The following is a 57671-nucleotide window of genomic DNA, read 5'->3' as shown; positions in this document are numbered from 1 at the left end:
CCACGCCCGAGGACAAGATGGCGCTGATCAAGCGCGAGCAGGCGGGCGGCAAGCTCGTCGCGATGACCGGTGACGGCACGAACGACGCGCCCGCGCTTGCCCAGGCGGATGTGGGCGTGGCGATGAACACCGGGACCTCGGCCGCCAAGGAGGCCGGGAACATGGTGGACCTGGACTCCAACCCCACCAAGCTCATCGAGATCGTCGAGATCGGCAAGCAACTCCTGATCACCCGGGGCGCGTTGACGACCTTCTCGATCGCCAACGACGTCGCGAAGTACTTCGCGATCATCCCCGCGATGTTCGCCGTGGTCTATCCCGGCCTCGACAAGCTCAACATCATGAACCTGTCGTCTCCGGAGTCGGCGATTCTGTCGGCCGTCATCTTCAACGCGCTGATCATCATCGCCCTGGTGCCGCTGGCCCTGAAGGGCGTGCGGTACCGGCCGATGAGCGCGGACAGGATGCTGCGGCGCAACCTCGGCATCTACGGACTCGGCGGTCTCGTCGCGCCGTTCATCGGCATCAAGATCATTGACCTTCTCATCTCCCTCATCCCCGGGCTGTAGTTCTCGAAAGCGTGCTGATCTCCATGAACAACTCCGTTGCAAGCACGGCGCGGTTGCTGGGGGCGGGTCTGCGTGCCCTGCTCGTGCTGACCGTGATCTGCGGTGTCATCTATCCGCTGGCCGTCACCGGGATCGCCCAGGGCCTGTTCAACAACAAGGCCAACGGCTCCGAGATCAAGAGCGAGGGCAAGGTCGTCGGCTCCGAACTCATCGGGCAGCGGTACGACCTGCCGCTCAAGAAGGGCCAGGAGACCGCTGAGCCCGACCTGAAGTGGTTCCAGCCCAGGCCGTCCAACGGCCTCGGCTCCAACCAGGACGCGGGGGTGAACACCCAGTACAACCTCATCCTGTCCGGCGCCACGAACCTGGCCGGTGACAACAAGGACCTGATCGCGAACGTCAAGGCCGCCAAGGCCGCCGTGGTCAAGGACAACTCCACGGCCGGTTTCAAGGTCAGGCCCTCGGACGTGCCGGCCGAGGCCGTCACCTCCTCCGGCTCGGGCCTGGACCCGCACATCTCCCCGGAGTACGCCGACCTCCAGGTGCACCGCATCGCGGACAAGAACCACTTGGGCGTCGCGCAAGTCCAGAAGCTGGTCGACGCGCACACCGACGGGCGGATCCTCGGCTTCGTGGGCGAGCCCCGCGTCAACGTCCTCCAGCTCAACATCGCACTGAAGGAGCTCGTCGCCGACAAGGGCTGACACCCTCGTCGTCGGTGACAGCTGACGCTGCATCAACTCGCTTGTGGCCCGCGGTGATTCGGTCCTGTCGACCGGAGCATTGCGGGCCACAATCGCGTACGTCCATACTGTGCCGGTCACGCGGGGGGAGACCGGTGCGGTGAGCGGACGGCGCGTGCCCGCCGTGGTGCGGAGCGGCCGGCATCACGGGATGGTGCTCGGGGCCGCCGGGCTCGCCGTCCTGCTGGCGGCCACGGTCCTCGCTGCCCTTGCCGCGCTGACCGAGAAGGCCGTCGAGGGCGGGGTGCGGCAGCGGCTCGCCGCGGACCGGGAAGCCGTCGTCGAGGTGGCCGGGCGCTACGGCGCCGCCAGCGTGCGGCGGTGGGACCCGGACGTACGGGCGGCGGTCGACCGCACCTATGGCGACGTGCCGCACCGCACGCGGCTCGCGCTGCGGACGCCCGCAGCGCGCAACGACGAGCTCGCCGTCACCGAGGCCGGGGGCCGTCGCCGCGAGGACGCCACCGTGTCCGTGGTCGCGCTCGAAGGGGCCCGCTCCCACGCCGATCTGGTGGCGGGCCGGTGGCCGCGGGGCGGCTCCTCGGGCAGCTCGTCCCGTGGAGTGACGGAGACCGTGCTGACCAGGGCGTTCGCCGCCGAGCTCGCGGTGCGGACCGGCGACGACGTGGTCGTGCGCGGCGCCGGTGAGCGCCTGGTGCGGATGCGGGTCGTCGGGCTCTACGCGACCGAGGGGCGCGCGCCCGCGGTCTGGGCGGGCCTGAGCAGTACGTTCGGGACGGCCGACTCCATCGCGCTCGTGCCGCGCGGCGCGTTCACGGCGCGGCAGGGGCTCACGAAGGACGCGGGCGCGCTGTGGCTCGGCGTGCCCGACGCGCGGGGTCTTGGGCTCGGCGACATCGGGCCGCTGGCGGAGCGGGCCCGGGCGTTCGGCGGCAGCGATGCCTCGCTCTCGGTGCTGCGGGGGAAGGGGGCCGCGGACGACCTGACCGTCTCGGCGGGGCTGCGCAGGGCCCTGGACCGGCTCACCACGCCCATCGCCGTGGCCCGCGCCGGGCTCTACGTCCCCGCCACGCTGCTCGCCGCCCTCGCGGTCGCGGCCCTGGTGCTCACCGGGCGCCAGCTCGCCGAACACCGGCGCCCTGAACTGGCGTTGCTGGCCGCCCGGGGCGCGGGGACGCGGCGGCTCGTCGTGTCGACCGCGGTGCAGTGGGCGGTGGTCGCGCTCCCCGTGGGGATCGCAGCGCCCTTCCTCGCGGGACCGCTGCTGCGGCTGCTCGAAGGGGCGGGGCTGCTCCACGGTGGGATGCCGGACGCTTCGGTGATCGGCGCCGCGTGGGTGGCCTCCGGCTTCGCCGTCGTGGTGCACGGGTGCGCGGTGCTGCTGCCCACGGTGCGGCTGGTGCGGGACCGGCGGGCGGTGAGCCGCCTTCGCCTGCGGGTGGGGCGGTTCGCGGGGGCGCAGCGGGTCGGGGCCGATGTGGCGCTGGGGGCGGTGGCGGTCCTGGGGTGGCTGCAACTGCGGCAGTACCGGTCGCCGGTGACCGGGGACGGCGTCGATCCGGTGCTCGTGTTCGCGCCCGTGGTGATGACCACGGCGGCCGCGCTGCTCGTGCTGCGCCTGCTGCCCTTCCTGACGCGGGCCATCGACCCGCTCGCCCGGCGGGGCAGGGGCCTCGTGCTGCCGCTCGGCGGCTGGCAGATCGGACGGCGCGCGGCGCGGCACGCCGGGCCCGCCCTGGTGGTGACCCTCGCGCTGGCCGTCGCGGCGCTGAGCAGCACCGCCCTCGCCATTCTCGACCGCGGTGACCGGGACCAGGCCGCGTTCCAGGTGGGCGCCGACCTGCGGATCGAACCGGGGGAGAGTGTGCCGCCCGGGGAGCGGCGGGCCGCGTACAGCGCGCTGCCGGGGGTCGATGCGGTCACTCCCGTGGTGACCACGGAGGGATACATCGGGCAGGACGCGGTGGCCGTCACCGGAGTCAACACCGGGCGGGGTCCGGTGCCTTCGCTGCGGGGGGATCTGGCGTCGCGGCCCATGCGGGAGCTTGTCGCGCCGCTGGGGGTGGGGGTTTTGGCACATGGGCTTGTGGTTGCTGGTGGGCGGTCAGGGGGCTCTCGCTCGGTCTCTGGGGCAGGGGGTGAACTCCCGCTCCGGGTGCGGCTGTCCGCGGAGGGGCCCGGCCGTCCGGTGCCGGTCCGGCTGACGGTCTTCTTCGAGGACGAAGACGGCCTCGTCCACTCAAGTGCCGTTCTTCTTAAAGAAGGTGGCTCTCGGGGAGGAAGTGGTTCTCGGGTGGTGCCCCTGAAGGTGCCGGTGCGCGGCGGTGACGTACGGATCCTGCAGATCGACCTGAGCATGGCGGGCGAGACGGTGCGGCGCACCTACCGGCTCCGTGTCGACCGGGTGCCGGGGCTCGCCCAGGAGGCCGACTGGCGTGACCTGCGCGAGGACGCGCCTGACCGGTACGGGGCGGGGTGCCCCGGGGTCGAGCCGCCGCGCGGGGTGGTGGGGGAGGCGCCCGGGCCTGTGCTGTGCGGGGACCGGCCGGGGCGTGGCGTGCTGCTCGACGCGGTGCTGCGGGGGCCCGACACGCGGCTCAAGTATCCGACGTGGAACGTCCGCCTCGGCACGGACAGCGCGAAGGGGCGCCCGCGCCCTGCGGCGCCGGCTCTCGCCGACCGCGCGCTGCTGGACTCCGGGGCGGTGCGGGTCGGGGACGTCGTGACGCTGCGGCGCAGTACGGGGGGCAGTGCCCGGCTGAAGATCGTCGGGCGGATCGCGGCGGTGCCGGGCATGGCACGGGACCGGCCCCGGTTACTCGCCGACTCGCGGGCGATGGCTGCCCAGTTGGTGCTGAGCGGGGCGCTGCCGGGGCCGGACGGCGTGTGGTGGGCGGGGGTGGCGGGGGGAGACGCGACCGCCGCGTGGGAGGCGGTGCGGGACAGGCCGCGGCTCGGCACCGCCGTGGACGTGCCGCACGCGCGCGTGGAGCTCGGTGAGGATCCGCTGCGGCGCGGGGCACGAGGCGGCCTCTGGCTCTGCCTCGCACTCGCACCGGCGTTCGCGGTCATCGCCTTCACGCTGCATACGGTGCTTTCGGCGCGGGCGAGGGGGGGAGTTCGCGCTGCTGAGGGCGCTGGGGGTGCGGAGGGGGCAGCTCGCGGCGTACTTGTGGACGGAACAGCTGGCGCTCGCGGGGGCGGCGGCGCTCCTGGGTACGGGGCTCGGGGCGGGGCTCGCTGCGGTGATCATGCCGGTGGTGACGGTGGACGCGGAGGGGGACCCGGTCTTTCCCGGGCTGCTCACGGAGGTGCCGTGGGGGTGGGTGTGGGTGGTGGCGGGTGGGGTGACGCTGGTGATCTGTGGGGTGGTGAGTGGGGTGGCGCGGGTTGTGGGGCGGGTGGATCTGGGGCGGGTGTTGCGGGCGGGGGAGGACGGGTGAGGGGCCCTGCGGGGCCCTGCGGGGCTGGGGCGGGGCTGGGTTTGGTGCGGCCTTGGCTTGGGTGTGGTCGCGGCTTGGGTGCGGCCTTGGCTTGGGTGCGGCCTTGGCTTGGGTGTGGTCGCGGCTTGGGTGTGGCCTTGGTTTGGGTGTGGTCGCGGCTTGGGTGTGGCCTTGGCTTGGGTGTGGCCCCGGCTTGGGTGTGTGGCCGGCTGCGGAGGCGGTGCTGCTGCGGGGCTGGTTCGTCTGTGGGGGCGGGGCCGCGCCGGTATGTCCGTCCTCGCTATCGTCCGGTGGCCGCTGGGTTGCTTCGCTGCTGGAGTGCCGCGAACCGTGCTCCGGGCGGACATACCGGCACGTCCCCTCGCGAGCGCTGCCGGCTGCGGGCGCGTGGGACCCGGGCTCCCGTGGGATCCCCCGCCGGCCTATACGTCTCCCTTTCACCTCCGCTGTTGTATCTGTTGCTCACCCGCCCGCTTTGTGTCGATCCCGCGCGCTGGGGATGTGGAGCTCGCGCCTCTACTCGTCTCCGCTGTTGTACGTGTTGCTCACCCACCCGGTTCGTGTCGATCCCGCGCGCTGGGGATGTGGAGCCGCTGCCTCTACTCGTCTCCGCTGTTGTACGTGTTGCTTGCCCACCCGGTTCGTGTCGATCCCGCGCGCCAGGGATGTGGAGCCCTCGCCTCTACCCGTCTCCGCTGCTGTACGCGCTGCCCACCCACCCAGTCCGTACCGCCCCGCCCACCGGCGACGCGAAGCCCCGCCCCCACTCACCCTTCGCACCCGCGGGGCAATCGGGACCGCCCCGCCCACCGGCGACGCGAAGCCCCGCCCCCACTCACCCTTCGCACCCGCGGGGCAATCGGGCGGGTGGGCGGGAAAGGCTTGTTCGTTCGGGGGATGCGGGGAGTGGGCGGGGCAGGGGGTGTCGGGTGAACGGGGGAGGTTGCTTGTGAAGCTGGGGTCGTGTTGGGGGGAGGGGGGCTTGTGAGGCGTGGGGAGTTGGGGCTCCTTGGGGCGCTTGCCGGGCTGGTGTTTGTGCTTTGTGGGCTGGCGGTGGGCGGGCCCGGAGTGCTTGAGCGGGCTGCCGGGGGTGCCTTGGAGTCGCGGCTTGAGCAGGTGCAGAGGGATGCTCCTGGAGTTACGCACCGGGTGCGGTTCGGGCCTGAGGTGGAGAGGGGCGGGGGCGGTGGCTCGCTGGGCGGTGAGCTGCGGCGGTTGTCCACCGTGGTCGAAAACGCCGCGCCCACCGCCCTGCGCGGCGACCTCCCGCGCGACTCCACCCGGATCGCCCTGCCCAACGTACGGACCGGCGACGGCACCACTCTGTCGCTGGTGTACGCATCCGACGCCCCGCCCCGTACCGCGTACGCCGCCGGACGGCCCCCCGCCGCGCGGGGACGCGTCGTGGAGATCGCCGTCTCCACCCGTACCCGCGACGCGCTGAAGCTGCGGCTCGGGCAGGAACTCCGGCTCGGGCCCGGCGCGTTGGAGAGGGTGGACGCACCGGCACGGGTGGTCGGGTTCTACGCCGCCGACGGCGAGCGGCGGCTCTGGCGTGAGCAGCCTCTGCTCGCCCGCACGGCACGGGATCCCCGTAGCGGCGCGGCCGTGTACGCCGGTGCTCTGCTCGCGCCGCGCGGCGTCGAAGTGCTGCAGCAGCAGTCGGGCGCCGATCTCACCGTGATCTGGGGCATGCGGCTCGACCTCGGCGATGACGCGGCCCGCTTCGTCGGCGACCAGGGGCAGCGCGACTTCGAGCGCCTCATGCTCCGTTACCCGGAGTCCGTGCGGGGCGTCACGTGTGGCGGAGGGGCTGGCGGCTTCGGGGGCGGGATGTACTGCGCCCTCGGCTCGCATCCCGCCACGGAGTCGGAGACCGCCACCGAACTGCCGGACGCCCTGCGCGAGTTCCAGCGGCAGTGGCGGCAGGGCAGTGTCGTGATCTCCTTCGCGCTCGCCTCGGTGACGGCGGTCGGCCTCGCTGCCGTGGTGGTCGGCGCCCTGCTGTCCGTACGGCGTGGGCTCGACGTCCATCGGCTGCAACGCGCGCGCGGGGCATCGGCTCCGGGGATCGCCCTGGGGCGTGCCGCGCGGACCGCGCCCGCGGTGGCGCTGGGGTTCGGCGGCGGCTGCGCGGTCGCATCGGTGCTTCCGGACGCCTCGTCCGCGTACGGGCGAGGGCTGCTCGTCGCCGTGGGCGCGTGGCTTGTGCTGCCCCTGCTGACCTGGTGGGCCGTGCGGGACCGGGCGCTGCTGCGGGACAGGGCGGCGGGCGGCGGGCGCCGAGTCGTCGCCGAGGCGGGCGTGGTGGCCGTCGCTCTGGCCGGTGTCCTCGCGCTGCGGGCCCGTGGGACGACGGGCGGCGCGGGAGGCGATCCGCTGCTCGCGGCCGTGCCCGTGCTGCTCGGGCTCGCCACGGTCGTGGTCCTCGTGCGCCTCTACCCCTTGCCGGTGCGCCTCCTCGCGCGCTGGGCCGCCCGTGGCCGCGGAGCCGTGGCCCTCATCGCGCTCTCCCGCGCCGCCAAGGAGGCCCCCGCCCGCGCGCTCGCGCTGCTCGTCCTGGTGGTGACCCTGGCGGGTGCCGTGTTCGGCGGTCTGGTCTCCGGGACGCTGGCGGAAGGGCGGCGGGATGCCGCCGCCTGGCGGGTGGGCGCCGATGCCTCCTTCCTGGGAGTGGGGCGCGACCCCGGCACCGCCGGGCGCCTGGCACGCGCGCGTGGCGTGCGGGAGACCGTGGCGGTGCGGCAGATGCGGGTCGATCCGGTGAGCGCCACGGACGGTGGGCGGTACGGGGTCGCGAGCCTGGTGGGCGTCGACGGCGCGAAGTTGCGTTCCGTGGAGGGGAGTTCGGCCGCCGGCCGCGCCCTGCGGGACGCCGGGCTCAGCGAGGGGACGGCACGGGGCGGTGACATCCGGGTGCTGGCCGACGCGGCCGACACGGGGGACGTGCTGACCATCACCGTGCACGGCAAGGAGCGGCGCCTGCGCGTCGTGGGCGCCCTCCCCGAAGACGTGCGGCGCGATCCCGCACTCGGCCCCGTGGGCACCGCCACCGAGGCCAGGGAGCACCTCCTGCTCGCCGACAACCGCGACCTCAAGGCCTTCGGCGCGAGTGAGTTCGAGGCGTCCGCCCTGCTTCTCTACGGCCCCCATCTGGACGTCAGGGAGCTGCGTTCCGTCGTCCCGCGCACCGCACCCGGCGCCGCCACGGGAGAGCTGCGCATCCGTGCCGAGGAGCAGGCCGAGGCCGACGAGGACGGTCTGACCGCTGCTGTGACCGCCGCGCACACCGCCTGCACCGCCCTGGCCGTGCTCCTCGCGCTGCTCGCCCTCGTGCTCGAACTCCTGCTGTCCGCCCCCGCACGTGGCACCACCACCGCCCGCCTGCGCACCCTGGGGCTCGGCGGCCGGGCCACCGCCGGGCTGCATCTGCTCCAGCTGCTGCCCCTGGTGCTCGCGGCCGTGGCCGGCGGCGTGGCGCTCGGCCTGACGCTGCCCGGACTGCTCGGACCCGCCCTCGACCTGCGGGAGTTCACCGGCGGGCCCACAGCGCCCGTCCTGCGCACGGACGCGCTGTTCACCGCGGCGCTGTCCGCGGGAACCCTCGCCCTGGTGGCCGCGGCCGTGGGCCTGGAGACCTGGCTGGGGCGGCGGCGGGGCCTTGGAGCCGTACTGCGACTGGGGAGGAACGATGACTGAGCTCGCCGATCTGGAGGCCCGCGCGAACGCCGCGCGCCGCCGCACGGGGGAGGAGGGTCTTGTCGTCTGCGACAACCTCGTACGCGTCTATCGCACCGACAAGGTGGAGGTGCAGGCCCTCCAGGGGCTCGACCTGGTGGTCGGCGAAGGGGAGTGCGTGGCGCTCGTGGGCGCGTCCGGGTCCGGCAAGTCCACCCTCCTGTCGATCCTTTCGGGGCTCGACCTGCCGACCGCGGGGCGGGCGAAGGTCGCCGGGCACGACCTGCTCTCCATGGGGCGCCGCGAGCGCCTCGGCTACCGCAGGAACACCGTCGGGTTCGTGTGGCAGCAGACCGGACGCAATCTGCTGCCGTACCTCACCGCCCTGGAGAACGTCGCGCTGCCGATGAAGTACGCGCGCGTGCCCCGTCGCGAGCGCGCGGCACGGGCCGCCGAACTGCTCGGCGTGCTCGGTGTCGCGTACTGCCGCGACCGGCGGCCCGCCGAGCTGTCCGGCGGCGAACAGCAGCGCATCGCCGTGGCGGTCGCCTCCGCCAACGCCCCGCGCGTGCTGCTCGCCGACGAGCCCACCGGGGAGCTGGACACGGCCAGCGGCGAGGAGGTGTTCGCGGCGCTTCGCCGCGCCAATGAGGAACTCGGCGCGACCGTCCTGGTCGTCACGCACGATCCGCTCGTCTCCGGGCAGGTCCGCCGCACGGTGCGCATCCGGGACGGACGTACGTCCACGGAGACGCTGCGCGAACAGGGCGGTGCGGGGGAGGAGTTCACGGTTCTGGACCGGGCCGGACGGTTGCAGCTGCCGCGCGACTACGTGGAGCGCTATGGGCTGCGCGGACGTGTGCGGCTCACGGAGGAGCCGGATCACATCGGCGTCTGGGGCGAGGGGCCGGATTCATCCCCGGCCGGTCCCTGAGCAGGAGCTCCGCCGTCCGGTGAATTCTCGTGCAGGGAACCTCTGACTTCACGCCTTGACGCAAGCATGGTCCGTACCTATGGTCTCGGGCCAACACGCATGTTCAGAAAGGCACTTGAAGTTCACATACGAGAATGGATGGCCCTTCGCATGGCTGACACCCCCACACCCGTGCGCCACCACCGCAGACCCCGCACGGCAGTCCTCGCGACCCTCGCCACCGTGGTGACCGCCCTGGTCGCCGCCCTCATCGCCTGGCCCGGCGCCGAGCGCGCCGACGCGGCACCCAGCACCTTCGCGCACCCCGGAGTCACCGTCTCCCGCGGCCAGTTGGACTTCACCAGGGAGAAGGTCAACGCAGGCGCTCAGCCCTGGAAGGGCGCGTACGACCAGATGATGGGGAGCAAGTACGCCTCCCTGTCCCGCACGCCCAAGCCCCGCGCGGTCGTCGAGTGCGGCTCCTATTCGGACCCCAACTACGGCTGCACCGACGAGCGCGAGGACGCGACAGCCGCGTACACCACGGCACTCGCCTGGTACTTCACCCGTGACGAGCGCTACGCAAAGAAGTCCATCGAGCTGATGGACGCCTGGTCCGGCACCATCAAGGACCACACCAACAGCAACGCCCCGCTGCAGACCGGCTGGGCGGGGTCGTCCTGGCCCAGGGCCGCCGAGATCATCAAGCACACGTACACCGGCGGCTGGGGCAACTCGGGCCGCTTCGCGACGATGCTGCGCAACGTCTACCTGCCCGAGATCATCAACGGCTCCCACTCCAACGGCAACTGGGAGCTGTCGATGATGGAGGCCGCCATCGGCATCTCCGTCTTCATCGAGGACAAGGGGTCCTACGACAAGGCGATGGCGAAGTTCCGCACGCGCACCGCCGCCTACGTCTACCTCGCCTCCGACGGCGATCTGCCCAAGACCGTGCCCAGCCAGAACCTGGACACCCGCGCCAAGATCGTCAAGTACTGGCAGGGACAGGGCACCTTCACCACCGGGCTCACCCAGGAGACGTGCCGCGACTTCACCCACACCGGATACGGGCTCTCCGCGATCTCCCACGTCGCCGAGACCAGCCGCATCCAGGGCGATGACCTCTACAAGACGGACGTCGGCGAGCGGCTGCGCCAAGGGCTCGGATTCCACGCCAAGTACGAACTGGGCGAGGCCCCGCCGAGCTCGCTCTGCGGCGGCTCGGTCCACCGGGGCCTCGGGCCCGTCACCGAGGTCGGCTACAACGCGCTCCACAACCGCCTCGGCCACGCCATGAGCAACACCCAGAAGCTCACCGAGCAGAAGCGCCCGGCAGGTTCCAACAACCTGTTCGTCGCCTGGGAGACCCTGACCCACGCGGACAATCCCGGCTGATGCGGACCTTGTTGGGCCGGGCGTGCCGTGACCATACTGGCGCCCGGCCCAACAGGGCCGTACGGGGGATCTGAGGGAGGGGCCATGGCACGGAGCGCGGTCGTCGTCGAGGACCTGCACCGGACGTACGGCAGCGGCGCGTCCGCCGTGCACGCCCTGCGCGGCGTCTCCTTCGCCGTCCCGCGCGGTGAGCTGGTCGCCCTGAAGGGGCGGTCGGGATCCGGCAAGACCACCCTGCTCAATCTCGTCGGCGGACTCGACACCCCGGACGCCGGGAAGATCACCGTCGAAGGGCTCGAACTCGCGGGCCTCGGCGAGAGCGGCCTCCTGGAGCTGCGCCGCGACCACGTCGGCTTCATCTTCCAGTCCTTCGGACTCATCCCGATCCTCACCGCCGCCGAGAACGTCGGCGTGCCCCTGCGGCTGCGCAAGACCGACCCCCGTGAGCGCGAGGAGCGCGTCGCGCTGCTGCTCGCCCTCGTCGGCCTCGCCGACCATGCCGAGCAGCGGCCCGGCGAGCTCTCCGGAGGCCAGCAGCAGCGGGTGGCGATCGCCCGCGCGCTCGCCAACAAGCCCTCCCTGCTCATCGCGGACGAGCCCACCGGGCAGCTGGACGCCGAGACCGGGCTCGCGGTCATGGAACTGCTGCGCGCCGTCGTCCGCGGCGAGGGCGTCACCGCCCTGGTCGCCACGCACGACGCGGCGCTGCTCGACCTCGCCGACCGGGTCCTGGAGCTGAGCGACGGCGAGATCGTGGAGCGCTGATCGCCCGCGCTTCCCGTGGCAGGGCTTCGGCCTGCCCCGTCGACCGGTCACATCAGGGTTGCGTCAAAGAGCGCCCTCCCACGCACCCTCGTCCGATTTGCGGAAATTGTTGGCCGTAAGGTCGACGCTGCGTACAGAGCAGTTTCGGGAAGACAATGGGGCCATGGCACGCGGCAAGCTTCGGATATACCTCGGTTCGGCACCGGGCGTCGGCAAGACGTACGCGATGCTGTCCGAGGCGCACCGCCGCATCGAGCGCGGCACCGACTGCGTCGTGGCCTTCGTGGAGCACCACGACAGGCCGCGCACCGAGGTGATGCTGCACGGCCTGGAGCAGGTGCCCCGCAAGGCCCTGGACTACCGAGGCACCCTGTTCACCGAGATGGACGTCGACGCCGTCCTGGAGCGGGCGCCCGCCGTCGCCCTGGTGGACGAACTGGCGCACACCAATGTCCCCGGCTCCCGCAACGCCAAGCGCTGGCAGGACGTCGAGGAACTCCTCGCCGCCGGCATCGACGTCGTGTCGACCGTGAACATCCAGCACCTGGAGTCCCTGGGCGACGTCGTCGAGTCGATCACCGGCGTGCGCCAGCGCGAGACCGTGCCGGACGAAGTGGTGCGGCGCGCGGACCAGATCGAGCTCGTCGACATGTCGCCCCAGGCGCTGCGCCGCCGCATGGCGCACGGCAACATCTACAAGTCCGACCGGGTGGACGCGGCCCTGTCCAACTACTTCCGGCCTGGCAACCTCACCGCCCTGCGCGAGCTCGCGCTGCTCTGGGTCGCCGACCGGGTCGACGAATACCTCCAGCAGTACCGCGGCGAGCACGACATCCGCTCCACCTGGCAGGCCCGCGAGCGCATCGCCGTCGGCCTCACCGGCGGCCCCGAGGGCCGTACGCTCATCCGCCGCGCGTCCCGGATGGCCGCCAAGGGCTCCGGCAGCGAGATCCTCGCCGTGTACATCGCCCGCAGCGACGGCCTGACCGCGGCATCCCCCAAGGAACTCGCCGTCCAGCGCACCCTCGTGGAAGACCTGGGCGGCACCTTCCACCACGTCATCGGCGACGACATACCGGCGGCCCTGCTCGACTTCGCCCGCGGCGTCAACGCCACCCAGATCGTCCTCGGCTCCTCGCGCCGCAAGACGTGGCAGTACATCTTCGGACCCGGAGTCGGCGCGACGGTCGCCCGTGAGTCGGGCCCCGACCTGGACGTCCACATCGTCACGCACGACGAGGTCGCCAAGGGCCGCGGCCTGCCCGTGGCGCGCGGGGCACGGCTCGGACGGTCCCGGAGCATCTGGGGCTGGCTGGTGGGCGTCGGCGGCCCGGCGCTCCTGACGCTGCTCCTGACCCACGTCGACGCGGACCTGGGTCTCGCCAACGACATGCTCCTGTTCCTGACGCTCACCGTCGCCGCCGCACTGCTGGGCGGGCTGCTGCCGGCCCTGGCGTCGGCGGCCTTCGGCTCGCTGCTCCTGAACTACTACTTCACGCCACCCCTGCACCTGTGGACGGTCTCCAACTCCAAGAACATCGTCGCGATCATCGTCTTCGTGGGCGTCGCGATCTCCGTCGCCTCCGTGGTGGACCTCGCCGCCCGCCGCACCCACCAGGCCGCCCGGCTGCGCGCGGAGTCGGAAATACTCTCCTTCCTCGCGGGCAGCGTGCTGCGCGGTGAGACGAGCCTGGACGCCCTCCTGGAACGCGTACGCGAGACCTTCAGCATGGACTCCGTGGCCCTCCTGGAGCGTGAGAGCGACGTCGCCCCCTGGACCTGCGCAGGGCGGGTCGGCGAGGGCCGTACCCTCCAACGCCCCGAGGACGCGGACGTGGACATGCCGGTCGGCGACCACATGGCGCTCGCCCTGTCCGGCCGGGTCCTGCCCGCCGAGGACCGCCGGGTGCTCGCCGCGTTCGCCGCGCAGGCCGCCGTGGTCCTGGACCGCCAGCGCCTCCAGGGCGAGGCGCAGCAGGCCCGCACCCTCGCCGAGGGCAACCGCATCCGCACCGCGCTGCTCGCCGCCGTCAGCCATGACCTGCGTACGCCTCTCGCGGGCATCAAGGCCGCCGTCTCGTCCCTGCGCTCCGACGACGTGTCCTGGTCCGAGGAGGACCAGGCCGAGCTCCTCGAAGGCATCGAGGACGGCGCCGACCGCCTGGACCATCTGGTCGGCAATCTCCTGGACATGTCCCGCCTGCAGACCGGCACCGTCAGCCCGCTGATCCGCGAGATCGACCTCGACGAGGTCGTCCCGATGGCGCTCGGCGGTGTCCCCGACGGCAGCGCGGACCTCGACATCCCCGAGACGCTGCCCATGGTCACCGTCGACAAGGGCCTCCTGGAGCGGGCCGTCGCCAACATCGTCGAGAACGCGGTCAAGTACAGCCCCGACGCCGAACCGGTCCTGGTCTCCGCGAGCACGCTCGGCGACCGCGTCGAACTGCGCGTCGTGGACCGCGGCCCGGGTGTCCCGGAAGCGGCCAAGGACCGCATCTTCGAGCCTTTCCAGCGCTACGGTGACGCTCCGCGCGGCGCCGGCGTGGGACTCGGCCTCGCGGTCGCACGCGGCTTCGTCGAGTCCATGGGCGGCACGCTCGAGGCGGAGGACACCCCCGGAGGCGGTCTCACCATGGTCCTCACCCTGCGGGCGGCGGCGGGCACACCGCCGACCGTGCCTGATCTCTCCGCCCAGGCCACCTCATGACCGCCACCAGCGACAAGACCCAGAAGCCCGAAAGGCAGGTACAGATGACCCGGGTGCTCGTGGTCGACGACGAGCCGCAGATCGTACGCGCCCTCGTGATCAACCTGAAGGCGCGCAAGTACGACGTGGACGCGGCCCCGGACGGAGCCACCGCGCTCCAGCTCGCCGCCGCCCGCCACCCCGACGTGATCGTGCTGGACCTCGGTCTGCCCGACATGGACGGGGTCGAGGTCATCAGGGGCCTGCGCGGCTGGACGCGCGTACCGATCCTGGTGCTCTCCGCGCGGCACAGCTCGGACGAGAAGGTCGAGGCGCTCGACGCGGGCGCCGACGACTACGTCACCAAGCCCTTCGGCATGGACGAGCTCCTGGCCCGGCTCCGTGCCTCCATCCGCAGGGCGGAGCCCACCGGAGCGGGCGAGGACGACGTGATGGTGGACACGGAGGACTTCACGGTCGACCTGGCCGCCAAGAAGGTCAACCGCGACGGACGCGACGTACGCCTGACGCCCACCGAGTGGCATCTGCTCGAAGTCCTGGTGCGCAACACAGGGCGCCTGGTCAGCCAGAAGCAGCTGCTCCAGGAGGTCTGGGGCCCTTCGTACGGTACGGAGACGAACTACCTGCGCGTCTACATGGCACAGCTGCGCCGCAAGCTGGAGGCGGACCCGGCGCATCCGCGGCACTTCATCACCGAGCCTGGAATGGGTTACAGGTTCGAGCGATGAGTCAAGGGTCGAGTGGGGGCTGAGCGGGCATAAGCACAGATGAGCGCACCCATTGCGGCGCTGTCGGCGACCCCCGGTACGCTTCCTGTATGAGTGCTGTTCCTGGTTCCGAGAAGCCGGCAGGCCGCTTCCGGCGCATGCTCGACCGGCTGTCCTCCTCCCAGGAGGATCTGGAGTCGGAAGAGCTGCGTGAGGACGCAGAAACGGCCGGGTGCACCCGCATCGGAGACTGCCACGACCGCCAGATAGTCACGGTTACTGGTACCTTGCGCACGGTCACCCTGCGGCCACGCGCCGGGGTCCCCGCCCTGGAGGCGGAGCTGTTCGACGGCTCCGCGGCACTGGACGTGGTGTGGCTCGGCAGGCGCTCCATCGTGGGCATAGAGCCGGGGCGCAGGCTGATCGCGTCCGGCAGGGTCTCGATGAGCAGGGGCCGCCGGGTGCTCTTCAACCCGAAATACGAACTCAGACCCCTCGGACGGGAGTAGCCGGTGACGTCCCTCGACAAGCCGACGGACCAGGGAACCACGGATCAGGACGACGATTCCAGGGCCGTGACCGAGGCCGCGCTCTTCGAGGCCTTCGGCGGCGTTCGGGGCATGGTGGAGACCGTCGTCCCCGGCCTCCTCTTCGTGACCATCTTCACGATCAACAAGGACCTGCACATGTCGGCCATCGCGGCCCTCGCGGTGTCCCTGGTGCTCGTGGTGGTCCGCCTGGTCATGAAGGGCACCGTCAAGCACGCCTTCAGCGGCGTCTTCGGTGTGGCCTTCGGTGTGGTCTTCGCGATGATGACCGGCAACGCCAAGGACTTCTATCTGCCGGGCATGCTCTACACCCTGGGCCTCGCCCTCGCCTACATCATCACGGCCATCGCCGGTGTCCCGCTGATCGGCCTGATCCTCGGCCCGGTCTTCAAGGAGAACCTCTCCTGGCGGACCCGCAACCCAGGCCGCAAGAAGGCGTACACGAAGGCCAGTTGGGCCTGGGGCCTGATCCTGCTCGCCAAGTGCGCGATCCTTTTCCCGCTCTACTGGTGGGGGGACACGACGCAGTTCGGCTGGGTCCTGATCGCCCTGAAGATCCCGCCGTTCCTGCTCGCCGTCTGGCTGACCTGGGTCTTCCTCGCGAAGGCGCCGCCGCCGATCGACGTGTTCGCCGAGATGGAGGCCGCAGAGAAGGCGGAGGAGGAGCGCAAGGCCGCGCCCCGATAGGGGCGCGGGGAACTGCGCGACCAGCCACGACGAACCCGCAGATGAGGGGGCGCCCGAACTTCCGGGTGCCCCCTCATCTGCGTACAAGCAGCGCTAGCTCGCCGCGTCCTCACGGCGCACGGAAAGCAGATCCTCCAGCTGTTCCTCCCGCGCTTGCGCCGCGACGAACAGCAACTCGTCCCCCGCCTCAAGGGAATCATCGGCGGTCGGCGCGAGGACGCGCGTGCCGCGGATGATCGTCACGAGCGAGGTGTCCTCGGGCCACTGGACGTCGCCGACCTGCGTGCCCGCGAGGGCCGACTCGGGCGGCAGGGTCAGCTCGACGAGGTTCGCGTCGCCGTGGCTGAAGCGGAGCAGCCGGACGAGATCGCCGACGCTCACCGCCTCCTCGACGAGCGCGGACATCAGACGCGGGGTCGAGACGGCGACGTCGACACCCCAGGACTCGTTGAAGAGCCACTCGTTCTTGGGGTTGTTCACGCGGGCGACGACCCGCGGGACGCCGTACTCGGTCTTCGCGAGCAGCGAGACGACGAGGTTGACCTTGTCGTCACCGGTCGCGGCGATCACCACGTTGCAGCGCTGGAGCGCCGCCTCGTCGAGCGAGGTGATCTCGCAGGCGTCGGCGAGCAGCCACTCGGCCTGCGGGACGCGCTCGACCGAGATGGCGGTCGGCGCCTTGTCGATGAGCAGAATCTCGTGCCCGTTCTCCAGGAGCTCACCGGCGATGGAACGACCCACCGCGCCTGCTCCGGCAATGGCGACCCTCATCAGTGACCGCCTTCCTCGGGGCCTTCGGCGAACGCCGCTTCGACCTTCTCGACCTCGTCCGTGCGCATCATCACGTGCACCAGGTCGCCCTCCTGGAGCACCGTCTGGGAGGTCGGCAGGACCGCCTCGCCCAGCCGGGTGAGGAAGGCCACGCGGACGCCGGTCTCCTCCTGGAGCTCACTGATCTTGTGGCCGATCCAGGACGCGGACGCGTGCACCTCGGCGAGCTGTACGCCGCCGGTGGGGTCGCGCCACAGCGGCTCGGCCCCGGAGGGCAGCAGCCTGCGCAGCATCTGGTCGGCGGTCCAGCGGACCGTGGCGACGGTGGGGATGCCCAGGCGCTGGTAGACCTCGGCGCGGCGCGGGTCGTAGATGCGGGCCGCGACGTTCTCGATGCCGAACATCTCGCGGGCCACCCGGGCGGCGATGATGTTCGAGTTGTCGCCGCTGCTCACCGCGGCGAAGGCGCCCGCCTCCTCGATGCCGGCCTCGCGCAGGGTGTCCTGGTCGAAGCCGATACCGGTGACACGGCGGCCGCCGAAGCCGGAGCCCAGGCGGCGGAAGGCGGTGGGGTCCTGGTCGATCACGGCGACCGTGTGCCCCTGTTGTTCCAGGGTCTGCGCGAGAGCGGATCCGACTCTCCCGCAGCCCATGATGACGATGTGCACGCCCGTCCTTCCGGCTGTGTCAATACTTTTTGCTCAGGCTGAACGGTAAAAGCGTCTCAGACCGACGCCCAAGCTACACACGCGCGGTCCGCGGAGGGCACCCCTGTGCACCTGCCGGTGCGCGTGCAGCCGGCACGCAACCGGCACGGGCTCAGTCCACGCTGCGCAGCAGGCCCTCGACGGTCTTGAGCCGGTGGCCCAGCTCGACGAGCTGCAACCGGGTCGACTCCTGCTCGGACCTGGCGCGCTCGACGACCTCGCGGTAGTGGTCCATCGCCTCGGCGTACTGGCGGTCGCGCTCGCGGTTGCGCTGCGACTGGAAGTAGGCCACCGACACGACCGCGCCGGCGAGTATCAGGAAGAAGGCGACCGGGATGATCACGTCGTCCATTAAGACCCCTCTGATGAGTGCTGTCCGACCTCGTCCGACGCGTCCTGCCGGACGGCCGCGAGGATCGTGTCCACGTTCAATCGCACGTCGAACGGCGCCAGTTCGAAGTACTTGAGCGCCTTGCCGTCGTCGGAGAGCTCCAGGCGGCCGACGACGAGACCGGCCTTCTCCAGACGTTCGAGGTGCATGTAGAGCAGGGGCCGGGAGACACCGAGCCGCCGCGCCAGTTCGCTGACGTACAGCTGCCCCGGGGCGAGCTCGGTGATGATCCGGATCCGCTGGGCGTGGCCCACCGCGGAGAGGAAGGCGAGCAGCTCTTCGCTGTCCATGGCCCGCCTTCTCGCTGGTCCCGAAACCTGTCAGCCAAGACTTACGCATGACGGGATCCACTGTCAATCCGCGCCCGCACAGCATCGAATGACAGTTGACGGCTTGTTCCTTCACCTGTCAGTCTCCACTTACACATGAAGGTCAGTGGTTGACGAAGGGGCGGGGATGGTCATGAGGAAGCGATCGGTCACGGTGCGCGTGGCCCGATGGAGCGCGCTGCACCCAGGGCGCGCGATCGTCGGGTGGCTGGTGTTCGTGGTGCTCTGCCTGGGGGGCGGCATCGCCGTCGGCATGAACAGCGCCACGTCGGAGGACTTCCGCGTCGGGGAGGCCGGCCGCGCCGAAGCCCTGGCGACCGAGGGCGGTGTCCAGCTGCGGTCCACGGAACAGGTGCTGATCCGCGCCGAGTCGGGGCCGCTCGACGAGAGGGCCGCCGACGCCGCCGTCAAGGACATCACCGCCCGGATGAAGTCGCTGCCCGAGGTCGCGTCGGTGGCGCCGCCGGTCGAATCGGCCGACGGACGGGTCCTGCGGGTCCAGGTGGAGCTGAACGGCTCCGAGCAGAAGGACCAGGAGACGGTGCCCCCGGTCCAGGCCCAGACCGAGGCGGCCGCGAAGGCCCACCCGGACCTGGTCATCGAGGAGACCGGTGACGCCTCCGTGAGCAAGGGCGTCGATGACCAGCGCGACAAGGACCTGCAGTTCTCCGAGGCGATCACGCTGCCCGTCACGCTGATCACGCTCGCGCTGGTCTTCGGCTCGGTGATCATGGTCGGCGTACCGCTGCTACTCGCCGTCACCTCGATCATGGCGACGATGGGCCTGGCGATGCTGGCCTCGCACCTGCTGCCCGACACCGGCGTCGGGATGAGCATGATCCTGCTCATCGGCATGGCCGTCGGAGTCGACTACACGCTCTTCTACCTCAAGCGCGAACGCGAGGAGCGGGCCCGCGCGGGCGGCCGCCTCACCTCCGAGGCCCTGGTCGAGGCCGCCGCCGCGACGGCGGGTCGCGCCATCGTGGTCTCCGGGCTCGCCGTGATCGTCTCCACCACCGCGCTCTTCCTGGCCCGTGACGTCATCTTCGACTCCCTCGCCACCGGCACCATCCTGGTCGTCGCCGTCGCCGTGGTCAGCTCGGTGACGGTGCTGCCCGCGCTCCTGGTCAAGCTCGGCCGCCGTACGGAGCGCCGCGCCGCCAAGCGGATCGCGCGGGGCAAGCCGGTCCGCGCGGCGTACGGCGAGAAGAAGCCGGGCCGCGCGTGGAACGCCCTGCTCGCGCCCGCCCGCAAGCGCCCCGCGCTCACCCTGTGCCTGTCGGTCCTCGTCATGCTGGGGCTCGCGCTGCCCGCACTGAACATGAACCTCAAGAACCCGGCGCGGGACAGCTTCTCGCGCGACATCGAGGCGATGAAGGGGTACGACAGGCTGCTCGAAGCCTTCCCGGAGCAGCGCGTCCGGCACCTCGTCGTGGTGCGGGCCGAGGCCTCGCAGGCCGGTGAGGTGCGCGAGGCCCTGACGGCTCTGGACCGCAGGGCGAAGGCCGACCCGCTCTTCTCGCACCCCTCCGGTGCTCCGCTCTTGCGCGCCTCGAAGGACCGGCGGACCACCGCCCTGGAGCTGAACGCCCCGCACCCGACGTACTCGAAGAAGGCCGAGGACTCGCTCGACCACCTGCGCCACGACCATCTCCCCGCGACCGTCGGCAAGCTGCCCGGCGTCGAGACGGCCGTCACCGGCGAGGTGCCGCGCGGCACCGACTACGTGGAGCACCAGAACCAGAAGCTGCCGCTCGTCCTCGGCTTCCTGCTCCTGATGACCTTCGCCATGACGGTCATCGCGTTCCGCTCCGTCGTCCTCGGACTGCTCGGCATCGTGCTCAACCTGCTCTCCGCCGCGTCCGCGCTCGGGCTGCTCGTCCTGGTCTTCCAGGGCAAGTGGGCCGAGGAACTGCTCTCGTTCATCTCGCTCGACGGGATCTCATCACGGGTGCCGCTCTTCCTCTTCGTGATCCTCTTCGGGCTCTCGATGGACTACCAGGTGTTCGTGGTCAGCCGGATCCGGGAGGCCGCGCTGAACGGCGTACCCACCCGACAGGCCGTCATCCAGGGCATCAGCTCGTCGGCCAAGGTCGTCACCAGCGCGGCGATCGTCATGGTCACCGTCTTCGCGAGCTTCGTGATGCTGCACATCCTGGAGATGAAGCAGATGGGCTTCGTCCTCGCGGCGGCCGTCCTGCTCGACGCGTTCGTGATCCGCATCATGATTCTGCCGGCGGCGCTGCTGCTGCTCGGGCGTGCCACCTGGTGGCCGTCCCGCGCGATCCTGCGTGCCGAGGAGCGGGCGGCCGAGCGGTACGGGCGGCATGGGGCGGGGGAGGTGCCAGAAGCACCGGAGGCCACCGATGAGCGTCCGCTTTCCGGGCATTGGGCGGAGCCCGGGGCGGCGCGTCGTGGCTAACCGGAGCAGTTAGGGGGTGGTGGGTGGGCGGGCACCCATTCGAACGCTTACGATCCTCTGCGTGTCCAAACTGACCGACGTGCCCAAACGGATCCTCATCGGGCGCGCACTGCGCAGCGACCGGCTCGGAGAAACCCTCCTGCCGAAGCGCATCGCTCTACCCGTGTTCGCGTCCGACCCGCTCTCCTCCGTGGCCTATGCGCCGGGCGAAGTGCTCCTCGTCCTCTCGATCGCGGGTGTGTCGGCGTACCACTTCAGCCCCTGGATCGCTGTCGCGGTCGTCGTGCTGATGTTCACCGTCGTCGCGTCGTACCGGCAGAACGTGCACGCCTACCCGAGTGGTGGTGGCGACTACGAGGTCGCCAACACCAACCTCGGCCCCAAGGCCGGACTCACCGTCGCGAGCGCCCTGCTCGTCGACTACGTCCTGACCGTGGCCGTGTCGATCTCCTCGGGCATCGAGAACCTCGGCTCGGCGATCCCGTTCGTCGTCGAGCACAAGGTGCTCTGCGCCGTCGCCGTCATCGTGCTTCTGACGGTGATGAACCTGCGCGGAGTGAAGGAGTCCGGGAAGCTCTTCGCCATCCCGACGTACGTCTTCGTCGCCGGCGTCTTCATCATGATCGCCTGGGGTGCCTTCCGCGGCATCGTCCTCGACGAGACGATGAAGGCGCCCACCGCGGACTACGAGATCAAGCCGGAGCACGGGGGCCTGGCGGGCTTCGCCCTTGTCTTCCTGCTCCTACGGGCCTTCTCCTCGGGATGTGCCGCGCTCACCGGCGTCGAGGCGATCAGCAACGGCGTCCCGGCCTTCCGCAAGCCCAAGAGCAAGAACGCGGCGAGCACCCTGGCCCTGATGGGCGCCCTGGCCGTCACCATGTTCTGCGGCATCATCGCGCTGGCCATGATGACCAAGGTCCGCATGGCCGAGTATCCGGGCAAGGACCTGTTCCACAACGGCGTCCCGGTCGGTTCCGACTACGTCCAGAACCCGGTGATCTCCCAGGTCGCCGAGGCCGTCTTCGGCAACGGCAGCTTCCTCTTCATCGTGCTCGCCGCGGCTACCGCGCTGGTCCTGTTCCTCGCGGCCAACACGGCGTACAACGGCTTCCCGCTGCTCGGCTCGATCCTCGCGCAGGACCGCTACCTGCCGCGCCAGCTGCACACCCGCGGCGACCGGCTCGCCTTCTCCAACGGCATCGTGCTGCTCGCGGGCGCCGCGGCCCTGCTCGTCGTCATCTACGGCGCGGACTCGACCCGTCTGATCCAGCTCTACATCGTCGGCGTCTTCGTCTCCTTCACGCTCAGCCAGATCGGCATGGTCCGGCACTGGAACCGCCATCTGCGCAAGGAGAAGGACCAGGCCAAGCGGCGCCACATGATCCGCTCGCGGGCGATCAACACCTTCGGCGCCTTCTTCACGGGCATGGTCCTGGTCGTCGTACTCGTCACGAAGTTCACGCACGGCGCCTGGGTCGCCCTGCTCGGCATGGTGATCTTCTACGCGACGATGTCCGCGATCCGCCGTCACTACGACCGCGTCGCCGAGGAGATCGCCGCCCCGGACACCCCGTCCGACGACAGCGTGCGCCCGTCGCGGGTGCACTCCATCGTCCTGGTCTCCAAGATCCACCGCCCGACGCTGCGCGCCCTCGCCTACGCCAAGCTGATGCGCTCGGACACGCTCGAAGCGCTGAGCATCAACGTCGACCCGGCGGAGACCAAGGCCCTGCGGGCCGAGTGGGAGCGGCGCGGCATCACCGTCCCGCTGAAGATCCTCGACTCGCCCTACCGCGAGATCACGCGGCCGATCATCGAGTACGTCAAGGGGCTCCGCAAGGAGAGCCCGCGGGACGTGGTCAGCGTGATCATCCCGGAGTACGTGGTGGGCCACTGGTACGAGCACCTGCTGCACAACCAGAGCGCGCTCAGGCTCAAGGGCCGTCTGCTCTTCACGCCGGGCGTGATGGTGACGTCGGTCCCCTACCAGCTGGACTCCTCCGAGGCCGCGAAGAAGCGGGCCCGGAAGCGGTCGGAGTGGAATGCGCCGGGTGCGGTGCGGCGGGGCCCGGTGGAGAAGCGCGCGAAGGAGCCGAGCAACGGCGGCGGCCACGGTGGCGGCAACGGCAAGAAGTCCTGACGCCTGCTGATTCCTGCTGATTCCTGCCGACCCGGCGGTTGGTGAACTGACCCGGAGGTTGGCGAGCGGCCGGACAACACCCACGTAGACTGGTGGGCTGTTGTCCGGCCGTTTCTTGCGGCCGATCCCCTTTTACGTTGTGGAGTCACCCCGCCATGCAGGCAGAACCGAAGAAATCGCAGGCGGGGAACTCGAAGGAGAGCTCGCAGGAGACCTCCCTCGTCGGGCAGGAGTACGAGGTCGAGGTCGGCCCCGTCGCACACGGCGGCCACTGCGTCGCCCGCACAGCGGAGGGCCGCGTCCTCTTCGTCCGCCACACGCTTCCCGGCGAGAAGGTCATCGCGCGCGTGACGGACGGCGACGAGGACAGCCGCTTCCTGCGCGCGGACGCGGTGACCGTCCTCGAACCGTCGAAGGACCGCGTCGACGCCCCGTGCCCCTACGCGGGCCCCGGCCGCTGCGGCGGCTGCGACTGGCAGCACGCGAAGCCGGGCGCGCAGCGCCGCCTCAAGGGCGAGGTCATCACCGAGCAGCTGGCGCGCCTCGCGGGCCTCACCCCCGAGGAGGCAGGCTGGGACGGCACGGTCGTCCCGGCGGAGGGCGACAAGCTCCCCTCGGGCGAGGTCCCTGCCTGGCGCACGCGCGTCCAGTACGCGGTGGACCCCGACGGCAACGCGGGCCTGCGCCGCCACCGCTCGCACGAGGTGGAGCCCGTCGAGCACTGCATGATCGCGGCTCCCGGCATCTCGGAGCTCGGCATCGAGAAGCACGACTGGTCCGGCATGGAGTCGGTCGAGGCGATCGCGGCATCGGGCTCCCAGGACCGCCAGGTCATCCTGGAGCCGAAGCCGGGCGCGCGCCTCCCGCTGGTGGAGCTGGACAAGCCGGTCTCGGTCCTGCGCATCGCCGAACAGGACGGCGGCGTCCACCGCGTGCACGGCCGCCCGTTCGTCCGCGAGCGCGCCGACGGCCGCACGTACCGCGTCGGCAACGGCGGCTTCTGGCAGGTCCACCCGAAGGCGGCCGAGACGCTCATGCTCGCCGTCATGCAGGGCCTGACACCCCGCAAGGGCGACACGGCGCTCGACCTCTACTGCGGCGTGGGCCTGTTCGCGGGCGCGATCGCCGACCGGGTCGGTGACAAGGGCGCGGTCCTCGGCATCGAGTCGGGCAAGCGAGCGGTCGAGGACGCCCGCCACAACCTCGCGGCCTTCGACCGCGTCCGCATCGAACAGGGCAAGGTCGAGGCCGCCCTGCCGCGCACCGGCATCACCGAGGTCGACCTGATCGTCCTCGACCCGCCGCGCGCGGGCGCGGGCAAGCAGACGGTGAAGCACTTGACGAAGCTGGGGGCGCGGAGGATCGCGTACGTGGCGTGCGATCCGGCAGCGCTGGCGCGGGACCTGGGGTACTTCCGGGATGGCGGTTACCGGGTGCGGTCGCTGCGGGCGTTCGATCTGTTTCCGATGACGCATCATGTGGAGTGCGTTGCGATTCTGGAGCCTGCCGCGAAGGTCCTCTGACCTGCTGTTTTGCATTTCAGGTGGTCAGCTCGACCTGTTTTCGCTCGCGGAATGCGTCGACTGAGGTTCGCTTGTGCAGAACGCTCTGAGCTGCAGGTTCAAGGGCCGGCGTGGGTCTCGCGGCGACGTGGCGATGCGCAATGCAGAATTTTTGACGCTCGGATGACGCTCGAATTTCGGAAGCCTCAACCTCGGACCTCTCCGGCCCTGGGCCGCAGACCGGAGCCGTCGGCGCGGGGCAAGGACTCCGGTTCGGGGGGGGGGGGCTGCACCTCGCCAGCGGCGGCGCGTGCTGCTACCTCGTCGCACGCACCTCGGAACCGAGACCGCGGCCCGACCGGGCCACGAAGGACGGCGTCGTGGTCCGAGGTCTTGAGTGGCTGGTATCACCTCACCACCCAGATACCAGTCCAGTATCATTCCTGTATGGCGATGACACTCCGACTCCCCGAAGACCTTGATGCGAAGCTCACCGAGCGGGCTCGTCGGGAGGGTCGCAGCAAGCAGGAACTTGCCATAGAGGCCATCCGTGACGCCCAGCACCGGGCCGAGCTGAAGGTCGATGACGTCCTGGCCGAGCTGATGGACAGCGATGCGGGGATCCTGGACTACCTGAAGTGACCCAAGTGCGCTACATCCATATCGACGAGATCCTGGCCATCGCTCGCACGGTCAACGATACCGAGCACAGCGTGCGTGACATGGGACTTTTGGTGTCAGCGATCGAACGGCCCCGGACGAACGTGTTCGGGGTCGAGCTGTATCCCACGCTGCACGAGAAGGCGGCGGCACTGCTGCACTCCGTCGCTCGCAATCACGCGCTGATCGACGGCAACAAGCGCACCGCCTGGCTTGCCATGCGTGTCTTCCTGCGGTTCAACGGCGTCAGCGCCAGTACCGCCCCGCCACCCGTCTCCGTGGCTGGCCCGTTCGTCGAGGAAGTTGCGCAGGACAACATCGATGTACCGGCCATTGCCAAGCGCCTGGCGGCCTGGTTCCCCGTTTCCTGACGTTCGACGTCGTGGGTACGGGACGGAATGAGGTTCCGGGAGCGGTGCCGGCTTCTGGTAGTCCGCCGGGGGACTGACCCGTTCGTTCAGCGGGTGGATTCGTATGCTTTCGCGAGATGGGGCAGCGGGTCCGCTCGGCGCGAAGATGGCGTCCCACGCGCCTTCCCGTTTGGGCGGCAGGCAAGGTCAACATTGGCTACGGCGGTCTCTTCCCAACCAACACCCGCCCCTGCTTTCCCAGCGGTCACGGAACGCGCTGTCCGTGCCCCTCGCGTGCCCCCGTGCGCACTGAGCCGGTCCTCTCGCCTCCAACAGGCTGTGTCTGCGGTATCCATCGTCAACGTCCACAGCTTGGAGGGGGGACAAGGTGCCGGAGGAATGGATACGGGCTCTCGTGGCGGACTTTGGATCCGAGTGCAGGGAGCGTCTGCGGGTCAGCGACACGGAGGCGTCCATCAGCCTGCCGGTGGCGAAGCTGGTGGAAACATTCGGGGCGCGCTGGAAGCTGAGTCCTTGCCTTCATCCTGAGTATCCCTTGCCCGAGGCCCGGGTGCGTCCGGACTACGCGGTGGAGACATCGGGGCGCATCACCGGCTTCCTGGAACTGAAGACGCCAGGGCACGACGTCACGCCCGACGGCTTCACGAAGCGGGACCAGGAGCAGTGGGAGCTGATGCGCGGACCGTAGTGGCCCGGTACCAGTCCGGTTCCTGCGGGCACAACTCGGGCGCGCAGGTGCGCCCGGACGAGGGCTCGTGCGGCGGTAACGCGGTCGGGGTTCTCGTCGGTGGCCTCGGCAGCGTCGAAGGCCGGGATGCCGCCCAGCCCGTGCTCCGCGTCGTCGAAGTTGTCTAACCTGGTCTTCGGAGCGGGAGACGCCGTGTAGGCGTCGCTTCCCCATTCCTGCCGGTCGGAGAAGATTGGGTGGGTGCCAGTCCTTCGTGCCCACGACGACGAGGACCTTCGGGGGGCATCCCCTCGAAGGCGGTCGTGGCGAGCGGTGCGTAGGGCTGGGCCGCCGGGCCGTTCAGGTCCGCGCCCTGGCCGGGCGCGGCGATCATGACGCGGGTGCTGAAGCGTGCGTCGACGGCTCACCGGCAGGTTCGGGGTTGACGGGCGTACTCGCCGTAGCTCGGGTCGGTGATCGTCGGCGGGTTCACGAACTGGCCGACGCGCGCGGGCTGTCGGCCGCCGAATAGCTCGGCGAAGAAGAAGGGCATCCCTTCGCCCTCCGATTGCCGAGCAGCCGTGGAGAACCGTGCGGCGCACGTCGGCGGCGAACGGCCCGTCGTAGGAGGCAGGGCCGTGCGGCTTCGTGGCCGATGCCACGGAGCCGCACGGTGGTTACCGTCAGAAGCCGACGCTCGGATCGTCCGTGTCCTCTTCCGGGTCCACGCTGTACAGCGGACGGTCCTCGATCCCCAGGGCGCGCATCAGCTCGTTGGTCGGAATCCTGTACCTACGTCCGATGCGGAGGACGGGGCAGGGGAATTCGTGCTCGCGGATCAGCCGGTACGCGGTCGTCGAGCCGATTCCGAGTGCTCGGGCCGCCGTGCGCAGGTCCACTGCGACGGGCAGGTCGAACATCTCCGTGAAACTGAGGCGGCCCTCTGCCGGGTCCTTCACCCTCGCCTCCCCGCAGGGCGGACCGGCCGGGTGTCCGCGCGGCGCCCGGGCCGTCGCCTCTTCCCGGGGCTGTGACCCGCCGAACGGTCCTGCGACCCGTCGTCGGTGTCGATGAAGATTCCCTGTCGGCGCAGATGCTCCGGGCGCACCCGGAAACGCAGCGGTGCGCACAGCCCGTCTGGGCCGTCCGGACGGTCGACCCGTACGTCCAGGCTCTCCGCCGCCGGAGCGTCCGCCTCCTCGCCGGACGCAGTGAGAGCGTGCTCCTCGGTGATGCGTTCGATCTGGGCGGAGGGAAGCTCCCGCAGCCCTTCCCGGGCGAGATGCCACGCCCTGGCGCGCGCCGCGTGCAGCAGGGAGGAGCCGGTGAGACAGCTCGCGCCGTCCCGATACGCCAGCTTCTCCAGGAGAGCCAGGACCATCTCGGCCTCCACGTCCGACCGGTCGGCCCGCAGGCGCGTGCAGACCCGGTGGACCGTCCCGGTCAACCGGGGCAGGGCCAGCCAGATCGCCAGGAGTTTCCCCGTGCTGTCTGGAGTCAGGTCGCTCTGTGCCGTGCGGATGACCTCCTCCCAGACCGCGGTGGCGAACTGCGGGTCGTAGCCGGGGCCGTACAAGGCCTCGTGCGTCTCGGCGGCGGTCAGCCGGACCGGATCAGCCTCGTCGGCGACCGTGGGGACGAGCACGAAGACCGCGTCACTGGTCCGGGGATCGTCGAAGTGCCGCCTCACCGAGGCGAACGCACTGCTGTGCGGTGGATACATCAGGAAATATCCTCTCTTCGGACTGCGGAAACCTGAGTCCGGAGGTGCTGGAGATACCGAGATGCTGGACGAGGTGGGTCCTGTGGTGGGGACGTACCGCCTCATATCTGCGTCAAGCGGAGACGAGTCCCCCAGTCTCACTTTGATGCGTGAGCATGCGGTAGTGGTCTTCTCGACCAGGTAACGCCGCCTTTGACCACGAGCGTGTGACAAGAGCGGTAGCAAGGCCGCGAGCCCGCCGGTGACGGAGTTCGCGAGGCGGGTGGGTGCCCGTACGGTACGGGCACCCAGGGACTGTTGCGCTCAGGCGGTCTCGGAGGACGAGGTGTCCGGCGCCTCGGTGGGCGGGGTCGCCGGGGTGGTGTCCTCGGTCCGGACGGCCGCCCGCCGACGGCGGCTCGGCGGCCAGTCGGGGGACTGGCGCAGACGGGCTGCCCGGCGGTTGCGCTGACGGCTGTTCATCGGGTTCGCGGTTCCTCTCTGATGGGTCGATGGATGGCTGAGCCGCCGTTTCGTGCTTCTGCGAGCGGCTGGTGCCATCGTGCCCGGGGGTGAAGCGGGACCGCAGAGCGAAAACTGAGGGATAACTGAGTCCCCGGGGGGCGTGAAGAAGCAAGCGTGTGTGAAGCGGCACAGCGCGGCGCACAGATGAAGGAGCGCCGGCGAGGGGCCGGATCACTGACTGCGGCGCGGTGAGGGGGAGGGCGATGGAGGGGTACGTGCTGGGCCCGGTGCGAGCCGAAGGGGACGGTGGCAGGAGGGTGGTCGAAGGGTCGAAGGTGGCGGCCCTATTCGCGCTCCTGGTGACCTCGCCAGACTGCCGATGTGAGAGGAAGGACATAGCTGAAGTCCTCTGGGAGGGCGTCGAGGACGTCGGCGATCTGGTTAACCGCGTCGTCGCCGACCTGCGGAAGCGGCTGGGCCAGGAGTCCGTGCCCCATAGCGGCAAGTCGGGTTACTGCACGCTCCGCGTGCCGGTGGGAGACGTCGATCTGCTCCGTTTTCGCGAAAAGGTGAAGCAGGCTGAGGGACTGACCTGCAAAGCGCAGTTCGAACTGCTCGGCGCGGCCTTGGAGGAGTGGGACGGCGAGGACGAACCGCTGCACGGACTGTCCGAGACCGGCTTCCACTTGCGTCGGGAGGAGCTACGGGCCGAGTTGATGGCCGCCGTGTACGCGCGGCTGGACGCAGCCTATAAGTCCAGGGAGGTCAAATGGCTGCGTGAGGAGACGGAGAAATGGTTCGAGCGTGCGCCGGAACTGCCCCAGATCTTCCGGTTCTACCTGCTCGCCCACGCAGACCTGCCGGAGTCCCGACGTGAGCGGCTCATCAAGAAGTGGGAGAAGCGCAACGGAAAAGCGGACGTCGATGTACAGAGCGCTATTTACCAAGTTCGGGGAGAGAGCCGCCGGCCGGGCGGGGTGCTCCTGCCCCCCGTTCCCGACCAGTTGCCCGGCGGCAGGCGCAAGCCGATCGGGCAGGACGAGCTAATCGGCGACCTCTTCGAGGCCGTGTGCGAGGAACAGGACGCCGGCAATCTGGCGCTGGTCCTGATCAGCGGCATGGCGGGCGTCGGGAAGACCACGGTGGCTGAGAACCTCGCCGGTCGGCTGCGGGAGCGGTTTCCCGGCGGGGTGCTGCGCGGCGAACTGAACGGATTCGCCGACGGAGACGTGCGGCCCGCCGAACCGGACGAGATCCTGGACGGCTTTCTGGCCGCGCTGCCGCCCTACACCACGGTGACCGGAACGGAGAGCAAGAGCAACGCGCTGCGGTCGGCGCTGGCCCACCGGTCGGTGCTCATCGTCCTCGACGACGCGCTCAGCGCCCAGCAGGTGCTGCCGCTGCTTCCCGGAGACGGTACCTGCGCCGTGATCGTCACCAGTCGTAACGACCTCTTGCGGCTGCAGTCCGAGAGAAAGGTGCTGTTCCGCAAGATGGAGCCGCTGCACGAGGCGGACGCGCTGGAGGTGCTCCAGGAGAAAGTGCCGGCCGAGGACCGGACCAAGCACGCCATGGCCTTCAGTGAACTTGTCGACCTCTGTGGCCGACTGCCGCTGGCCCTTGTGGTGGTGGCCCGGCTCCTGGAAGGTGGTGCGCGTCCGCTGCACACCCTCCCTCTCCTGGTGCAAGAGATGAAGGGGGAGCGGAAGCGGGCGATGTTGGACACCCTGGACCTGCCCGAGCACGAACTGTCGGTCCGCGCCGCGCTCAACTGCTCCGTGCGCGTGCTGAATGAGGCAGCCCGGCTGCTGCTGTGGCAGCTCGCCGTCCACCCCGGGCCCAGCGCTTCCTGGGAGGCGGTGATGGATCTGGGACGGGCAGTGGACGAAGGGACGCGTACCGACCGGGCCCTGGTGGACCTCGTGGCGGCGAACCTGGTGGAACATCACGGCGACCGCTACGGGCTGCACGACCTCGTGCGGGCCTTCGCCCTTCGGCACGTGCGGCCGGTGCCGGACGGAGAGAACGCGGAGATCGAGCGGGCGACCGTACGACAGGTGCTGGAACACCAGCTGCACAACGTCCGCGCCTGCGACCGGGTGCTCGACCGCGAACGCACCCTGCCCACCGACGAGCCCGGAGCGGTCAGGGTCACCGACCCTGCGGACCTCGCGGAGGCGATGGCGTTCCTGGACGAGGAGTACGCCACCGTCCAGCGAGGCATTCACTTGGCGATCAATCGGCGTATCGACCGGTACGTGTGGCTGCTTCCGATGGCCCTGGTCATCTACCAGTGGCGCCGCCGACTGCTCGATGATGCGCGGCAGAACCTCCGGTACGCCGCCGAGGCGGCGGAAACCGTCGCCGGTCCGGTCGATCGCGCCATGGTCCACCGGTCGCTGGCAGGGACCCACTGGCGGCTCGGTGAGTACGACTTGGCGGTGGGCGCCCTGCGCAGGGCCGTCCGGCTCAGCGAGGAGGACCGCAGCGCGGAAGGCCGGCTGAGTCTGGCCCGTACGCTGCACCGGCTCGGGCTCACCCTGCGCAAGCAGGACGACCTGAAGGGAGCGGACGAAGTGCTCCGCCGTGCACTGGAGTTGTGCCGGGAGGTGTCCGACCGGGTCGGGGAAGCGGCTGTTCTGAACGTACTCGGCGCGATCCACCTCGACCGGGGCGAGCACGAGCAGGCACTCCGTCGGTGCGCCGACGCCCTGGGCGTGGTGGAGCGCACGACGGAGCGCAGCGGCCTGGCCGATGTGCTGTTCACCCTGGCCAAGGTGCACCTGGCCCGTTCCGAACGGGACGAGGCCATCACCCTGTACCGGCAGGCCTCCGACATCTACCGCGAACAGGAGAACTGGCCCAACGAGGACAAGGTACGGGTGCTCTTCGCTGATGTCCTGGTGTCCGTCTGCTACACCGACGCGGCGGTGCGGGAGCTGGAGAGAGTCATCGTGCTGCGTGAACTGATGGGCGGTGAGGGGGTGCGGGAGGTCCGGGAGCGGCTGGAATGGCTGAGGTGACCCGCCCGGTCGGCGGCCGTCGGCTCACCGTCAAAGCCGGGGCGGATGAGTGCGGTAGTACTCGGTCGGGTCCGGGCGCAGGGGCTTCGATGGCCGTTGCGAGCCGAGCTGGGGTAGGTAGCAGCGGAGCCGATCGAACACTTCACGGACATCCGCGGGGCGCTCCTCCGCCTTCCACCGGACCATCCACAGCGCCAGGGAGGCGAACTCCGGGGGTAGTTTGGCGAGCCGGTCGGCCGGCAGCACCGGGGTGCCCTCTTCCGCCCGCTCGTCCTGTCCGCCGTAGGGCAGGCGCATCACGGTCATCTCCAGCAGGATGCAGCCGAGTGCGAAGATGTCCGCTTGCCGCGTCAGACCTGACGGGCACGCGTCGGACTGCTCGGGGGAGGCCCAGCCGCGCGTGCCGCGTGCGCATTCCGTCTCCTGATCCGCCACGACCGCGTGGCCCATGTCAATGAGCCGGAGACGGCCGTCCGGCTGCACGATGACGTTCTCGGGCTTGAGATCGCAGTGCACCAGATTCCGGTCGTGGACTTCTATCAGAATTTCGCACAGTTGGCCGATGACGGCCGCAACGGTCCCAGGATCCTTAACCGGCAGGGCCGCCGACAGGACCTTCTGCAGTTGGTGCCCTTCGACAAATTCCATGACCAGGCACCGGCGTCGCCGGTGTGTCCCCGTGGCGATGACTTCGGGAATCTCCTGGATTCCCGTCAGCATCATCATGCGTGATCCCTCTTTGAGGAGTTCATCGCCGGCCCAGTGGAAATCGCTCTCGGGTCCGAGGTCCCGGGCCTTCTGAAGCTTCAACGCCACCTTCTGCCCGCTGTTGCGGTCACGCCCGAGGAAAAGGTCGCCTTGGCCGCCGTCGCCGACCATGTCCAGCACTTCGTAGCGCCTTTCCACATCGCCGACCTCCTCGATTGCCCTCACGGCCATCCACCTTTCCTCCGTACGGAAATGGAGCATGAAATGTCACAGCCATGGCTGCCTCCCGACGGGGTGACCCGCACGTCCGACGTCATCACGGTATCCGCCGGAATGTTCAAGGGGGGAGAGTTCCGATGCCCCGCCGCTGACGCTCTCAAGACCCGCGGCTACCACACCACCGACCCCGTACCGCGCCGCCGTGAGAGGCTGGAGCACTTCGCTCTGGGCCCCTTCATGGCTGCCTGCGACATCCGTTCGGGGCCTGCCGGCAGCTCGCCTCGGACACGTACCGGGCCCCTGCACGACGGTCTGCGGACCTGGTCGGAGCACGGCGTGCAGATGTACGAGTCGGCCTTCCCTCTCGACCCGGAACGTCCCCTGCACGAGGTGCCCGAGCCGTGGACGTACCGTTACCGGCCGTCCGGTCCCGACCCGCGCGACGCCCAGGAGTACCGCCTCACCGTGTGGGGCCGCTGCCTGGCTTCCCCGGACGGTGCCTACCGCGAGCTTCGTCTGCCCGTGCACCGCCTGCGGGACTTGCCGCCCGACGGCTTCACCGCGGCCGTCGCCCTGGTGCTGGCCGAGGGCGCCCCCGGACCGCCGCCGGAGCACGTACGGATCGTGGAGTTCGCGCTCTTCGACGGCCGTACGCGGGAGCTCTTCGCGGGAAGCCGGGAAGAGGCGCGCGCCCGGTACCGCGAACACGGTCCCGCCGCCTTGGCCGGCGTACTGGACGGACGGGAATACCGCCCGGGGTCCGCCTGTGGCGGATGCCCCTACCTGTCGGTGTGCCCGGCCCTGCGCACAGCGCCCGGACTGCTGGGCATCGAGGCGCACGACCGGCCCCGCCGCACCTGGTCGGTCACCAGCGGGCGGGCCTACCGAGCCTGCCCGGCGCGTGACCACATGCGCCGGCTGCACCTGCCCACGGCGGACTCCGTCGAACGCGAGGTGACGGCCGAGCGCGGCCGGGCCTTGCATGCCTACCTCGCCGAACGGCACGCCCACGGATCGCCTCGGCCCTGCACGGTCGAGGTCCCCGAGGAGTGGGTCCCACAAGGATTCGACCTGCCCTCAGACGAACGCGCACTCGGCGCCCTGCTGTTGCGGCGGCACGCCGCGGTCTGCCCGCTGCGGTACGTCGGGGACGGCACGGATGTGCGGACCGAGCCCCGGGTGGTGCGGCACGACACCACCGCCGACGTGGTGGTCCTGGCCGCGCCCGACCTGCTCTACCGGGATGCCGGGTCATGGGTGTGGCGCGAGACTAAGACCTCCGTCACCGACCGGCGGTCCGACCGCCCCCTGCTGGAGCGTTATCCGCAGTTGGCCCTGGCCGTCGTGCTGATCGCCCGCGGTGACCTGGGCGGTGAACCGTTCCGCGCCCGGGTCGAGCTAGAGGTGCTGCGCCCCGGCGGCGCCGACCTGGAGATCATCGATCCCTTCGCCCCGGCGAATCGGGTCACTGCCGAGAAGGTACTGCGGGCGATGGTGGCCGACTGGCACGGTGACGACCAGTACGCGGCCCGGCCCGGACGCTCCTGCGAGCGGTGCGAAGTGGCCCGCTGGTGCACGGCGTCGTCCGTCAGCGAGGCCGCGGCATGAGGGCGGGGCCGGCCGGCCGGGCCGATCGGTCGGACGCCAGCGAGGTGCCCGAGGGCGTGGGCAGCGACCTCTTCGGCGAACTCGCCCGCATGGTGGTGGCTCTCTCCGAGGTCCAAGGGCTCCGCTCCTTCGCCCTGCCCTATCCCGCCCTCGCCCAGCGGGCGCTGGATCACACGGTGATGCGCTGCCTCGATGCGGGGGAGGTGCCGCCGAGGAGTCTTCCGGAACTGTGGGAGTGGTGCCGGACCAGGCCGTCCGACGACCCACTCCTCGCGGTCCCCTCCTCCCTGGTCTCGCCGGGCACCACGCTGGTGCACCGGGTCGGCCAGATGCCGACCCGGTCGTGTCTCGAGGTGGCCTCGCACGGACTGGACGGAGGCGTGGCGGCACACGCCCGCGCGCTCCTCGGGGACCTGCACGCGCGGAGTGGATCGGAGGAGCGCTACCGGCAGTGCCGGGCGTTCCTGGCGCGCTACCCGGTCGTCCACCAGCAGGACCGCTTCGCGCCGGGTTGGAACAGGGCGGTCTGGAGCCGGGTCAAGAGCCTCTACGGTCCGTTGCCCGAGTTCCTGCTCGTCGACGGAGACTTCCTGTACTGCCCCTCGTGCAGGCTCCCCGCGCTGCCCCGGAACAGTGCCGTGCCCGTACCCGGACCGTCCGGCTCCGGCGCGGAAGTCTGGTGCGAGGGGGAGGACTGCCCGCGCGACGCCCCTCCGCGGCTCATCCGTGAGCCGGACCAGGCGTGGATCCTGCAGCGCTCGCTGCGGTGGTACGTCGTACTGCCGCACCGCACCGACGAAGCCGCCCGGGAGGCACTGGAGCGCGCCGGAGTCGCGTACGAGACCCTGCCCGGTCTTCTGCCCGCCTACCGGCTCAGGGACACCGGCCCCCGCATCGTGGACATCCAGGTGTACGACCGCCTGCAGCCGGCGCTCCTCGCAGCCCATCTCACCGACCACACACCCCTCGCGGACCGCACCCTCGTCGTGGTCCCCGACGCGCTCGCCGGACGGGACGGTTACCGGCAGGCCTTCACCGACGCCCTTCCCGCGCTCCTGCGGGACCGGCTGGTGCTCACCGCCCCCATGGACCTCGTGCCCGACCTGGGACAGGCCCGGCGAGAGGAGAAGGACGATGCGTAGCATCACCCCGCCCTTGACCGACGTGTTCAACGCGCTCAAAGCATTTCTGGGGTCCTCCGTGCCCCAGCCCGCGCTGGAAGCCCTCTGCCAGGTCGAACTCGGCCTGTACCTCCAGCAGAAGATGATGCCGGGCAGCCCCGCGGGCAGCGCCTGGGTGCTGTTCAGCGGGTACGGGTTCGCCGAGGCGCACCGGGCACCGCTGCCATCCGATGCGGCGAAGACCCTGCGTATCGCCCGGTACTCGCTGTGGACGCTGCGCCGGAGCCGTACCTGGCTCGATGCGCTGGACACCTACCAGAGGTTCGACCCCAGGGTGCGCGCGTACGACGTACCGGACGCTGATGCACCCGCTGCCCGCCGCGACCTCTCCGTCGCCGGCGACCGCTTCTCCGTCTACGAACAACTGCTGCGTGCCGCACCGCCGCTGGCGGGCAAGCGGCTGCCGGTCGCGGGTCAGGGCCCGCACGCCTTCCCCGTCAGTCGCACCATGGCCGTCGTCGACCTGCCGCCCGTCCCCCGCATCCCCCTCGTCGCCCACGACATGGACCTGGAACCGGCGGGCGGCGGCGAGCCCCTGATCTTCACCAGGGAGAGCCTGGAGCGCACGGCGGCGGAGATGGACGCCCAGCACGCTCGCTCCGGCAAGGACCGGGCACCACGGTGGCTGGAGCGGCTACGGTCGTTCGACCTGTCCACCAAGTCGAACGGAACCTTCCACAAGGCGAGGAAGGACGAGGACTTCGCCTTCACGGTCGACGGCATCCAGCACCTGCTCGGCATCGTCGGCGCCGGCAAGAGCACACTGCGCGACATCATCGCCGTCCATCTCGCCAAGCTGGGCAAGCGCACCACCGTCGTCGTCACCGATGTCGCGGAGGTGCTGAAGCTCGTCCGGCTCTACGACCTCTACACCGACGGCGCCGCCGCGCCCGTGCTCGGCTCCTCCGGCCGTGAGCGGCACGCCCAGCGGCTGCACCGCCGGCTGGCGGGCCGGGGCGAGCACCGACTGCTCGCCCACGACGACCCTGCCTTCGCCTACCTCGGCACGTCCTGCCTGCTCAACGTCAGACGGCAGGGCGCTACATCGACGACCGAACCACTCGCCTACGGCGAGGCACCCTGCTCCCGGCTCCGGCCCCCGTCGGCCCTGCGCCGTGACCCGAGCGACGGACGGTACTCCGAGTGGCAGAAGAGGGCGACGAGCTGCCCGTACTGGTCCGTCTGCCCCCGTCACCACGGAGCCCGCACGCTCGTCGACGCCTCGATCTGGGTGGCCACGCCGGCCGGGCTGATCGACGCCTCGCCGCCCCACCCTCAGAACGGCGAGCGCATCCGCTTCCTCGAACTCGCCTGCCGCCGCAGTGACCTCGTGATCATCGACGAGGCCGACCGTGTCCAGATGCAGCTCGACCAGACCTTCGCACCTGCCGTGGTCCTCGCCAGCGACGAGGACAAGGGCCTCATCGACCAGCTGAGCCGGCACAAGATCCGGGAACTCGCGGCAGGCGGACGCACCCAGCTCTCCGAACGGGACGTCGAGACCTTCGCCGCCGCCCTCAACACCGCAGGCGCGGCCACCGACCGGCTGTACGCGATGCTCGTCGCCGAGTACGAGCTGCGCAAGTGGGTGCGGACGGGCTACTTCAGCGCCTGGACGCTCCAGCTGGGGCTCCTCGACGAACGCTACGAACTCCCCGACGACAGCGGTCGGGACCACCCTCATCACGCCCCCCGCGAGGCTCTCGGGAAACTGCTCGATGCGTTCCGGGACAACCCGTTCGGTGACCGTCACCGTAGGACGGAGGAGGACTTCAGCCGGCTGACCGCCCTCCTCAACGAGCTGCTCCATACCGGCAACCCGGAGAACACCCGGCGCCGCCTCACCGAGGTCATGGACGAGGTCTTCGCCATCGACCCGAAGTACATGGCTGACCGGCAGCGGAAGTACCAAGAGGCGTACGACGAGTGGCGGCGCGAGGAGGAGGAACAGGAGAAGAAGCGCGGACGCCGCAGGAAGCCCAAGCCTCCGCCCCAGACTCCCGAGGAATGGCGGAAGCAACTCGCGGAGCGCTTCGAGTTCACACTGTTGCTGAGCGCCCTGGAACCACGGCTCGCCATGATCAACGCCATGTGGCCCCGCGTCGAGGCGGCCCTCAGCCTGGGCTTCAACACGATGTACCGCCGGCCGCTCGACTACGGCCCGATGGTGCCCGAGGCGCCGATGGGCAATGTGCTCGGCTTCCAGTTCCGGGTCCCGGGTGAGGACAAGGGCGGAGTCCGCAGTGGCGAACTGACCTTCTTCCGGTGCAGCGGCATCGGACGTGAGCTGCTGCGCGCCATCCCCGATCTTACCTCCGTCGACGGCAGGCCCGGTGCCCACTTGCTGCTCATGTCGGGCAGCAGCTGGGCGGGCGCGTCCAGCCGCTACCACGTCTGCGTCCCGGTCGGTGTGGTCATCGAACCGCCGGCCGAGGTGACCGAACGCATCGCCAACGAGAGCTCCATGCGCTTCGAGTTCATCGACGACGGCGACGAGAAACTGCGCATGTCGGGAACTCATCCGGACGACCGCCCGGAGAAGTTGCGCCGCATCGCGTGCCATCTAGGTGAGGGCGGAGACGAGTACGAGGTCACTGAAGGTGGTCCGCTCCAGCAGGAGTTGCTCTCTCTTCCTCCAGGGCGCGACCAGATCCTTCTGTTGGTCGGCAGCTATGCCGAGGCACGTGTGGTGGCCGACACACTGCACAACCTCAACGTCCGCTGGCGCAACAAGGTGCTGTGCCTGGTGTCGGACGACGAGGAGATCACCGCGGAGGACGAGGCGCCGTCCGCCTACCACGCCCGATCACTGCGCCGGGGCGACGTCGAGCACCTGAAGGACCTCGAGGCGGACATCCTGGTGGCGCCCCTGCTCGCGCTGGAACGCGGCCACAACATCCTCAACGAGGACGACGAGGCGGCCATCGGCACGGTCTACTTCCTGGCACGGCCCCATCCGCACCCAGAGGACCTCCACCTGGCCGTCAATGCCGTCAACGACTGGGTCGTCCGCGCCGTTACCGGCGGTGACTTCGCCACCCTGGTACAGGGAAAACCCACCGTCGAGGAAGGAGCGGAGGAGTTCCGCCGCCTCGCCCGTTCGTACTGGTACCAGGTACTCGCCCGTTCGATGGCGTGGAGCCGTCTCGACGACGATGTACGGCAACAGGTCACCTGGGACATGCTGGTCCTGTTGTGGCAGGTGATCGGGCGACTGGTACGCGGTGGCGTACCGGCCCGAGTGGTCTTCGTCGACGCCGCCTTCGCCCCCAACCGCGGCGCCGTACCGGCGCGGCCCGACACCCCCGAATCCAGTCTGCTGCACAGCGTCCTCGCCGTCCTGGACCCGTATTTCGACGGCGGCACGACGACCGCGGAGGAGCAGTTCATCGTCCGCGCCCTGTACGCGCCACTGCGCAGCATGCTCACCCGCCTGCTCGCTGCCGTACCCGCCCACCCGTAAGCGCCGAACCCCTGTCCCAGGAGGTAATTCCGTGTACCACCACATTCGCGTCGCGGCCTACGAACCCGACCCGCTCCACGGACCCTGGCGGGAGGAGATGAAAGTGCTGCGGCTCGGCGAGGACCTGCACGCCGAGCTCACCGGGATGCATGCCGAGGCGGACAAGAACTCCGTCCACCCCCACTGGCTCCCCGTGAGCAGGCTCAACTCCCTGCTCCAGGCGATGGCGCCAGGCGTCATCGCGACCGGCCGCAACGCCGGGACGGATGGCCGTCTGCCGTGGCTCTACGCGCGGGAAGCCGTCCCGCCGGACGTGCTGGCCCCGGTGGTAGGAGCGTGGGCGGCGGGAATGCACCGGGAGGACGACGACTCGGAGGGCGCCGATCTCGAGGAGAGGCTCCGCTCCGGTGACCCGGCCGAGACGGTACGTCTGCCCCACTGGGAGACGGAACCGGTCGACCTCGCCGAGAGCGTGCTCTCGGCGGGCGGAACCGCCGAACCCGCCGCGCGGCTCTACAGCCTGCTGCCCGAGTGGATCGCCTTCCGGCTGGCCGCCCGGACGTTCCGCACGGGCGGCACCACACTCCACTTCCGCGTCGAGAGCTCGGGTGACGGCGCGCGACTTGTCTCCTGGCCGCCTCAGCGATACGAGCGCCGACGGCAGACCTGGTACTACTCGGCCTGCCTCACCATCACCGTCCACACCGTGCCGTTCGCCCCGCGGTTCCGCGTCCATGTGTCCACCCAGGTACGCCGGTGGGCCACCCGACTGGACGTACGCCCCCACCAGCTCGGCGGTACGACCGTCCTGCTCGACGCTCCACTGCCGTGGCCGGAAGGGCCGGACCGGGGCCACCGGCTGATGGTGAACACCCTGGGTTACGACCGGCGGTCGAAGGAACTGGCCTGGCGCCGGCACAGCCCCGCACCGCTCGTGCCCGAGCTGGACATCGTGCGCAACTATCCCCGGCCCGAAGCGCTCTTCTCCGACCCCGAACGCTGGATCAACGGTTCCGGGGACGTGGCCGCCGGCATCGTCTACCACCCGTCGATCGGCCCGCACGAGGTTGGACCCGGGCTGATGCCACGGGAGCGGGCGGATCTGGACGCCTGGGTCGAGGAAGGGCTGCGCCCCCTGCTGACCCGGGTCCCCGACCTTACGCGCGTCTCCCGGAGCAACACACCCTCCCTGCTGCCCCGTTCCGGCGCCGGACGCGTCCCGGGCGTCCGCGACGCCCAGCTGGCTCTGCAACGGCGGGCGGCGCTGACACGCGCACTGAACGGCCGCCCCCTGGAGATCGACGTCTTCTGGCAGTCCCCGGAAACCCGTGCGGCGCTGCTCGCCGAGCTGCCCAAGCTCATTGGTCTTCCCGCCGGGCAGCAAGTGCCGTCGGCCGACGGGGAGACCTGGCAGTGGCAGTGTGAGGGGGTCGACATCCGCGTCCGGGCCCGGCCCGCGGGACCCTTGGCCGACGCCCTGCCGACCACCCGAGCCCGCGGGCGCCTCAGGGCCGTCCGGCTGGCCGAGGCCATCGAAGGGCGCTGCGGGCTCGTGGCGGACCGGGCGGACCCGCTCCTCGGCGGGGCCGGAGTCGTGATCACGGAGATCGCCGGCAAGGAGCGCTTCGCCGCCGTCCCGGACTCCGACCCCAAGCACGCGCTGCGCATCGCCTGGGCACGGCAGGGACGGCTGACCCAGTTCGTGAACTCGCCCGACGACACCGACAGCGCTCTGGAACACCGGGCCAGGTGGACCTGGCTGGACGCCTTCCGGCAGCTGGGCGCGATCAGCCCGCCCGCCCATCGGGTGGGAGCCGGCATTCCGGGCGACCTTCAGTACGCGGCGCTCTGGCTCGTACGCCACACCAGGAAGGGGCCCACGCGATGCCCCGTCCACCGGCTGGTGGCGGTGCGGGTGCGCCCCGGGGACGGACCGGGCGTCATCGAGGGGTGGGACGCAGAACGAGCCGAATGGGTGCCGTATCCGAAGCTGTTGCTGCTGCTCGCCCAGGCACGGGAACCGGCGGCGAGCGACGGGAAGGAGACCGGCACGGGGAAGCTCGTCGATAACTCGGCAGCCCCGGGAGGATCCCGGCTGGCTGCCCGCCCGGGCGTGGAGCAGGACAGGCAGCGGGAGACCGAGCGGCAGATCCGGGCACTGCTCTTCCAGCTCCGCGACCGCCCGACGCTGCTGCTGGCGGACGCCGGCAATCTGCGCCAGTGCTGGCCTGGCCTGCGCAACGGTGCACTGGACCGCGACACGCTCGGCTTCGGGGCCGAACCCGCCCAGCGGCACACGCTCTACGGCCACGACCTGCGGGTGCTGCTCGTACGGGACGCCAACGCCCGGGGTGAAGTGGCGGAGTGGTACGCCCACGACACCGAGGACGGGGTCGGCTTCGCCGAGGGTGTGTGGGGGACGGCGGATACGGAGGGCCGTGTCTTCGCGAGTACGGCCTCGAAGCCGCACACGGTGGCGAAACTGCCGAAGGGGCTAATGAAGCTGGTGCCCACGGCACAGGGCCGGACAGCGCCCGGGAAGACCGCGTGGAACCCCGGGCAACTGGAGATCACCGTGCTCGGCTGTCTGTCGGAGAAGGCGCTGACGGACTCGGGGCGTGCGGGTGACCCGCCCGACCGGCCGGCGGAGTGGGCGACGCTCACGCACCAGCTGCGTTACCACGACGACTACCCGCCGCTCGCCCGGCCTCTCCCGCTGCACTGGGCGCGTCTCGCCGGTGAGTACGTGCTTCCGGTGGCCGGCACGAAGTCAGCGGGGAGTACGTCATCCGCTTCCTGAGCGAGGTGCCGCCTGAATGGGTGTCCCAAACGATCGACGTTGATAAGGATCAATGCTTCCCTCGTGTGAGCGCCGAAGCCTGAACCTGACCACGGGGACTGCGTCTGGTGCACTCCTTGCTGGGATCACTGGGCGTCCGCCGTGACGCTCGTTTGGCGCTCTTCGCACCTGGTGGCCCCAAGACGGAGACGAGGGACGGACCTGACCTGCGGCTTTCTCTGCGTTCACCCGGGTGACGTGCTTCCGATGACGCATCACGTGGAGTGCGTCGCGATCCTTGAGCCCGCCGAGAAAGGCGAGAAGGGCCGCTGACCGGCAGGGTCACGGCAGGAAGCCTTCCACCTCCACCCCGAGGTTCTGGGTCCGGGCCGCGTCGAGCACGGCGTCGGCCAGGGCGATGTCCAGTACGCCCAGTCCGAACGGCGCGTAGACGATCGTGCGGCCACGCTCGGGCGTGAAGGCGTGCTCGGAGCCCTCGTCCAGGAGCAGGCGGCCGATCGCCGGGGCGATGAAGTCCCGGTGCCCCGCGGCCTGCACCGCCAGGTCGAGGGAGGTGCGCTCGCGCACCGCGTGATCGACGTCGTCGACGATGTTGTGCGCGTCGAGCAGCGACTCGGGCAGCAGATCGCGCAGCGAGATGTGCAGCACCACCGTGCCCGGCAGGGCTGCCTTCAGATCCAGGTGCGGTTCGATGGCGGACGTGGCGACGGAGACCAGTCCGTGCGCGGCGAGCGCCCGCTCCGCGCTGTCGAGCGTGACCACCTCGGCGCCGGGTGCCACCGCGGCGGCCCGCGCGGCGAACTCGGCGGCCCGCTGCGGCGAACTGTCGTACAGCGAGAGCGTCTTCAGGCCGGGCAGGGCCGCCCGTACATGGCGCAGGATCTCCAGGTTGATGACCCCGCAGCCGATCAGGGCGAGGCCGTCCGGGCGGCGGTCGCGGGTGAGCAGCTCAGCCGCGAGCGCGGCGCTCGCGGCGGTGCGCGTAGCGGAGATCAACGAGCCCTCGATCAGGGCCTGTGGCCGCCCGGTCTCCAAGGAGTTGAGGATGATCGCCGCGCTGGCCCGCTCGATGCCTCTCTCGACGTTGGCCGGGAAGGAGGAGATCCACTTCATGCCCGCGGCCGGCTTTTCTCCGCCCCGGTAGGCCGGCAGGCCGATGATGCGGTTGCGCGGCTGCCCGGGGAAGCGCAGGAAGACGGAGTGCGGCACGGTGGTGTCGCCCTGTGCATGAAGGCGGTAGGCGTCGGCCACGGTGCGGATGTTGTCGAGTTCGTGGCCGTCGAGGATCTGCGCGACCTCGGAGTGCCGCAGGATGAGCATGACGGGATTCAGTCCTTCCACAGATACGCGACGGCCGGGAACACAGCCGGCGCCGACACGTCGGAACGGAACGTGTCGAGGTCGAGGGCGCGATCACTGCCGTGCCCCAGGAGGCGGAGCCGGCTGTGCGGGGGTCTCCCGCGAGCGATCCTGCGGGGAGTCACTATCAAGGGCCTATACCGCCGGTGTGCCGTCGCTCTCGGGCGCGGGTCGGCCGGGCGTCGCGTCAGGCCCGGCGGGCCAGCAGTACACGGTGCATGGGGGTGTCCAGCAGGGCGACGCGGCGCAGCTCGGAATCCGCCAGCCACTGGTCGTAGTCGTGCAGGGTGTAGGCGTCGCCGCCGCCGGTGGCGAGCATCGAGGCGGCGAACAGCCGGGAGAACTTGTTCTGGACGGACCCGGCGCCGTCGTCGTCGTCGACGATGTGGTCGGCGATGGCGACGAGGCCGCCCTGGGCGAGGCTCTTCGAGGACTTCAGGAGCAGCTCACGGGCGGACTCCGGGGTCTGCAGATGGAAGATGTTCACGAAGAGGGCCAGCTCGATGTCCGTGCCCCAGTCGTCGTTCCAGAAGTCCTTGACGACCACCTCGAACCGGTCGGCCACGTCCAGCTCCTGTGCCTGCCGCGACGCGATCGCGGTGATCCGCTCGGTGTCCAGGCCGCTCGCCGTCAGCGCCGGGAACTCGCGCAGCAGCAACTGGCTGTAGATGCCGGTGCCGCAGCCCACGTCCAGGACGCGCGCCGACTCCCCGGTGGTCCAGCCCAGTTCACGCAGCGCGTCGGCGAGCGTACGGACGATCGGCGGCGCCCAGAAGTTGATGCCGCGGACCAGCGATGTGTAGTCCTCCTCCGATATCTGGTTCACCCGCTCCCCGCCGGTGGCGTCGCGGGCGCCGGTACGCACGTTCTCGGCGAGGTTGCGCCAGGCGTTCCAGGCCAGCTTGCGGTCGTGGCTGATCTTCCCGACGAGGCTGTACAGACCGTGCGGCGAGAACACGTCGTGCAGCTCGGGCGGCAGGGTGTAGAGGGCCTGTCCGTCGGCGCTGTGGCTTCGCCGGACCACGTCGTAGGCGTGGAGACCGTCCATGAGCACCCGGGTCGCGCGCAGATCGGTGCCGAGGATCTCGGCGAGCCGCACGGCGGTGGCCGGACCGAGGGTCAGCGCGGAGAAGGCGCCCAGGTCCTGCGCGGCTTCGATGACGCCGGGTGCCCACAGGCCGATCAGGTGCTCATAGAGGTGGTGCGCGGCTTGCGACTCGGCTTCGACACCGGTCAGGCGGGCGGTGTCGACGAGCGGCGTGAAGCCGGCCGACGTGGTGGCGGTGGTCTCGCCCGGTGCAGTCACGGTGTGCTTCTCCTTGGGGTGGCCTTCTGGGGGGAGGCGGTGGGGGGACAGGCGACGACCTGGGCCGCGTACGAGAGGCCCGCGCCGAAGCCGAGGAGGAGCACGGGGGCTCCGCCGGGGACCTCCCCGCGCTCCACGAGCTTCGACAGGGCGAGGGGGATGCTGGCGGCAGAGGTGTTGCCGGAGTCGACGACGTCACGCGCGACGATCGCCTCGGTGGCGCCGAGCTGCTTGGTGACGGCCTCGATGATCCGCAGGTTGGCCTGGTGGGTGACCACGGCCGCCAGGTCCGAGACGGCGACATCGGCGCGCTCGCAGGCCTGGCGGGCGACCTGCGCGAGCGAGGTCAGCGCCCAGCGGTAGACCGTGTGTCCTTCCTGCCGGAACAGCGCGGGCGGTCCTGCCGGACCGGAGGTCTCCAGCGTGATGGCCGAGCCGTCCTGCGGGCGCGAGCCCCACACCACGGGACCGATGCCGTCGGGTTCGTCCCCCTCGGTGGCCGCGATCACCGCCGCGCCCGCGCCGTCGCCGAAGATGACGCAGGTGGAGCGGTCCTGCCAGTCGAGGAAGTCGCTCATCTTGTCCACGCCCACGACCAGCGCGATACGGCTGCTGCCGCCCTGTATGGCGAGCGCGGCCGTGGCGAGCGCGTAACTGAAGCCCGCGCAGGCGGCGTTGAGGTCGAATACGCCAGCGGCGGGGATCCCCAGACGCTGGGCGACCCGGGCGGCGATGCTGGGCATGCGGTCCACGGCGGTGCAGGTCGCGACGGTGACCAGGCCGATGTCGGCGGCGTCCACACCCGCCCGGGCGACCGCCTTGGCCGCCGCGTCGGCCGCCATGTCGGCGACGCTCTCGTCCGCGGCGGCCAGATGGCGGGTCGCGATGCCGACGCGGGATCTGATCCACGCGTCGGAGGTGTCGACCATGCCGGCGAGCTCGTCGTTGGTGAGTACCCGGCTCGGCTGGTAGTGGGAGATCGACAGGATCCGGCTGCCCGAGATGGTCGTGGTCATCGCATCACGCTCTTCCTGGGCGGCCATGGATTGCGCATGTGTGCTCCTCCTTCGGTCCACCGTGGTGCTCCACGGGCTCCGTCAGTGGCGGTCGGTCGTGCGGTCAGCCGAGCACGCGGCCGCCGCCCGGCCGGTCCGCGCGGCTGCGCCGGTTGTCCAGATGCGCGTACACCCGCTCCATCCAGCGATCGTTTCCGTCGTACCGCGGGGTGAAGGAGGTCCGTCCGTGCACCGTCACGCGGTTGTCCACCACCGCCAGGTCACCCACCTGAAGACGGTGCGCCGACATCGTCGCGACGAACGCGTCGCGCAGCGCGGCCATCGCGAACTTGGCCGCGTCGTCCTGCGGATGCGTGGCGGCGAAGTCGACCACGGCATTGGGGTCGGCCAGGTCCCCCTGAAGAATCGGGTGCATCGAGGGGGCGCCCTCCTGCGCGCCGAAGGACGGCGGAGGGTCGGTCCTGAACCGCGGCTCGGCGAGCACCTGGATCACGCTCGCATCGAGGAGCGGCAGCGCCTGGCGGATCGACGACGTGCACAGCCTCGCGTCGCCGGTCGGGTCCTCCCGCAGGGACAACAGGCCCACGTAGTCGGGGCGGTTGTCGTGAAAGGCGTTCTCGATGTGCAGTTCGAGCAGCACGGATCCGGCATTGCTCTGCGATATTTCATGACCCGGAACCGGCACCACGTTCTGTACGAGATGACCGTCCTTCTCGTTGCGGAACGCGATGACCTCGCCCAACTGCAGCATTACCGATGCGATGACGGCGGCGGCGGTCGTGGGCACCCGCTCCACCGAATTCGGAACTCCGGGAGTCGGCGGGAGCTGTTCGCCGTCCGTCACCGGCAGACCGCGGAGCAGCAGGGCGCCTTGGGGGCCCGGGTCGTGCCGGAACGCTCGCAGGGCGCGCAGCAGCGTACGGGGGAGCAGCGCGGAGGCGTCCATCGCGGCCGACGGCCATTCCGGGGTGTCGATGAGCGGGTGGCGGGTGCCGGTGAGTGTCCCGGCCAGTGCGGCGATCTCGGCCCGTTCCTCCGCGGTGATGTCATGAATCACCACCGATTCCAGGGCGGCGCTCGTGTCCGGCGCGGCAAATTCAGGCAGCTGGATCTGATGCATAAGGCGAAATTCCCCAAGTCCCAGGTCGGCGGCGAGTGTTAGGGAACTGTGGGAAGCCGTTCTATAACCGACCTATTCTCGCTGGACAGCGTCTATCGGACTGCTGCCGCATCAGCCCCGCGACTGTCCGCCGAGGTCGGTGCCAGACCCCGTACGTAGGGGTTCTCCCTCGGTCCCGGTGTTCCCGAGTAGCTCAGATATAGATGAAATATTGAATCTGTCTGAACACTTCAGCCGTCCGATCAAATGTGACGCCCGGCTGGACGCGGCGAGAGGGAGCCTGTGAAAGGGAAGGTTCACGCGGGGATTCTTGACGCAATCGGGGATACCCCACTCTTTGAATTCGAGAGAATCTTCTCAGATGCACCCTTCCGGGTCCTCGCGAAGATGGAGAGCTTCAACCCCGGTGGCAGCATCAAGGACAGAACCGCACTTAACATGCTGCTGCACAAAATCCGTAATGGAGAGCTCGACCCTGCGCGTTCGGTGGTCGTGGAATCGAGTTCGGGAAATCTGGGTGTGGGTCTTGCCCAGATCTGCCGGTACTTCGGACTGCGTTTCGTCTGTGTCGTCGACGGCCGCACCACGGCCCGCAACATCGCGGTGCTGCGCGCACTCCAGTGCGAGGTCGAGATCGTCGAGCAGCCCGATGCGGTCACCGGCGAGTACCTGCCGGCCCGCCTTGCGCGAGTCCGTGAGCTGCTCACGACCATCCCGGACGCCTACTGGCCCAACCAGTACGGCAACCTGCGCAATCCGGGCGCTCACCAGCAGACCATGCGGGAGATCGCCCAGGCCCTCGATGAGAAGGTCGACTATCTCTTCTGCGCCGTCGGGACGTTCGGCACCCTCCGTGGCTGTGCCGAGTACGTTCGTGAGCAGGGCCTGGGGACGACCATCGTGGGCGTGGACGCCGTCGGCAGCGTCATTTTCGGAGGTCCGCCCGCGCCGCGTCTCATACCCGGTCATGGCGCTTCGGTGCGTCCGGAACTCCTCGACACCGCATTGGTGGACGCGGTGGTCCATATCACCGACCTGGAATCCGTGGCGGCCTGTCGCCGGATCGTCGCCAAAGAGGCGGTTCTCGCCGGCGGCTCCTCCGGTGCCGTACTGGCGGCACTGGACAAGATGAGCGACTCCATCGAGCCCGGATCGAACTGTGTGCTGATTTTCCCGGACGGTGGCGACAGATATCTCGACACCGTCTACTCCGACGCCTGGGTCACGGCGAATTTCGGTGAAGTGACACACCTGTGGAAATAGCTCGAAACGGTAAGTGCAATAACAGACCCCTGTGACTGAAGGAGAAGTGTCCGATGCCCGAAGAGCAGACCGAAGGACCCGTTTACTGCGTTGTCCTGAACGACGAGGAGCAGTACTCGATCTGGTGGGCCGACCGAGAGCTGCCGGCCGGCTGGCGCACGGACGGTACCAAGGGATCCCGCGAGGAATGCCTGGGGCACATCGGCGAGATCTGGACCGACATGCGACCGCTCAGTCTGCGCAGACGCATGGAGCAAGAAGCGGCGAAGTAGCAGGAGGCCGCCGAGCAGTTGCCACCGAGACAATCCGGACGGGGAACAGACATGGGCGCTGAGGCCCGATCGACCGATACAGCCGACGCATACGTCTCCCTGCACGTACGAGTCGAGCGCCAGGCCGCGCTGACACCGTCGGCCGTGGCCGTGGTTGACGGGGCCGAGACATGCACCTACGCGGAACTCGATTCCCGCGCGGCGCTGTTGGCCCACCGGCTGCGCGAACTGGGAGCCGCGCCGGAGGCGGCGATCGGGGTCTGCCTGCCGCGAGGCATCGATCTCGTCGTGTCGCTGCTCGCCGTCTGGAAGTCCGGCGCGGCCTATGTGCCCCTCGACCCCGAGCACCCCTGGGAGCGGTCCGCGTGGGTGCTCAAGGACACCGGGGCGGACCTCGTCGTCGTGGACGACTCGCTGTCCGCCCAGGTGTCGGGCACCGGAGCGCGACCCGTCGCGCCCACCTGTGCGGCGGGCCCGGACTCCCCCGCCGGGCCCGCTTCGGACGTACCCGGCGAGCAGGCCGCGTACATCCTCTACACCTCGGGCTCCACGGGCCGTCCCAAGGGCGTGGTCGTCAGCCATGCCGGAATCGCCAACAGGGTCTCCTGGGTGGTGCGCCGGCACGGCCTCGGCGCGGCGGACCGGGTGCTGCAGAAGACGACGCTCACCTTCGACGCGGCCTGCTGGGAGGTGTTCGCCCCGCTGGTGTCCGGAGGAACGGTCGTCCTCGCGCCGCAGGGCGCGGAGGCCGACGCCGCCACGCTGCTGCGTGCGGTCGCCGCCCACGAGGTGACGGTGCTTCAGGTCGTGCCGTCCATGCTGCGCACCCTGGCGGACGAACCAGGCTGGGCGGACTGCACCGCACTGCGCCTCCTGTTCTCCGCCGGGGAACCCCTGCACGCGGAACTGGTCCAACGCGTCCTCGCCTGGCGGGACATGGAGGTCTGGAACACCTACGGCCCGACGGAGTGCTCGATCGACATCACGGCCCACCGGTTCGATCCCGCGCAACAGCACGGCTCCGTACCGATCGGCAGGCCCATCCCGGGCATGCGCGTACTCGTCGCGGACTCCGAGGGGCGCCCCGTCTCGGTCGGCACCCGAGGTGAGCTGTACGCGGGCGGTGTCGGGGTCGCCCGAGGCTATCTGGGGCAGCCGGAGCGCACGGCCGAGAGCTTCGTCCCCGATCCCTTCGCTGCCGACGGGTCCCGTCTCTACCGCACCGGCGACCTGGTCCGCTGGAGCGCCGAGGGAACCCTGGAGTATCTGGGCCGCGCCGACGGCCAGGCCAAGGTCAACGGGGTACGTGTCGAACCCGGCGAGGTGGAGGCCGCCCTGGTGGCGCACCCCGATGTGCGGGGAGCCGTCGTCAAGGCCTTCACCCGTGACGGCACCACCCGACTGGTGGGATACGTACAGCGCAGGGATGCCCGGGACGGACAGCGTGCCGACGCCGACCTGCGGGGCTTCCTGCGCACCCGACTGCCCGGCAGCCATGTGCCCGCCGTCGTCGTCGAGCTCGACGCGTTCCCGTTCACCCCTAACGGCAAGGTGGATCGCCTCGCCCTGCCCGAACCTGCTCCCGACGCCGGCCAGGACGTCACGGCCCCGCGCACCGAGGCCGAGCGTCTCGTGGCGAGCGTCTGGCAAGACCTGCTCGGCGACGACGACATCGGGGTGAACTCCGACTTCTTCCGGCAGGGCGGCACCTCGCTCCAGGTCACGCGGCTCGCCAATCGGCTGCGCTCGGCGTCCGGCAGGGAAGTCCGCTTCCGGGAACTGCTCAAGGCGACGACCGTCGAGGCCCAGGCCCTGCTCATCGAGGGGTATGCCGAGGACGCGGACGTGCTGCCCAAGGCCCCCCGCCCCACGGGCGGTTCGGGCGGGCTTCAGGTCTCCTTCGGACAGCGCCGCCTGTGGTTCCTCGACCGGATGAACCCCGGCAGCCCGGAATGGGTGTCCGTCCTGCCGCTGCGGGTCCCTGCCGAGGCGAGCGACGACGCGGTCCGACGCGCCCTGGACGCCCTGGTCGCCCGCCACGAGGCGCTGCGCACCCGGTTCGCCGTGGTGGACGGCGAGCCGATGCAGTTCGTGATGGAGCCCGCCGCACAGGAGCTGACGGTGGTCGAGACGGACCGGGACCAGCTCCCGCAGGTCCTCGCCGCCGCCGCCGAACGCGGCTTCGACCTGGAGACGGGACCCGTGCTGCGGGCCCTGCTGGCCAGGGTGCCCGCCCCGCAGGGTGAGTCCGTCCTCTCCCTGGCGATCCATCACATCGCCTGCGACGGCTGGTCGTCGGCGATCCTCGACCGCGAGTTCCATGAGCTCCTGGCCGCCGAAATGAGGGGCCGCCCCTGCCGCCTCGCACCGCCGCGGCGCCAGTACGCCGACTACGCCGCCTGGCAGCGGAACGCCGAGGACAACGCGGCCGCCGAACGCGAGATCCAGCACTGGGCGTCCGTCCTCGACGGCGTCGAACCCCTGCCGCTGCCCACCGACCGGCCCCGCCCGCCGGTGCGCGACGGGCGCGGCGGCATCGTCGCCTTCACCCTGCCCGCCCCCCTCACCGAGGCGCTCGAAGAGCTGGGCCGACAGCACGGCGCCACACCGTACGAGACCCTGCTGACCGCGTTCGCCACGCTGCTCGCCCGCTACACCGGCCAGTGGGACACCCCCATCGGCACACCGGTGGCCGGCCGGGACCGCGAGGAGACCGAGGAGATCGTCGGCTTCTTCCTGAACAGCCTCGTCATCCGCTGCCGCCCGCAGGCCGGCCTCGGCTTCGCCCAGGCCCTCGACCACGTACGAGACGTGTTCCGCGAGGCGCTCGCCCATCAGACGCTGCCCTTCGAACGCCTCGTCGCGGCACTCGACGCCGAGGGCGACCTCGCCCGCACACCGCTCTACCAGGTGGCCTTCGACCTGCACGACGAGGAGCACACCGGATCGGCGGCGCTCGACGACTTCCACTCCCTGGAAGGCGTCTGGAGCGTGGCCAAGACCGACCTCAGCCTCTTCATGCGGCGGGCCGCCGACGGAAGCATGATCGGCGGCCTCGAGTACGCCACCGCGCTGTTCGACCGTACGACCGTCGAACGGCTCGCCCAACACCTGGTCCGCGTCGTCGAAACCGTCACCGCCCGCCCCGAACTGCCCCTGGGGCAACTGCCCCTCCTCTCCCCGCAGGAGAGCGACCGACTCTCCGAATGGAGCCGCAACCCGGGCCCGCGGCCCCACGCGTGCTCCTACGAGGTGTTCGAGCGGAGGGCCGCCGCCACACCGGACGCGATCGCCGTGACCAGCGACGGCACCGACATCACGTACCGCGCACTCGACGAGCGCGCGAACGCCCTCGCGCACCGGCTGCGGGCACTCGGGGTGGGCCCCGAGGACGTCGTCGGCGTGCTCCTCGACCGCGGCCCCGAGCTGCTGGCGGCACTCCTCGCCGTGTGGAAGGCCGGCGGCGCCTACCTGCCGCTCGACCTGTCGTACCCCGCGGGACGCATGAAGGCCGTGCTCGCCGACGCGGGCGCCCGCGTCCTGGTGCTCGACTCGCGCGGCCGCGACCGGATCGGGCGACCGCCCGGCACGCGCCTGCTGCTCACCGACGCGGCCACCGAGCCCGCCGTGACCACCGCGCCCGACCGCACCCCCGACCTGGATCGCCTCGCCTACGTCATCTACACCTCCGGCTCCACAGGACGCCCCAAGGGGGTGCAGGTCACCCACGCCGGGCTGGCCAACCACCTCGACTGGGCCGCCGCGGAACTCGCGGGACGGGGCGAAGGCGGCGCGCCCGTCTTCTCGTCCATCGCCTTCGACCTGGTCGTACCGAACCTGTGGGCTCCCCTCATGGCCGGCCGGACCGTCACCATGCTGCCGCAGGACCTCGATCTCAGCACCTTGGGAAAGCAGTTGACGGAGGCCGGTCCCTTCGCCTTCGTCAAGATGACCCCGGCCCACCTGGAGATCCTCTCCGAGCAGCTCTCCGCCGAGCAGGTACGCGCCCTGGCGAGCGTGTACGTGGTGGCGGGCGAGGCCCTGCCCGGTCGGCTCGTCGACCGCTGGGCCGCACCGGTGATCAACGAGTACGGACCCACCGAGGCGTCCGTCGGCACCTGCGTCTTCCCGGCACCCGACCAGGGCAACCGGGAGATCGTGCCCATCGGACGCCCGCTGCCGAACATGACGATGCGGGTGCTCGACCAGCACCTTCAGCCGGTGCCCGTGGGCGTGACGGGGGAGCTGTACGTCGGCGGCGCCGGCGTGGCCCGCGGCTATGTGCGCCAGCCCGAACAGACCGCCGCAGCCTTCCTGCCCGACCCCTTCGGCGCGCCCGGCGACCGGATGTACCGCACCGGCGACCTCGTCCGGCTGCTGCCCGGCGGCGACGTCGACTTCCTCGGACGCATCGATCACCAGGTGAAGATCCGCGGTCACCGCATCGAGATCACGGAGATCCAGCTGGTCCTCGCCGACCACCCGCAGGTGCGCGAGGCGGTCGTCACGGTCCGGGAGACCGGTCCCGGTGACCGCGGCCTTGTCGCCCACTACGTGGCCGAGGGCGACACACCCCCCACCCACGACGACCTCGTCGACCACTGCGCGGACCGCCTGCCCCCCTACATGGTGCCGCCGGCGTTCATGGCACTGCAGGCCCTCCCGCTCAACGCCAACGGCAAGGTGGACCGGACCGCTCTCGCCGCGCTCGAACCCCAGGGAGAGCCGGACGTCGTGGCGCCGCACACCGTGGTGCAGGAGCGCATCGCCGAGATCTGGGCCGGCCTCCTGGGCCGGGACGTCGGAGTGCACGCCAACTTCTTCCACACGGGCGGCAATTCCATCCTCGCGATCCGTCTGGTCGCGGGCCTTCAGGACGCATTCGAGATCGAGCTGCCGATGAGGGCCGTCTTCGAGGGGCCGACCGTCGCCGAACTCGCCACGGTCGTCGAGGAATTGATCCGGGCCGAGGTCGAGGCGCTGTCGGACGACGAACTCATCGCTCAATCACAGCCGTCCGGGGAGTAGAACACACATGAGTACCGAGGACTCCATGCAGCACAGCTCTGACGCCGTCCGTGACGAGCTTCTCCGTCGGCGACTCAGCGGCCGCGGCGGCCGCCGGCGTTCCGGGATCGGGCGCGCCGACCGGACCGGGCCCCTGGTGCTCTCCCATGGGCAACAGCAGATGTGGTTCCTGAACCGCCTCGACCCGAACAGCACCGAGTACCTGGTCCCCCTCGCCTTCCGGCTGCGCGGCCGACTGGACACCGAAGCCCTCCAGCGGGCCTGGTGGGCCGTCCTCGCCCGCCACGAGATCCTGCGCACCCGCTATGCCATGGCCGACGGCCGGCCCGTGCAGGTCGTCGACGGGCCCGTGGACGTCCCCCTGGTGCCGCAGGACCTCACGGACCTGCCCGCCGACGAGCGGGAGGCGCACGCCGCCGCCCTCGTCGCGCGGTACCTGGACGAGCCCTTCCAGCTGGAGCACGACTGGCCGGTGCGCGCCCGGCTCCTGCGCCTCGCCTCGGACGATCACCTGCTCACCGTCGTCTTCCACCACATTGCCTGCGACGCGTGGTCCAACCGTCTGTTCGCCACCGAACTCAGCGCCCTCTACGCGGCCTTCACCGACGAAGCCGATGCCACGCTGCCGCCGCTCGCGGTGCAGTACGCCGACTACGCGCAATGGCAGCGCCAGGAGGTGTCGGGCGCGGCCCTGGAGCGCCAGCTGAGCTACTGGCGGGACCAGCTCGTGGGCATCCGCCCCCTCGATCTGCCGGCCGACAGGCCGCGGCCCGCAGTGCGCGAGCACGACGGCGCCGAGGTCACGTTCCCGCTGCCGGACGAGGTCGCGCCGCGCGTCCGGGACCTGGCGGCCCGGCACGACACCACGCCCTTCGTGGTGTTCCTGACGGCCCTTCAGGCGCTCGTCTCGCGCTACACCGGTGACAACGACGTCGTCGTGGGCACCGTCGCCAGCGGCCGCACCCGCCCCGAGCTCCAGAATGTCTTCGGCTACTGCATCAATACCCTCGCCATGCGTGCCACCTGGGACGACTCCACCTCCTTCGGTGAACTCGTCGACAAGGGCCGACAGTCCCTGATCGACGCCTACGACCATCAGGCGGTGCCGTTCGCCCAACTCGTGGCCGAACTGCAGCCGGAGCGCGACCTGTCCCGCACCCCCCTCTATCAGGTCGCCTTCACCTTCCACGAGTCCGACCGCGAGGGGGGCTTCACCCTGCCGGGGATGGACGTCACGCCTTACGGGGCGTCCGGCAGCGTCGCCAAGTGCGATCTCGAACTGCGGGTCGGCGAGAACGCCGACGGCTCGTACGAGACCCGGCTCACCTACGCCACCGCACTCTTCGACGAGACCACCGTGCGACGCATGGCCTCCCACTTCGTACGCCTCCTCGACCAGGCGACCCGCACCCCCGACGCCGCCGTCACCGCATTCGACCTCCTCGACACCGACGAGCTGGCCGTCGTGCTGGGTGCGGGCCCGGCTCCGGTGGTGGGTTCGTCGTGTCGGCCGTTGCACGAGGTGTTCGAGGAGCGGGTGCGGGAGACGCCGGAGGCCGTGGCGGTCGTCGCGGGTGACGTGGAGCTGTCGTACGGCGAAGTGAACGAGCGGGCGAACCGTCTCGCGCATGTGCTGCGGGATGCCGGGGTCGGCGCGGAGTCGCTGGTCGGTGTCTGCCTGGAGCGCGGAGCGGACCTGGTGCCGTCGCTGCTGGGTGTGCTGAAGGCCGGCGGTGGCTATGTGCCGTTGGATCCGGTGAACCCGGCGGAGCGGTTGCGGTTCGTGCTGGCGGACGCCGGGGCATCGGTCCTGGTGACGTCGGCCGAGCTCGACCGGACGGTGGAGTTCGCGGGCCGGGTGGTCGTGCTGGACGGCGCGGACGCCGAGGTGATCGCGCAGGCGCCGGCCGGGAATCCGGCGCCGGTGTCGGAGGCGTCGAACACGGCGTACGTGATCTACACGTCGGGATCGACCGGACGTCCGAAGGGCGTGGTGGTCCCGCACTCGAACGTGGTGCGTCTTGTGGAGACGGCACACGAACACTTCGCGTTCGACGCATCGGATGTCTTCTCGCTGTTCCATTCCTTCGCGTTCGACGTCTCGGTCTTCGAGATGTGGGGAGCGCTGCTCTTCGGCGGCAGCATCGTCGTGGTCGAGCGTGAGGTGACCCGTTCCCCGGAGGACTTCCTCGACCTGCTGGTGGAGCGCGGGGTGACGGTGCTGAGCCAGACACCGACCGCCTTCCGGTCGCTGGTGGTCGCCGCGGGTGCGGGGGACGAGCGGGTCGAGAGGCTTTCCCTGCGCGCGGTGGTGTTCGCCGGCGAGAAGCTGGAGATGCCCGAACTCACCCCGTGGGTCGAGCGGTTGGGTCTTGACCGGCCGGTCCTCGTGAACATGTACGGGATCACCGAGACGACCGTGCATACGACGTACCACCGGGTGGCGGAGGCTGACCTGGAGCCTGCCGGCGGCAACCCGGTGGGGCGGCCCTTGGATGATCTGAGGGTGTACCTCCTTGACCGGTCGGGCCGGTTGGTTCCGGTGGGTGTGCCGGGGGAGATCCACGTCGCGGGCCCGGGTGTGGCCCGGGGGTATCTGAACCGGCCCGAGCTGACGGCGGAGCGGTTCGTGCCCGATCCGTTCGGCGGGACCGGCGCCCGGTTGTACCGCAGCGGGGACCTCGCGGTGCGTCGTTCGGACGGGAGCCTGGACTTCCTGGGCCGGATCGACGACCAGGTGAAGATCCGGGGTTTCCGGATCGAGCTGGGCGAGATCGAGGTCGCGCTGGCCGGGCAGGACGGCGTACGCGAGGCGGTCGTCGTCACCCGCGAGAGCGCTTCGGGGGACCGGTCTCTGGTGGGGTACGTGGTGCCGCAGGCCGGTGTCACGGTAGATGTGGCGGCGGTGCGGGCCGGGTTGGGCCGTCTGCTGCCCGCGTACATGGTCCCGTCGGCGGTCGTGGTGCTGGACGCCCTGCCCTTGACGGTGAACGGGAAGCTCGACAAGCGGGAGCTGCCCGCGCCGGACGAGGACGCGTTCGCGCACGCGGAGTTCGTGGCGCCGCGCACACCGGCCGAGGAGCGGATCGCCGGGGTCTGGCGTGACGTCCTTGGCGTGGAGAAGGTCGGCGTGCAGGACTCGTTCTTCGACCTGGGCGGCGACTCCATCCGCGCGGTCGCCCTCGTCGGCGACCTGCGCGCCCAGGGCGTCGACGTCGCGGTGCGGGACGTGTTCGCACAGCGCACGGTCGCTGCCCTGGCCGAACTCGTGCGTGACCGCGGCGAGTTGGATGCGGCCGCACAGCGCTTCGTCGCGCCGTTCGAGCTGGTCGACGACGAGACGCGCGCCCTGCTGCCGGACGACGTCGTCGACGCCTACCCCCTCACCCAGATCCAGGCCGGGATGGTCGTGGAGATGCTGGCCGACACGGGCCAGAACAACTACCACAACGTCAGTTCCTTCCGGATCCGGGACACCAGGACCTTCCTCCCGGACGCCTTCCGCGCGGCGGTCGAGCGGGTCGTCGCCCGGCACGAGGTGCTGCGCACCTCCATCCACCTCACCGACCTTCCCGTACCGCTCCAGATGGTCCACGCCGACGCCGAGCTCCCGGTCGCCATGGGCGACTTGACGGACCTGGCGCCGGAGGGCCGGGAAGCGGCCCTGCGCGCCTACATCGCCGAGGAACGGTCGAAGCCCTTCGACCTCGGCACCCCCTCACTGATGCGCTTCGGCGTCCACCTCACCGGTGACGGCGGCTGGTGGCTCTCCGTCACCGAGTGCCACCCGATCCTGGAGGGCTGGAGCCACCACTCCCTCCTGATGGAGGTCCTGACCTGCTATCGGCAGTACGCCGACGGCACGGAACTCGACCCCTACGACCTCCCCGACGTGCGCTTCGCGGATACTGTCGCGGCCGAACTCGCCTCCCTGGCCTCCGAGGAGGACCCCGCCTACTGGCGGGGCGTGGTGGGCGGCGGCGAGAAGGTGTCCCTGCCGACCGGCTGGGGCGACGAGCCGACCGGGCCCCGGACGAAGCATCAGGTGGGCATCGGCTGGGGCGACCTAGAGGACGGCCTGCGCGCGCTCGCGTCCCGCGCCGGAGCGTCCCTGAAGAGCGTCATGATGTCGGCCCACGTGAAGGTCATGAGTCAGCTGACCGACGCGGAGACCTTCCACACCGGCCTGGTCTACGACGTCCGCCCCGAGGTCCTCGGCGCTGACCGGGTGCACGGCATGTACCTCAACACCCTGCCGTTCCCCGCGGACCGCACGGCAGGCACCTGGCTGGACCTGGTCCGCCAGGTCTTCGCCCGCGAGGTGGAGACGTGGTCGCACCGCCGGTACCCGCTGCCCGCCATCCAGCGTGACTCCGGTGGTACGCAGCGACTCATCGACATCTTCTTCAACTACCAGGACTTCCGTCAGGTCGACGTCGACCTGGTCGACGGCACCGTCGGATTCGACGACAGCCCCACCGAGTTCCCGCTGACCGTCTCCTCGCGCAACCAGCACGTGTACCTGACCGCCGACTCATGGACGCTCAGCCGGGCCAACGCCGAGCGCATCGCGGGCATGTACCGTGCCGTCCTCGCGGCGATGGCGCACGAGGCCGACGGCGACGCCCGAGCCACCTACCTGCCCGCGGGCGAGCGCCACGCGCTGACCGGCGCCTGGGCGACCAACCCCGGTCCGCTGCCCGGACGTACGGTCCGCGAGGCGTTCGAGACACAGGCCGACGCGACCCCCGACGCCACGGCCGTGTCCGTCGACGGCACCACCATCAGTTACGCGGAACTCGACGCGCGCGCCAACCGGTACGCACACCATCTGCGCTCGCTGGGCGTCGGCCCCGAGTCCGTCGTCGCCGTGCTCCTGGACCGCGGGCCCGAACTCCTCGCCGTACTGCTGGGTGTCTGGAAGGCCGGTGGCGCCTACCTGCCGCTCGACGCGGTCTTCCCGGACGAGCGGATCGGGCACATGCTCGCCGACGCGCGGGCCGTGGTGACCGTCACCCAGGAGACGCATGCCGAGCGCGTCTCCGCGGTGTCCGAC

General features: G+C 70.5%; 38 protein-coding genes and 1 pseudogene (2 of these 39 running past the window's edge). 27 read left to right on the top strand and 12 right to left on the bottom strand.

What is annotated here, in order from left to right; translation table 11 throughout:
• The 12 genes and pseudogenes from kdpB to M4V62_RS12035 form a co-directional block, all read left to right on the top strand.
• Window positions 1-569, top strand: the 3' end of a protein-coding gene (gene kdpB / locus M4V62_RS12085; protein WP_249587263.1) for a potassium-transporting ATPase subunit KdpB. Its footprint begins 1585 nt before the window's first position; only the last 569 of its 2154 coding nucleotides appear in the window; the start codon falls outside the window, past its left edge; it ends in the stop codon at window positions 567-569.
• Between the two features lie 23 nt (window positions 570-592).
• On the top strand, window positions 593-1273 hold the full coding sequence (locus M4V62_RS12080; protein ID WP_249587262.1) for a potassium-transporting ATPase subunit C: 681 nt from the start codon (window positions 593-595) through the stop codon (window positions 1271-1273).
• A 190-nt stretch (window positions 1274-1463) separates the two neighbouring features.
• Window positions 1464-2663 (top strand): annotated as a pseudogene (locus M4V62_RS43880) (FtsX-like permease family protein); the annotation flags it as partial.
• Between the two features lie 1606 nt (window positions 2664-4269).
• Entirely contained in the window at window positions 4270-4716 is a 447-nt protein-coding gene (locus M4V62_RS43875; RefSeq protein ID WP_430626889.1) for an FtsX-like permease family protein, read from the top strand.
• A 1149-nt stretch (window positions 4717-5865) separates the two neighbouring features.
• Window positions 5866-8415: a hypothetical protein gene (locus tag M4V62_RS12070; protein WP_249587261.1), complete on the top strand. Its 2550-nt coding sequence runs from the start codon at window positions 5866-5868 to the stop codon at window positions 8413-8415.
• On the top strand, window positions 8408-9328 hold the full coding sequence (locus M4V62_RS12065) for an ABC transporter ATP-binding protein (protein WP_249587260.1): 921 nt from the start codon (window positions 8408-8410) through the stop codon (window positions 9326-9328). Before M4V62_RS12070 ends, M4V62_RS12065 begins: the two co-directional genes overlap by 8 nt.
• Window positions 9329-9478: 150 nt before the next feature.
• Entirely contained in the window at window positions 9479-10705 is a 1227-nt protein-coding gene (locus M4V62_RS12060; RefSeq protein ID WP_249587259.1) for an alginate lyase family protein, read from the top strand.
• A gap of 84 nt (window positions 10706-10789) precedes the next feature.
• Complete coding sequence (locus tag M4V62_RS12055; protein WP_249587258.1) at window positions 10790-11470, top strand: ABC transporter ATP-binding protein; 681 nt, start codon at window positions 10790-10792, stop codon at window positions 11468-11470.
• 163 nt (window positions 11471-11633) lie between these two features.
• Window positions 11634-14180, top strand: a complete 2547-nt coding sequence (locus M4V62_RS12050) for a sensor histidine kinase (RefSeq protein ID WP_249587257.1) — start codon at window positions 11634-11636, stop codon at window positions 14178-14180.
• Window positions 14181-14224: 44 nt separating this feature from the next.
• Window positions 14225-14908 (top strand): response regulator, encoded by a 684-nt coding sequence (locus M4V62_RS12045; RefSeq protein ID WP_249592796.1) that lies wholly within the window; start codon window positions 14225-14227, stop codon window positions 14906-14908.
• An 89-nt stretch (window positions 14909-14997) separates the two neighbouring features.
• Window positions 14998-15396, top strand: a complete 399-nt coding sequence (locus tag M4V62_RS12040) for an OB-fold nucleic acid binding domain-containing protein (protein ID WP_249587256.1) — start codon at window positions 14998-15000, stop codon at window positions 15394-15396.
• A 3-nt stretch (window positions 15397-15399) separates the two neighbouring features.
• The gene (locus M4V62_RS12035; RefSeq protein WP_249587255.1) at window positions 15400-16122 is read left to right on the top strand and encodes a DUF3159 domain-containing protein; all 723 of its coding nucleotides are present in this window, start codon (window positions 15400-15402) and stop codon (window positions 16120-16122) included.
• A 93-nt stretch (window positions 16123-16215) separates the two neighbouring features.
• Here M4V62_RS12035 and M4V62_RS12030 read toward each other — a convergent pair whose 3' ends face one another.
• The 4 genes from M4V62_RS12030 to M4V62_RS12015 all read right to left on the bottom strand — a co-directional run bounded on the left by M4V62_RS12030 (window position 16216) and on the right by M4V62_RS12015 (window position 18281).
• Window positions 16216-16893 carry a potassium channel family protein gene (locus tag M4V62_RS12030; RefSeq protein WP_249587254.1) on the bottom strand — a complete coding sequence of 226 codons (678 nt, stop codon included), beginning with the start codon at window positions 16891-16893 and terminating at the stop codon, window positions 16216-16218.
• The gene (locus M4V62_RS12025; RefSeq protein WP_160507676.1) at window positions 16893-17561 is read right to left on the bottom strand and encodes a potassium channel family protein; all 669 of its coding nucleotides are present in this window, start codon (window positions 17559-17561) and stop codon (window positions 16893-16895) included. The genes M4V62_RS12030 and M4V62_RS12025 overlap by 1 nt, the downstream gene beginning before the upstream one ends.
• A gap of 151 nt (window positions 17562-17712) precedes the next feature.
• The gene (locus M4V62_RS12020) at window positions 17713-17952 is read right to left on the bottom strand and encodes a hypothetical protein (protein WP_249587253.1); all 240 of its coding nucleotides are present in this window, start codon (window positions 17950-17952) and stop codon (window positions 17713-17715) included.
• Window positions 17952-18281: an ArsR/SmtB family transcription factor gene (locus tag M4V62_RS12015; RefSeq protein WP_249587252.1), complete on the bottom strand. Its 330-nt coding sequence runs from the start codon at window positions 18279-18281 to the stop codon at window positions 17952-17954. Before M4V62_RS12015 ends, M4V62_RS12020 begins: the two co-directional genes overlap by 1 nt.
• A gap of 172 nt (window positions 18282-18453) precedes the next feature.
• On the opposite strand from M4V62_RS12015, the gene M4V62_RS12010 reads away from it, so the two are divergent.
• The 6 genes from M4V62_RS12010 (at window position 18454) to M4V62_RS11985 (ending at window position 26103) form a co-directional block, all read left to right on the top strand.
• Window positions 18454-20742, top strand: a complete 2289-nt coding sequence (locus tag M4V62_RS12010; protein WP_249587251.1) for an MMPL family transporter — start codon at window positions 18454-18456, stop codon at window positions 20740-20742.
• A gap of 61 nt (window positions 20743-20803) precedes the next feature.
• Window positions 20804-22882 carry an APC family permease gene (locus tag M4V62_RS12005; protein WP_249587250.1) on the top strand — a complete coding sequence of 693 codons (2079 nt, stop codon included), beginning with the start codon at window positions 20804-20806 and terminating at the stop codon, window positions 22880-22882.
• 155 nt (window positions 22883-23037) lie between these two features.
• A complete protein-coding gene (locus tag M4V62_RS12000) occupies window positions 23038-24405 on the top strand; it encodes a class I SAM-dependent RNA methyltransferase (RefSeq protein ID WP_249587249.1) in 1368 nt (455 codons plus the stop codon).
• 426 nt (window positions 24406-24831) lie between these two features.
• The gene (locus tag M4V62_RS11995; RefSeq protein ID WP_249587248.1) at window positions 24832-25026 is read left to right on the top strand and encodes a ribbon-helix-helix protein, CopG family; all 195 of its coding nucleotides are present in this window, start codon (window positions 24832-24834) and stop codon (window positions 25024-25026) included.
• Window positions 25023-25415: a type II toxin-antitoxin system death-on-curing family toxin gene (locus M4V62_RS11990; RefSeq protein ID WP_249587247.1), complete on the top strand. Its 393-nt coding sequence runs from the start codon at window positions 25023-25025 to the stop codon at window positions 25413-25415. Before M4V62_RS11995 ends, M4V62_RS11990 begins: the two co-directional genes overlap by 4 nt.
• A gap of 394 nt (window positions 25416-25809) precedes the next feature.
• A complete protein-coding gene (locus M4V62_RS11985) occupies window positions 25810-26103 on the top strand; it encodes a hypothetical protein (protein ID WP_249587246.1) in 294 nt (97 codons plus the stop codon).
• A 662-nt stretch (window positions 26104-26765) separates the two neighbouring features.
• On the opposite strand, the gene M4V62_RS11980 is transcribed toward M4V62_RS11985, so the two are convergent.
• From M4V62_RS11980 to M4V62_RS11970, 3 genes are all read right to left on the bottom strand, one after another.
• Entirely contained in the window at window positions 26766-27002 is a 237-nt protein-coding gene (locus tag M4V62_RS11980; RefSeq protein ID WP_078992515.1) for a helix-turn-helix domain-containing protein, read from the bottom strand.
• A gap of 35 nt (window positions 27003-27037) precedes the next feature.
• Entirely contained in the window at window positions 27038-27805 is a 768-nt protein-coding gene (locus M4V62_RS11975; protein WP_249587245.1) for a hypothetical protein, read from the bottom strand.
• A 303-nt stretch (window positions 27806-28108) separates the two neighbouring features.
• A complete protein-coding gene (locus tag M4V62_RS11970) occupies window positions 28109-28267 on the bottom strand; it encodes a hypothetical protein (protein WP_157854403.1) in 159 nt (52 codons plus the stop codon).
• Window positions 28268-28584: 317 nt separating this feature from the next.
• On the opposite strand from M4V62_RS11970, the gene M4V62_RS11965 reads away from it, so the two are divergent.
• On the top strand, window positions 28585-31272 hold the full coding sequence (locus M4V62_RS11965) for a tetratricopeptide repeat protein (protein ID WP_249587244.1): 2688 nt from the start codon (window positions 28585-28587) through the stop codon (window positions 31270-31272).
• Between the two features lie 30 nt (window positions 31273-31302).
• Here M4V62_RS11965 and M4V62_RS11960 read toward each other — a convergent pair whose 3' ends face one another.
• Window positions 31303-32205, bottom strand: a complete 903-nt coding sequence (locus M4V62_RS11960; RefSeq protein ID WP_249587243.1) for a serine/threonine protein kinase — start codon at window positions 32203-32205, stop codon at window positions 31303-31305.
• Between the two features lie 39 nt (window positions 32206-32244).
• Between M4V62_RS11960 and M4V62_RS11955 the strand changes: the two genes are divergently transcribed.
• Genes M4V62_RS11955 through M4V62_RS11940 form a run of 4 tightly spaced genes read left to right on the top strand, consistent with a single transcriptional unit; the run spans window position 32245 to window position 41251 of the window.
• A complete protein-coding gene (locus M4V62_RS11955; RefSeq protein WP_249587242.1) occupies window positions 32245-33807 on the top strand; it encodes a PD-(D/E)XK nuclease family protein in 1563 nt (520 codons plus the stop codon).
• A 56-nt stretch (window positions 33808-33863) separates the two neighbouring features.
• Window positions 33864-34949, top strand: coding sequence for a pPIWI_RE_Y domain-containing protein (locus tag M4V62_RS11950; RefSeq protein ID WP_249587241.1), 1086 nt, complete (start codon window positions 33864-33866; stop codon window positions 34947-34949).
• Window positions 34942-38451, top strand: coding sequence for a pPIWI_RE_Z domain-containing protein (locus tag M4V62_RS11945; protein WP_249587240.1), 3510 nt, complete (start codon window positions 34942-34944; stop codon window positions 38449-38451). Before M4V62_RS11950 ends, M4V62_RS11945 begins: the two co-directional genes overlap by 8 nt.
• 31 nt (window positions 38452-38482) lie before the next feature.
• On the top strand, window positions 38483-41251 hold the full coding sequence (locus M4V62_RS11940; RefSeq protein WP_249587239.1) for a pPIWI_RE module domain-containing protein: 2769 nt from the start codon (window positions 38483-38485) through the stop codon (window positions 41249-41251).
• Window positions 41252-41572: 321 nt separating this feature from the next.
• On the opposite strand, the gene sbnB is transcribed toward M4V62_RS11940, so the two are convergent.
• The 4 genes from sbnB to M4V62_RS11920 all read right to left on the bottom strand — a co-directional run bounded on the left by sbnB (window position 41573) and on the right by M4V62_RS11920 (window position 46052).
• Entirely contained in the window at window positions 41573-42571 is a 999-nt protein-coding gene (gene sbnB, locus M4V62_RS11935) for a 2,3-diaminopropionate biosynthesis protein SbnB (RefSeq protein WP_249587238.1), read from the bottom strand.
• A 226-nt stretch (window positions 42572-42797) separates the two neighbouring features.
• Window positions 42798-43916 (bottom strand): class I SAM-dependent methyltransferase, encoded by a 1119-nt coding sequence (locus M4V62_RS11930; RefSeq protein WP_249587237.1) that lies wholly within the window; start codon window positions 43914-43916, stop codon window positions 42798-42800.
• Complete coding sequence (locus M4V62_RS11925; RefSeq protein WP_249592795.1) at window positions 43913-44920, bottom strand: beta-ketoacyl-ACP synthase III; 1008 nt, start codon at window positions 44918-44920, stop codon at window positions 43913-43915. The genes M4V62_RS11930 and M4V62_RS11925 overlap by 4 nt, the downstream gene beginning before the upstream one ends.
• 115 nt (window positions 44921-45035) lie before the next feature.
• Window positions 45036-46052 carry a TauD/TfdA family dioxygenase gene (locus M4V62_RS11920; RefSeq protein WP_249587236.1) on the bottom strand — a complete coding sequence of 339 codons (1017 nt, stop codon included), beginning with the start codon at window positions 46050-46052 and terminating at the stop codon, window positions 45036-45038.
• Window positions 46053-46334: 282 nt separating this feature from the next.
• Here M4V62_RS11920 and sbnA point away from each other — a divergent pair, with 282 nt between their 5' ends.
• The 4 genes in view from sbnA to M4V62_RS11900 are tightly spaced (at most 53 nt apart) and all read left to right on the top strand, a layout consistent with a single transcriptional unit that may run on beyond the window.
• Window positions 46335-47315 (top strand): 2,3-diaminopropionate biosynthesis protein SbnA, encoded by a 981-nt coding sequence (gene sbnA, locus M4V62_RS11915; RefSeq protein WP_344646304.1) that lies wholly within the window; start codon window positions 46335-46337, stop codon window positions 47313-47315.
• 53 nt (window positions 47316-47368) lie between these two features.
• Window positions 47369-47587 carry an MbtH family protein gene (locus M4V62_RS11910; RefSeq protein ID WP_249587235.1) on the top strand — a complete coding sequence of 73 codons (219 nt, stop codon included), beginning with the start codon at window positions 47369-47371 and terminating at the stop codon, window positions 47585-47587.
• Between the two features lie 51 nt (window positions 47588-47638).
• A complete protein-coding gene (locus M4V62_RS11905) occupies window positions 47639-52615 on the top strand; it encodes a non-ribosomal peptide synthetase (protein ID WP_249587234.1) in 4977 nt (1658 codons plus the stop codon).
• A 7-nt stretch (window positions 52616-52622) separates the two neighbouring features.
• Window positions 52623-57671: the 5' portion of a non-ribosomal peptide synthase/polyketide synthase gene (locus M4V62_RS11900; protein ID WP_249587233.1), read on the top strand. It continues 18408 nt past the right edge of the window; the window shows 5049 of its 23457 coding nt (coding positions 1-5049); the start codon lies at window positions 52623-52625; its stop codon lies beyond the right edge, outside the window.

Source organism: Streptomyces durmitorensis, from assembly GCF_023498005.1.
Classification (GTDB): domain Bacteria; phylum Actinomycetota; class Actinomycetes; order Streptomycetales; family Streptomycetaceae; genus Streptomyces; species Streptomyces durmitorensis.
The sequence above is the reverse complement of the archived record's forward strand: the minus strand, read 5'-3'. Positions and strand labels throughout refer to the sequence as shown.

What these genes read in the sequence shown, in the direction of transcription:
- M4V62_RS12080 (WP_249587262.1), top strand. Translation starts at nt 593, where the DNA reads ATGAACAACTCCGTTGCAAGCACGGCGCGGTTGCTGGGGGCGGGTCTG.
- M4V62_RS12065 (WP_249587260.1), top strand. Translation starts at nt 8,408, where the DNA reads ATGACTGAGCTCGCCGATCTGGAGGCCCGCGCGAACGCCGCGCGCCGC.
- M4V62_RS12060 (WP_249587259.1), top strand. Translation starts at nt 9,479, where the DNA reads ATGGCTGACACCCCCACACCCGTGCGCCACCACCGCAGACCCCGCACG.
- M4V62_RS12055 (WP_249587258.1), top strand. Translation starts at nt 10,790, where the DNA reads ATGGCACGGAGCGCGGTCGTCGTCGAGGACCTGCACCGGACGTACGGC.
- M4V62_RS12050 (WP_249587257.1), top strand. Translation starts at nt 11,634, where the DNA reads ATGGCACGCGGCAAGCTTCGGATATACCTCGGTTCGGCACCGGGCGTC.
- M4V62_RS12045 (WP_249592796.1), top strand. Translation starts at nt 14,225, where the DNA reads ATGACCCGGGTGCTCGTGGTCGACGACGAGCCGCAGATCGTACGCGCC.
- M4V62_RS12040 (WP_249587256.1), top strand. Translation starts at nt 14,998, where the DNA reads ATGAGTGCTGTTCCTGGTTCCGAGAAGCCGGCAGGCCGCTTCCGGCGC.
- M4V62_RS12030 (WP_249587254.1), bottom strand. Translation starts at nt 16,893, where the DNA reads ATGAGGGTCGCCATTGCCGGAGCAGGCGCGGTGGGTCGTTCCATCGCC.
- M4V62_RS12020 (WP_249587253.1), bottom strand. Translation starts at nt 17,952, where the DNA reads ATGGACGACGTGATCATCCCGGTCGCCTTCTTCCTGATACTCGCCGGC.
- M4V62_RS12015 (WP_249587252.1), bottom strand. Translation starts at nt 18,281, where the DNA reads ATGGACAGCGAAGAGCTGCTCGCCTTCCTCTCCGCGGTGGGCCACGCC.
- M4V62_RS12010 (WP_249587251.1), top strand. Translation starts at nt 18,454, where the DNA reads ATGAGGAAGCGATCGGTCACGGTGCGCGTGGCCCGATGGAGCGCGCTG.
- M4V62_RS12000 (WP_249587249.1), top strand. Translation starts at nt 23,038, where the DNA reads ATGCAGGCAGAACCGAAGAAATCGCAGGCGGGGAACTCGAAGGAGAGC.
- M4V62_RS11995 (WP_249587248.1), top strand. Translation starts at nt 24,832, where the DNA reads ATGGCGATGACACTCCGACTCCCCGAAGACCTTGATGCGAAGCTCACC.
- M4V62_RS11980 (WP_078992515.1), bottom strand. Translation starts at nt 27,002, where the DNA reads ATGTTCGACCTGCCCGTCGCAGTGGACCTGCGCACGGCGGCCCGAGCA.
- M4V62_RS11975 (WP_249587245.1), bottom strand. Translation starts at nt 27,805, where the DNA reads ATGTATCCACCGCACAGCAGTGCGTTCGCCTCGGTGAGGCGGCACTTC.
- M4V62_RS11970 (WP_157854403.1), bottom strand. Translation starts at nt 28,267, where the DNA reads ATGAACAGCCGTCAGCGCAACCGCCGGGCAGCCCGTCTGCGCCAGTCC.
- M4V62_RS11955 (WP_249587242.1), top strand. Translation starts at nt 32,245, where the DNA reads ATGTCACAGCCATGGCTGCCTCCCGACGGGGTGACCCGCACGTCCGAC.
- M4V62_RS11945 (WP_249587240.1), top strand. Translation starts at nt 34,942, where the DNA reads ATGCGTAGCATCACCCCGCCCTTGACCGACGTGTTCAACGCGCTCAAA.
- sbnB (WP_249587238.1), bottom strand. Translation starts at nt 42,571, where the DNA reads ATGCTCATCCTGCGGCACTCCGAGGTCGCGCAGATCCTCGACGGCCAC.
- M4V62_RS11920 (WP_249587236.1), bottom strand. Translation starts at nt 46,052, where the DNA reads ATGCATCAGATCCAGCTGCCTGAATTTGCCGCGCCGGACACGAGCGCC.
- M4V62_RS11910 (WP_249587235.1), top strand. Translation starts at nt 47,369, where the DNA reads ATGCCCGAAGAGCAGACCGAAGGACCCGTTTACTGCGTTGTCCTGAAC.
- M4V62_RS11905 (WP_249587234.1), top strand. Translation starts at nt 47,639, where the DNA reads ATGGGCGCTGAGGCCCGATCGACCGATACAGCCGACGCATACGTCTCC.